This window comes from Nodosilinea sp. LEGE 06152 (genome assembly GCF_015207525.1).
Taxonomy (GTDB): Bacteria; Cyanobacteriota; Cyanobacteriia; order Phormidesmidales; family Phormidesmidaceae; genus Nodosilinea.
The window spans coordinates 1-56760 of sequence record NZ_JADEWR010000018.1 but is presented as its reverse complement, the minus strand read 5'-3'; the positions used below and the strand labels follow the sequence as shown (position 1 = coordinate 56760).

Genomic DNA, 56760 nt, shown 5'->3' with positions numbered 1-56760 from the left:
TGTTTGGCAACGGCGAGCGCACCGGCAATGTCGATATCGTTACCCTGGCGCTGAATCTCTACACCCAGGGCATTCACCCCGGTCTCGATTTTTCGCGCATTAACGAGGTAGCCCGCATTGTCGAAGACTGCACCCAGCTGCCCATTCACCCCCGCCATCCCTACGTGGGCGACCTGGTGTTTACGGCCTTCTCCGGCTCCCATCAGGATGCGATTCGCAAGGGTTTTGCGGCCCGCAACCCCAACGACCTGTGGGATATGCCCTACCTGCCGCTCGACCCGGCGGACCTGGGCCGTTCCTACGAGTCGGTGGTGCGGGTAAATAGCCAGTCGGGCAAGGGCGGCATTGCCTTTTTGCTAGAGCGCGACTATAACCTCAGTCTGCCTCGCCGTTTGCAGATTGAGTTTAGCCAGGTGGTGCAGCGAGCGATGGATGCCACCGGCAAGGAAATGACCGCACCGATGCTGTGGGACTTGTTTGAGCAGGAGTATCTGCGGGCGAACGCGCCGTTTAAGTACGTGACCCACCACTGGCGCGATGACGAGAGCCCCTCGGCCATTTCCACAACCTTGGAATGTGGCGATCGCGTGCTGACCCGTGCGGGCCACGGTAACGGCCCCATCGATGCCTTTGTGGATGCGCTAGATCTCCAGATTCGCGTACACAGCTATGAGGAGCGGGCGATCGGCCACGGTAGCGATGCCGACGCGATCGCGCTGATCGAAATTGCCGCCGACTGGCTGGAGGGCACCATTCATGGGGTGGGCGTTCACAGCAGCATTGTTACGGCTTCGCTGCTGGCGGTGCTTAGCGCCGTCAACCGTGGTCTGGCGACGCTAACGCCCACGCAAAGAGAAGCGGTGCTGCCTGGGCCGCAAACCATTGGCTAAGCCCGCTGTTGCAAGGGTGGATATTGACCTTTAGGCCAGCCGTATCCACCCCTGAGCGGTTTCTGTACCGGCCTTTAGTGGCTAGTTCTGAGCTGCCACGGTCGAAAGGCTGTCGTAATTGGCCTCAACATAGGTCATGGCAACAGGCGTGAGCCAGGCAACGGCTTGTTCAATTAGTTGGCGATCGCTCTGGCTCCAGTCTCGAGGCCTGTCGAAAGTGCAGGCTTGTAAAACCCCCCACAGCGTTTGCTCTGAGCACAGATGAGCGTGAACCAAGGCCCTGTGGCCAAAGGTTTTGCACTCAAACTCCCGATTTAAAGTCCCAGGGTCGGCCCGTTCGACATCGTCTACAAAAATACTGGGCTGAGCGTTGAGGGCAGCTGCAAACATGGGGTCTTCGTCAGCTAGAGAGGAGGGTTCTGGCTTCCACTGGGGGTCGTAGATGGTGGGCACAGACGATTGCGCCTTCCAGCAGAAGGGCACCCGCCCAATCGCAGAACTGGGATCACGGACGTACAAAAATACGCGATCGCACTGCAGCTGCTGTCCTAAAACGGCCAGAATACCCTCCATTATTGGTGCTGTATTTTGCCCCTGGGCCAGTGCCTCAGAACATTGACACACCAACGCTTCAATTCGATCAAAACTAATTTTGTTGGTCTCATGGGCTTGCGGTTGAGCCATAGCTGTCTACCGTGGGTACTTCCTTACCTTAGAGCCAAAACAAGTTGCCTACCCCTGCCAGGCTTAGGGTTTGGCTCTCACCCTTTAGGAACAAACAACCTCTTCCTAAAAGTAGAAAATAACTCGAATATGGGGTCAAGTATCCCCATCGTCGACGAAAATATACCCTTCGAACGATGAGGTTGGCTGAGAGGTTTACGTAATGTGTCCACTAGGTAGAAGCGGTGGCCATGCGTCCACTGGCTTGCTATTTCTAGCATTTGTTAGGTAACTCATTAGGTGATTTATGATGAAAGCGATTTTCGAATCTCTAAAGAAAGTGCTGCACAGCATTCACTGGAAGCAGTTTGCAGTTGCTTGCTCCGCAGTTGTCATTCTATTGACTGCCAGTGGAGTTGATGCCAGACAAAATGCTAGCCAGCAAGCCAAAGCCAACGGTGAAATACCCCCAGCCGGAGAGATTGGTCGGCCTCGCACCATGAACCAGTGGCGAGCTGAAAACGAAGTCTTAGAAGGGCAGCCTGGCGAAAAGCTGAAGCGTATTGCTGAAGAATCTGCCGATGCGGTGAAGAATATGGCAGAGATCTACCCGCAAAATGCGAAGACCCTAACACCCGGTATGGATAACGGCAAGCTACCAACCGACGACTAGTAAATAGCTTTCAGCAAGAGCTGATGTGGCTCCGCTAAAGTTTTTTGGCGGAGCTTTTTGCTCACCTGTGCCGGAACTTAGTACATCCTGAAATTATCGAGAAAGGCCTGCGATCGCGGCGACGTGCCCAGGGCCAGCAGAAATTAAGCAAGTTGAAATTAGGCAATTACAATGACGCAGAACTTTAAGAAAGGCGACAAAGTCTCCTGGAACACACCCCAGGGAAAGACCGTGGGCAAAGTTGTGAAAAAGCTCACCTCTCACACTGACATTAAGGGGCATACCGTAGCTGCATCTGACGATGACCCTCAATACCTGGTAGAAAGCGATAAAACCGGCAGTCAAGCTGCCCATAAACCCAGCGCTCTGACCAAAGAAGATTAACCTAAACTAAATAGTTTGATGGCTTAACCACTGGCGAAATTGTTTGATTAAACTGTTTTCGCCAGTAGTAGGTTGCAGCTTTAGAAACTGCTCAACATTACTAGCCTCTAGTGGCGGTAGAGCTAGGCTAGTAAGACTGACGATGTAGCTTGCATCTTGCAGAGTATAAATCGTCAGGTTTTCGCCATCGAATCGCCAGAGTTCTGGAATGCGCAGCGCCGAGTAAGTGGCCAGTCGATTGAGTGAGCTGCTGGTGATATCAATGTCTACAGCCAGGTCTGGAGGTGGGTACTGGGCTAAATCAATTTGCCCCACGCCGCGCACCTGAGCTTCGTGCTGGATGTAGTAGCACTGGTCGGGTTCTAGCCCTTTAGCAAGGTCTTCTCTATCGCACGTTCGCGACCCCAGGCTGCGAATTTCTAAACCCAGGTCTTCGGTTGCGGCCTCAATTAGGCGACCCAGCCGCTTTTTGTAGGTTTCGTGCGGGTCGAGCGGCATTCGAACTTCCAAAGTGCCTAGCTCGTAGGTCAGGCGAAGGGCAAGCTCTTGTTCAAAATCGCTTACGAGTGAGCGGTAGGTGTGCCAGCTAATGTTTTGCAAGATGACGCGATCGGGGCTTTGAATGAGGGTGGCAGCCATCGCATCCTCTAGTACTCAATGTTCTATTTTTATCATCATAAACGCTTAGTCTAGGGGCTTAATATCTACAACAAAACCCCAGAGTGCTTAGGTGGTAAGCCAGTTATCTGGGCTTTTCCATCAGCAGCACCCTGGGGTCTAAGGTATTAGGCGGTGTCTTAGCGACCGGTGGAGCCGGGCAAAATGGGTTGCTCGACGGCTTGGCGGTAGATTTCGGTTTCGTCGTTGAAGTCGATGGGCAGTACAGCTACCACGTTTTCGTGCGGACGGGGGATGATGACCCAGGTTTCGAGAATACCGCCGGGGGTTTTTTCGGCAGCTTCTACGCCGGCTGCCATGGCGGCCTTAACTTCGGAGACATCACCGCGAATGTTGATGGCAAAGCGAGCGCTACCAGCCCGAATGTAGCCAATGAGCGTAACGCGTCCTGCTTTAACCATCGCATCTGCGGCGGCTAGCACCGGGGGAAACCCTCTGGTTTCGAGCGACCCGACGGCCTGTGGCATGGTTGTACTCCTGGGAAAGTTCTGTGGATAAAAAATCAACCTTCATTGTACGGGCCAGCGGTATCAACCTAGCCGTGTCGATTTATTAAAGACTGTGGGGGGTGTGTAACAGTAAAACTTATACCCGAAACGCTTCGGAGGCTGAGGTAAACCCAATCGGCAGGATGGCGTCGATGTTATCGGTGGGGTTGGGGATGATTACATGGGTGGTAACTTCGGCCAGATTGGGGCAGGCATTGGCCGCCACCAGCCCCGCTTCCATGGCGCGTTTGACCTCGGCTACCAAACCGCGAATCACCACAAACTGCCGCCCGCTCTCGGAGCGATCCTGCACGGAGACGGTGACGTTGCCCGCTTTTACCATGGCATCGGCGGCGGCCAGCACCGCCGGAAAGGTTTGGGTTTCAATGACGCCGACGGCAATGGCCATGGGGGTGCTCCTAGGGAAAAGCTGCGTTGTTCAACTCTCAATCATACCTTGATGCCGCTGGGTTCTCCGGCGGTGGCGATAATGCGATCGCAGCCCGACTCCGGCTTGGCCCACTCGCAGTGGCAGTCTTTGGGGTCGCCCCAGCACAGGCTGAGATACAGCTCATCCCGCGTGGCGGATAGCTCGGCCCATTCGCTGACGGCAATGCGTTCTTCTATGGCGGCTAGGGTGGTGGGCTGGGGGTCGTTGCCCGCCAGCCACAGGCGCAGACCAGCGATGGCAGTTCGCCAAAACTCTAATATGGCGGGACGAGCCGCCGCTAGAGCCGCCTTGTCGGCGGGAATGGCAATGAGCTGGGGATGCAGCTCGGGCACGCGAATGCTGCGGCCCTGAAACTGGCAGGTGTGCCACACCAGCCCCGACACCCCGTGCTGGTGCTGGTAGTCGTGAATTTGGGCGCGAAAATCTTGGATGGCGAATACTTTGCTGAGCTTGTCGGTGCCGATCGCTTTTGAGAGCACCGGGTTATCGATGCGATCGGCGGAGGAGAGCACCACCCGCTCGCCCTTCCAGGTGGCGCGCAGCTCGCGATCGAGAAACTCCAGGAGTTGTTCGGTGGTGTAGGCCATAGGGCTATCTTATCAAGGGCAGCGGGGGAGTTTTGTGCCTGACTATAGTTTCCCCAGCCGTTCTGTCAGAAGAGTGTAGAAACCCTCGGCATCGACGGTTTCAATGACCGTGGCGTTGGCCGGAGCAGCGGCGGTGGGGTAGGCGTTGGCGACCGTTCGCCCCAGGCAGAGCGACCCCTCAGTTTCGATCGCCAGGTGCATAGGGCGGCCGGTGAACAGATCGGGTCGCAGCAGGTAGGCGACTACGCAGGGGTCGTGGAGGGGTGGAGCCGCAAGGCCGTAACGTTCGACATCGAGCTGGCCGTAGTAGCGCAGCATGCCCGCAGCGGCTTTGCCCACGGGGGTACCCAAGTTTTCCAGGGCTGTCAGCCGCTCGGGGGTGGTCACTACCTGGTGGGTGACATCCAGGCCGATCATGGTCAGGGGCAGACCGGCCTCCACCACGACTTTGGCCGCGTGGGGGTCGACATAGATATTGAACTCGGCAGCGGGGGTAACGTTGCCGCCCCCCAGGGAGCCACCCATTATGACCACCCGGTCGATGCCCTGGGCAATTTTGGGGCATTGAATCAGGGCCACAGCTAGGTTGGTGAGCGGGCCGAGGGTAGCCAGGGTAATGGGGGCCGAGGCCGTGGTGAACTGTTCGATTAAAAACGCGACGGCGTGCTGAGCTGGCAGCGGCAGGGCGGGCTCGGGCAGCGCGGCCCCCTGCAAGCCGGTCGCGCCGTGGATGTCTTCGGCGGTGGTGAGCGATCGCAGCAGTGGGCGGGGGCACCCCGCATATACCGGCACATCGGCTCGCTGGGCCAGGTGACAGATGCGGCGAGCGTTGGCCGTCGTCAGAGACAGGGGCACGTTGCCCGCCACGGTGGTAACGCCCAGCAGGTCGAACTCGGCGGGGCTAGCGAGGGCAAGCAGAAGGGCGATCGCATCGTCAACCCCAGGGTCGCAGTCAATAATCAAGGGGCGTGGGATCATCGGCATGCCTGGCAGTATCTACAGTCATATCTACAGTCAACAGGGGCGGCGGGCAAAGGTTGCGATCGCAGGTGGCACAGCCCCGCCAGCAGCAGCAAACGGCACTGCCCTAGAATAGTGTCGTCGCCATCTGTGCTCCCTAGTTAGGAGGTTACTCCCTTGTCTGCTGCGTTTCGTCTCAAAGCTCTTATAGTATCTGGGCTGAGCCTGGTGCTGGTTACCGGCTGTGCGGGCAGCTCACTGCAACAGTCCCTGGAGGCTGATCCGCAGCTGCAAGAGCGGCCTGTGTTTGACGAAGAAACCCCCGAAACTCCCGAAACCACCGAAGCCGAAACGGCGGCGGCGACTTCTCCGGAGGCCAGCGACGCCGACAGCACAGCCGCGCCCCCTCGCGATCGCCCCACCACGGCCCAGCTTGATCAGGTACCCGACGACCTGCGGCCCTACGTGCAAGACTGGCTAGCCTTAGAGATAGCTACAAGCGATCGCCAAAGCGCCGATACCTCTACTGGAGCCGAATTTGAGCCCAACCAGCCCATCACTCGCGGCGAATTTGCTCACTGGCTGCTTACCGCTAACAACGAGTTTTATGCAGATGTACCGGCTAAGCGCATTCGCCCCGCCACCGCTGGCACTACCCCAACCTTTCAGGATGTGCCTGCTTCGCACCCCTACTTCGCCGCTATTCAGGGGTTAGCAGAAGCGGGTATTATTCCCAGTGCCAAAACCGGCAATTCTACCGCCGTCACCTTTCGTTCCGATGTACCGCTCACCCGCGAAACCCTGGTGCTGTGGAAAGTACCCCTAGACTCCCGTACGCAGCTGCCTACCGCTACCCCAGAGGCTGTAACCACCGCCTGGGGCTTTCAGGATGCCGCTCAGATTGAGCCACTGGCTCTGCGAGCGGTGCTGGCCGACCACCAAACCGGCGACTTTGCCAATATTCGTCGGGCCTTTGGCTATACAACGCTGTTTCAACCTCAAAAAGGCGTTACCCAGGCAGAAGCCGCCGCCGCTCTCTGGCGCTTTGGCAATCAGACCGAAGGAATTTCTGCTGAAGACCTGCGTAGACAGCCTTCATCGCCGCCAAGTTCCTCAGAATCCGGAACTTCTACAAACCCTCGTTAAATCCTGGCATTGTTTCCCAGAACCACTCCCCTACGATTAATTAATTCTCATCATTGAAACCACCGCTCTACCTGCTCACTGGCCCCCTACCAGCGATACCCCCATCCCAATAAATGCCAGCACTCCCGCCACAATCATGATGACGGCGGGCATGGCTTTGCGAGTTTGCATCCAGCGGCGGATGAAAACCACGACTAGGGCCGCAGTAACTCCCATGGCCAGACCGGCTCCAGAGGGAACACCGGCCTGCCACAGCCAAGCACCCACCAGCAGCAGGGCAGCGCTGAACAATCCGCTAATCAATGACACCTGGCTGCGGGCCTGGGCATAGCCAATTAGGCCGCCAACCGCAGATAGGGCAGCGTAGGCGATCGCATACAAAGCTCCAGTGGACATAGGCTTGCAGAGTGAAAACACCATCAGGCTAGCGAGGTTTTTGCGGCTGCACAACCCGGTAACCCGCCAGCAGCGCAATCTTTCAGCAGTTGCGATTGCGATGGGCTACCTCTTTTGCAAAGCCGAATTTGTAATCTGTAACACAATATTGGGGCAGTACCTAACAGCTTGCTGGCCGATCGGGAACCAACCTCGATCAATTACAGTCGTCTTTTATGGCATCTATCGAAAGGTACAGATTTGAAAATTTTCTCCAGAAAAGTATTTATAAAGGAAATATAAAGATAAGAATGCTCTCATGATCTCGTCAGAATACCCGTGTTAGGTTCGCTTTAAGTGAATAGAGCGCTTGTAACTCTCTGCAAGCCCTGGAAAAACAATGCTTCCTGACGTCACCTGTAATTTCTCAAATCATGGTCGAAGGGATTTCGTTTTTCTAAACGTTGCCTTTGGTAAGCAAGTTTGGTGCGCTAGCAAACTCCTTGATTGATTTTCTTCAAGGTATATGCATATGTATATATTCTCAGGAATCGCAGGTTCATGAACTCCAGTTCAGGCAATGCATCAGAGCTTTCCAATATCTCCGTTATTATTCCTGTCTACAATGGCGGCGAGAGTTTTCGCCGTTGTCTCGACAGCCTCAGGCAGTCTAGTCGGCAGCCCGACGAAGTCATTGTGGTGGCCGATGGCGACACCGATGGCTCGTGGGAGGTGGCCAAAGACTTTGGGGCCACGGTCTTTCGCTACGACACGCCGGGCGGACCCGCCCGCGCCCGCAACCAAGGGGCTAGGCTGGCTCGCGGCAGTATCCTGTTTTTTATCGATGCCGATGTCACGGTGGGCTTCGATACCATTCTCAACGTCGAAAAAGCGTTTCAGCAGGATGTCAGTCTGGCGGCGCTCATCGGCTCCTACGACGACCAGCCAGGGGCCGAAAATTTTCTGTCGCAGTACAAAAATCTGTTTCACCACTACACCCACCAGGTCTCTTCCGAGAAGGCTTCAACCTTCTGGGGAGCCTGTGGGGCCATTCGTGCCGAAGCCTTTGAAGCCGTGGGCGGGTTTGATGAGCGCTACCGTAAGCCCTGCGTTGAAGATATTGAACTCGGCTACCGGCTTAAGCGGGCGGGGTACACCATTCGCCTGTGTAAGCACATTCAGGTCAAGCACCTGAAGTGTTGGCAGCCCATGTCGCTGCTGCGAGCCGAAATTTTTTATCGCGCTCTACCCTGGACGGAGCTGATTCTAACCCAGGGCCAACCGATGAATGACCTCAACCTCGATCGAACCAACCAACTCAGCGTTGTGCTGAGCTTTGTAGCGCTGGGCTGCCTGGTGCTCGGATTGGTTAACCCCTTCCTGTGGATTGTGGCGATCGCCACCATGGTCGGGCTGTTAGTCATTAACCAGCGGGTCTATCGCTTTTTCTTGCATAAGCGAGGAGTGCTATTTGCGCTTCGAGTCATTCCCTGGCACTGGTTTTATTTTCTCTACGGCGGCGCAGCTTTTGCCTACGGCACGGCAACCTACAGGCTCCGACAATTTTCTACCTTTTCAAACTAACTGCCCGTCGCCAATTATCTAGCGTTTATCCATATGGCTATCCTAAATTCTGGAGTTGAATTGATGCAGTCTTTACCCGTAGTTATTATTGGTGGCGGACCCGCTGGTCTGACCGCAGGCTATGAGCTGATGAAGCACGGCAAGAAGTCGGTTGTGTTAGAAAAGGCCGACAAAGTGGGCGGTATTTCTCGCACTGAAACCTATAAGGGCTACCGCTTTGACATTGGCGGCCACCGCTTTTTCACCAAGGTCGGTGAAGTACAGACGGTCTGGAAAGAGATTCTAGGCGATGACTTTATTCAGACGCCTCGACTGTCACGCATCTACTACGACAACAAGTTTTACGACTATCCACTGTCGTTGATGAAAACGCTAAAAAATCTCGGCCCTGTGACCAGCGCGCTGATTTTGTTTAGCTACCTCAAGGCCAAGGGGCATAAGTACCTAAACCCCGGCTTTGAAGCCGAAACCTTTGAGGAATGGGTGATTGACTGCTTTGGCGAGCGGCTCTATCGCATTTTCTTCAAGACCTATACTGAGAAGGTTTGGGGCATTCCCTGTAGCCAGATTCGAGCTGACTGGGCGGCCCAGCGGATTCAAAATATGTCGCTCAAGCAGGCGGTCATCAACGCTATTTTTGGTAGCCAAAACGCCAAGAGCCTGATCAAAAAATTTGACTACCCTCGCCTCGGCCCCGGCATGATGTGGGAGCGCTGCCAGGAACTGCTCGATCGGCATGGCTCGCCAGTACACCTCAACACCGAGGTGGTGCGAGTTGAGCGCGAAGGCAACCGAATTACTAAGGTGGTGGCGAAAAAAGGCGATCTAACCTTTGACATTGTGGGCGAACACTTTATTAACTCAATGCCCATTGCCCTGCTGGTGAATCGGCTCGATCCGCTGCCTCCAGAAGAAGTACTGGCGGCGGCTCGCGGATTGAAGTATCGCGATTTCCTAATTGTGTCGCTGATTGTCAATAATCCTGACCTCTTTCCTGACAACTGGCTGTACATTCACAGCCCAGAATTCAAGGTGGGGCGCATTCAAAACTTTAAGAACTGGAGCCCCGAAATGGTGCCCGACTCCAGCAAAACCTGCCTGGGTATGGAGTATTTTTGCAGCGAAGGGGATGACCTCTGGGAAATGCCCAACGAGAAGCTAATTGAGCTAGCCTCTGAGGAGATTACCCGGCTGGGTTTGGGGGTTAAGCCAGAGGACGTAGAAGATGGCTGCGTCATTCGCCAGTACAAAGCCTACCCGGTGTACGACGGTGAATACCGCAAGCACTTGAAGGTGCTGGAAGACTACATACGCAGCTTCGAAAATCTGCAAACGGTGGGTCGCAACGGCATGCACCGCTATAACAACCAAGACCACTCCATGCTGTCGGCGCTGCTAGCGGCCAAAAATATTGTGGGCGAAAACCACGACATCTGGAATATCAATGTCGAGCGCTCGTACCACGAGAACTTTACCAATCAGGAGTGGTCGAAGCTGAAGCAGGGAGATGAACCTGTGCCTGCCGGGCGATCGCTTTCCCAAGCCGCTTAGGGAAGCTCTAAGGCAGCGCTATGTCTGAGTCTGAAGCTCCATTTGTGTCAGTTGTTATTCCCGTCTTTAACGACGGGGAGCGGCTGGGGCTGTGTCTAGCGGCTTTAGCTCGGCAAACCTACGCGCGATCGCGTTTTGAAATCATCGTGGTCGACAATGGCTCTGACAACCTGGCTCGGGTTCAGGCGCTAGTGGCTGCCTGCGACAACGCTACGCTAGCCGTAGAGCCCGTGCCAGGGTCCTACGCGGCGCGCAACCGGGGGCTAGCGCTGGCCAAGGGGGAGGTGATTGCCTTTACCGACGCCGACTGTATTCCCGCCGCAGACTGGCTGGAGCGAGGGGTGGCGCGACTGCGCCAGGAGCCCAACTGTGGTCAGGTGGTGGGCCGGATTAACCTGTTTTTTGCCGATCCCCAGCGGCCCACGGCGGTCGAGCTTTACGAGAGCCTGACAGCTTTTCCCCAGGAGCGGCTCCTGCGGGAGCAGCACGGCGGGGCCACCGCCAACGTGCTGACCTGGCGACGGGTGATTGACCAAGTTGGGCCGTTTGACCTGCAGCTAAAGTCAAACGGCGACCTGGAGTGGGGCCGACGGGTGTTTGCAGCCGGGTTTCAGCAGGTCTACGCCGATGAGGTGCAGGTGGAACACCCGGCGCGGCGATCGCTGGGGGAGCTGTACCAGCGCACAGTGCGGCTAGCGGGTGGCTACTACGATGTGCAGCTCAAGCAGGCTAAGTCTATAGGGCAGCGCCACCGGGTGTTTGTGCAGGCTCTGATGCAAAACCTAGTGCCGCCAGTGTTTTTTGTGGTCAACGCCTTTGGCGACGGACGACTTAGGAACCTAGATCAAAAACTTAGGGTGTCGTCAGTGATGGTGATGGTGCGCTACATCAGCGCCTGGGAAACCCTACGACTTAAATTTGGCGGAGCATCCAGTCGACGTTGAGGAGAGTGATATGCGCATTGCATTTTTGGTCGCCGACTTCCCGTGTCTGTCAGAGACTTTTGTGCTCAACCAGGTGACGGGGCTGATCGATCGCGGCCATCAGGTCGATATCTACACCAACCGCGTGGGCAATTGGGCGGTGTCGCACCCCGATGTGAGCCGCTATCGCCTGTGGGAGCGCACCTACCCCATGCCGGAGGTGCCCCAAAACTATCTCTGGCGGCTGGTGCAGGGGATTGGGCTGGGGCTGCGTGCTGGCTGGCGCGCCCCGGGCTTGATAGCGCGATCGCTCAACCCCTTTGTCCACGGTGAGCAGGCGCTCAACCTGTGGCTCTTCTACACGGCGGTAGCACTGGTGGGTCGGCCCCAGTCCTACGACATTATTCACTGCCAGTTTGGTACCCAGGGGTATCGGGGGCTGGCCTTCAAACGGTTGCTGCGACCCGCCCCTCGGCTCCTGCTGATGTTTCGCGGGTTTGACATCAGCCGCTACGTGCAGGAAGGGGGCGATCGCGTTTACCGCCAGCTCGTGCGGCACGTTGATTACTGCCTGGCCAACTGCGACTTCTTTCGACAGCGGGTCTTGGCTCTGGGCTGGCCCAGCGATCGCGTTGCGGTGCATTTCTCAGGCCTAGACATCAATAAATTCACCTTTCGGCCGCGAGAGCTAGAGCCAGGTCAGCCCGTTCGGATTGCAACGACCGGTCGCTTGGTGGAAAAAAAAGGGCTTGAGTTTGCCATTCGCGCCGTCGCCCAGCAGGCTCAGCGCTACCCCAACCTGACCTACACCATTATTGGCGACGGCCCCCTGCGCTCCGCCCTGCAGCAGCTGATCGTCGAGCTGCGAGCCGAGTCCTACATTGAGCTGGTGGGCTGGAAGAATGAGGCCGAAATTGTCGAGATTCTCGACACCTGCCACCTGTTTGTGGCCCCCAGCATTACCGCCGCCGATGGCAACCAGGATGCCCCTATCAATGTCCTGAAGGAGGCGATGGCCATGGGCTTGCCGGTGCTGAGCACCGACCACGGCGGCATTCCCGAGCTAGTAGAAGATGGCGTGTCGGGGTTTTTAGTTCCCGAACGCGACGCCAATGCCCTGGCCGAACGGCTGGGCTACCTGATCGACCATCCCGAGATCTGGCCAGATCTCGGGATGGCCGGACGGCGGTTTGTGGAGCGTCACTTTGACATGCAAATGCTGAACGATCGCCTGGTGCAGGTGTACGATCGCCTGCTGGCTCCGGCAAATCGATCGGGGCCTCACAACGAGTCTGCCTCCCTAGCTCATGCCTCACTAACCCCATCTATGCGCCCTGCCTCAGCAGAGAAATAGGAGTACTCCATGACTGAACCCCTAGTTACCCTGGTTGTTGTGCCCCGCGAGCGGTTTAGCTATGCCCAAACCTCTCTGGAGAGCATTTACGCCCACACCCAGCTGCCCTTCAAGCTGGTGTGTGTCGACGGCAACTCGCCTAAAAAACTGCGCCGCTACCTCGAAGAACAGGCCTTAGAAAAGGGCTTTAAGCTGATCCGCACCGAGCACTACCTCTACCCCAACCAGGCACGCAATCTGGGGTTGCAGGCCGTCGATACCCCCTACCTGGTGTTTGTAGATAACGACGTTGTGGTGTCGCCGGGCTGGCTAGAGGCGCTGGTCACCTGCGCTGAGGAGACCAACGCGGCGGTGGTCGGCCCGCTGATGTGCCAGCACGAGCCCATCCACGCCGAAGTGCACTTTGCCGGGGGCGAGTCCCACGTGTGGGTCGATAAGCTGGGCCGCCGCCGCCTGCGCGAAAAAATGTTTCACCAGGGCAAAACGGTAGCGGAAATTCGCTCCAGCCTCGATCGCACCCCCACCGAACTGGCTGAATTTCACTGCGTGCTGGTGCGGCGATCGCTGTTTGACCAGATCGGCCCCCTCGATGAGGCCATGCTCAACACTAAGGAGCACCTCGACTTTTGCATGACAGTGCGCGAGGCGGGTGAAACGGTTTACTTTGAACCCGCTTCCTTGGTCACCTATGTACCCGGCCCGCCCCAAGAGTGGGCTGACGTGCACTACTACATGCTGCGCTGGAGCAATCGCTGGACATTGGAGAGCCTGCACCGCCTGCGCGACAAGTGGAACCTGGCTGAAGACGGCTACTTCAAAACCAAATACAAAAAGCTGGGCTGGCGGCGCTACGGCACCTTAATTTATCCATTCACCCAAAAGTTGACCTTTGGCGCAGGCAGTCACCTGCTGGCGCGGGCGCTCGCCAAAACCGAGCACTGGCTTAACCGCTACCTCACCCATCGGCACCGCGCCTCTGGGGCGAACACCAACTACTCCCAGGGCTAGGGAGTTTTCAGACCCAGTCAAACGCCTAGATCGTTGATGGAGTTGTTCCGCTGATGCCGCCCGAACTGATTTATACCCCCGATAGCCTGCTGCGCCGCCCCCGGTTTTTGCTGTGGACGATGTGGCGAGATCTGCTGGCCTCCCGTGAGCTGGCCTGGCGGCTGATGGTGCGCGACATTAGCGCCCAGTACCGACAGGCCGCCCTGGGTATAGCCTGGGCCTTTATTCCGCCGGTTGCGATGGCCGTGGGCTTTACCCTGGCCAAAGATGCCAACGTCTTTACCGTCGGGGAAACCGATATTCCTTACCCGGCCTTTGTCATGTTTAACACCGCCCTCTGGCAGACCTTCGTGGATGCCGCCACCGGGCCGGTGCAGGCGGTGATTATAGCCAAGCCCATGCTGGCGCGGGTCAACTTCCCGCGTGAGGCGATCATTCTGGCCAAGCTGGGGGAGGTGGGCTTCAACTTTGGTATCAAGCTGGTCTTGATTGTGGGGCTGTTTTTGTTCTTTCGCGTGCCGGTGAGCTGGACGGTGATTTTGGCCCCGGTGGCGCTCATTCACCTGGTGCTGTTGGGCACGCTGGTCGGCATTTTGCTGGCCCCCATTGGCGTGCTCTACCAGGATGTCTCGAAGAGCCTCAACATGATCATGGGTTTCTGGCTGTTTTTAACGCCGGTCATCTACCCCGTACCTACCGAGGGAGCCTTTGGCATGCTGGTGGCCCTCAACCCGGTGGCACCGCTGCTGGTGACTACCCGCGAGCTGGCCACCACCGGAGTGCTGACTGAGGTGGTGAGCTTTTGGGTGGTGAGCGGGCTAACGCTGCTGGGTCTGCTGCTGACCTGGGTTGGGTTTCGCATTGCCATGCCCTACGTGGTTGAGAGGGTAACGTCATGACAATACGGCTCAGTACTGAATCACTAACGGAATCGTTTATGGCAACTCCTGAATCCGATAGTCAGCCCGTGATTTCGGTGGAGGGGGTATCGAAGAAATTCTGCCGCGACCTGAGGCGATCGCTCTTCTACGGTGTGAAGGATATTGCCGCTGACCTCACCGGGGGCAGACCCCACAGCGATCGCCTCAGACCCCAGGAGTTTTGGGCGCTAAAAGACATCAGCTTTCAGCTGCATCGCGGGCAGGCGGTGGGGTTGGTAGGCAGCAACGGGGCGGGTAAAAGCACCCTGCTGCGCATCATTAGCGGCCTGATCAAGCCTGACACGGGGCGGGTGCGGGTGCGCGGACGGCTGGCCCCGCTGATTGCGCTGGGGGCAGGGTTTAACCCAATTCTGACCGGGCGGGAAAATATCTACGCCAACATGTCGATTCTGGGCCTCACCACCCAGCAGATTAAGCAGCGCTTTGCTGAGGTGGTCGAGTTTGCCGAAATTGAGGAGGCCATTGACGCTCCGGTGCAGACCTACAGCTCGGGGATGGCGGCGCGGCTAGGGTTTGCCTGCGCCATCTACACCGAGCCCAATATTCTGCTGGTCGATGAGGTGCTAGCGGTCGGCGACGCCCGCTTTAAGGCCAAGTGCTATCGCCGCCTCTACGAGCTGCGCCAGCGGGGGGTGGCTTTTATTCTGGTCAACCACAACTCCCAGGCCATTCTCAACATTTGCGACCAGGCCATCTATCTGACTAGGGGAGCGCTAGTGGCCCAGGGCGAGGTCAATGCCGTGGTCGATCAGTACGAGCGCGACCTGTTTCTCAACAGCATCGAGCGCTCCGAAAACCGCATGGTCTTTCCGCCAAAAGCCGCCGAGGAGAGCAACGGCATTGACTTTCGCGACCTGTTCTTTCGCGATGGTGACGGACAGCCCACCCAAACCCTGTTGACGGGTGAACCCCTCAGCCTGTGCGCCGTTTGTGAGGCCCACGACAGCTATAGCGGGGTAGCGCTCGACATTCGCATCGCCAAAGTGGGCGGCATTGAGAGCGCGGGCTACGTACTGTCGCTGCGGGGGCAAAACGACGACGCCTTTTTTCAGCTGTCGCCGGGGCTGTCAGAAATTCGGCTGCAGATGCCCTATCTGGGGCTGGCACCGGGGGTGTATAGCGCCCAAATTCGCCTGCGCAAAGATGCGGTTTACACCTTTGATCTGGTCGAGTCGTTTCGCTTCACGGTGACATCGCAGCAAAACGTCAACAAGTGTCAGTTCTATCAGCCGCGCAGCTGGTCGATGGTGCCGGTGGTGCCGGTGTCGGCTGGACAGCTGCTGCCCTAAGAATTTGGCGGCTAGTTTGAGGCATTTTTAGGCAGGATTAGACACAAGGGTTAGACCATGCAACCTCAGCTCAGCGTTATCATTCCGACCCACAATCGACCCCATCTGCTGCCTCTGGCGGTGCGCAGCGCCCTGCAGCAAACCTACTCCGACCTGGAGGTGGTAGTSGTGGATGATGCCTCTGACCCGCCCGTGCAGCTGCCCGACGATCCCCGCGTGCGGATCATTCGCCTCGACCCAGGCCGGGGCGGGGCGGGGGCGCGCAATGCGGGAACCGAGGCGGCGCGAGGCCGTTGGGTGACCTACCTCGACGACGACGATGTGCTGCTGCCCCACATGGCGGCGGTGTCGATGGCGGCTCTGGAGGCCGCCCCAAAGACAGCATCACCCGTGGGGGTTTTGTCGGGCATTAACAAAGTGAACGAGCACGGCGAGGTGCTGTTGACCCGTCTGCCCCCCGCCCATCGCCCCAAGGGTAGGCACTTTTTCTTAGAAGACCCCGAACCGGGGCGATCGCCCCACACCAAGCAAACCCTGGTGGTGGAGCGTGAGGTAGTACTGGCCATCGGCGGCTGGGATGAAACCTTTCGATCGCGGGTGCATTCGGAGTTCTTTTTGCGGCTCAACCCGGCCTGCACGCTGATTGGTCTGCCCACGGTCACCTATCACCTGCTGACCCATACGGGCACGCGGGTGTCGGGCAACCCCAAACTGCGCCAGGAGAGTTTTAACCGGCTGATTGAAAAGCATCGGGCCGCCTTTGAGGCCCACCCCAAAATGTTTGCGGAGTTTGTCTACAAGCACGCCCAAACTTCTTACCAAATGGGCCAAACGGTTGCGGCCCTGACCCACTGGCTCTGGGCGCTGCGGCTGCACCCTCGACATATTGGTGCGATCGCTGTCTACGGTGCGATCGACCAGATTAAGCAGGGTCTGCGGCGGGTGGCGACGCCGACCAGGGCACTACCACCCGCCTAGGCACGTTCGACTGTGGTGACGCTGGCCACTCCGTTCTGAGGAATGGTGGGGGACCACACAAAAGATTGATTAAAGGACGTTCTATGATTACCGATATTCTTGATCTGGGCGAGCAAACGACATTGCGAGGACAGGTGGTGGTGGTGGGTTCTGGCATTGCCGGGGCCGAGGTGGCCACCCACCTGGCCCGCCACGGACGCGATGTGGTGCTGTTGGAGAGCGGCCGCGATCGCTTTGACCCCGCCATTCAGGCCCTCAATGACGTGGTGTTTTTGGCCAAGCGCCACCGCGAACTCGACCCCGACTCTTACTACCACCGCTACCTGCCCCCCGAGCTGCGGGGTGTGAGTCGGGTGCGGCAGTTTGGTGGCACCAGCAACGTGTGGACCGGCAAGTGGAAGTACCTGCAACCCTCCGACTTTGAGCCCCGCCCCTGGGTACCCAACAGCGGCTGGCCGATCGCCTTTGACGATTTGCTGGAGCACTACCGCTCGGCGGCGGCAGACTACGGGTTTGGCGACCTGGAGGCCGAGGCCCAGCGAGCCGAAATCGTGGCGCTGCGATCGACCCTTGGGGCCAGCGGCCTAAAAATGAGCAGCTTTTACTGGGAGAAAACCCCCACCCGCACCGCCAAACGCTTTGGTGACGAAATGCGCCGGGCGACCAATCTGCGGGTCATTTTGGGAGCAACCGTGACTGAGCTGGGTCTGGATAAAGCCCACCGTCGGGTGACTACGGTGCGCTGTCGATCGCTGGAAGGACGCGAGCTGACCGTGGAGGCTGACGCAATTGTGCTGGCGACGGGGGCTCTGGAGTCGGCCCGTCTTTTACTGGCTAGCAACCGCCAGCTGCCCGGCGGCCTGGGCAATAGCCACAACCTGGTGGGGCGGTTTTACACTGATCACCCCAAGCACCACACGGGCACGCTGCGCCCCGGCCCCCTGGCCCGTCAGTATGCCAACGAGCTACAGTACGCCCCCAAGCCCCGGTTTTGTATCTGCTTTGCCCTCGACGACGCCACTCAGCAGGCTCATCAGCTGCTGGAGCACGTGCTCTACCTGAAGCCCATCTACGAAACCCGGTGGGATAGCCTGGGACGGCTGGTGCGCGGACGACCCGCCTGCCGGGATGGCAACGGCGCGATCGCTTCCTACAGAGTAAAGTTTGTCACCGAGCAGGTGCCCCACACCGACAGCCGCATTACCCTCGGCACCGAGCTGGATCCCCTGGGCCAGCGCAAAACAGTGCTCGACTGGCGCTTTACCAATCAGGATCACCGCTCGACCGAGAAGATTTTGGAATTGCTCACCCAGCGGTTTGCTGAAGCGGGTCTGGGCCACTTTGACTTTGGCGACCAGCCGCCTACTCTAGACAACATGACCGATGCCGCTCACCAGATGGGCACGACCCGGATGGCCCACCGTCCTGAGGAGGGGGTGGTCGATACCGACTGCCGGGTGTTTGGCACCGAAAACCTCTACGTGGCCAGCTCGGCGGTGTTTCCCACCGGGCCATCCTACTCGCCTACCTTTACCATTTTGGCCCTGGCCCGTCGGTTGGGGCAGCACCTGCTGCAAACCACCCCACCAGCACCGGGAGAGGTGCGTCTGTCGTCAGCCGCCGAAGACGTTGCGGTGCCTCTGGCCGGTACTCCTGGCTAGCTGCTAAGCAGCCAAAGTCCTGCGTTCACTTCCACCCGTCGACCTTTACCCGCCACGACCATGAGCCATCCCGTCCCTGTGTTCTCTATTGTAATACCGACCTACAATCGGCCCGACCGCCTGGCGAGCTTGCTGCAAAGCCTGACGCAGCTGAGCTATCCCCGCGATCGCTTCGAGGTGATTGTGGTTGACGATGGCAGCAGCCCGCCCATTGCTCCGGTGGCAGAGACCTTTGAGTCGACCCTCAACCTCACCCTACTGCGGCAGGACAACAGCGGCCCCGCCCGCGCTCGTAATACCGGGGCGGCCCACGCCCGGGGACAGTACCTGGTGTTTACCGATGACGACTGCCAGCCCTACCCCGACTGGCTCACGGCGCTAGAGACTACGCTGCACCAGCAGCCCACGGCGCTGGTGGGTGGCTACACCGTGAACGCCCTACCTGAAAACCTCTTCTCAACCGCCAGCCAGCTTCTGATTGACTACCTGTACGACTACTACAACAGTCGCCAGGCACCCAGCTTTTTTGCCTCCAACAATTTTGCGATGGCTACCGAGCAGTTCCGCCAGAGCGGTGGGTTCGACACCTCCTTTCCGCTGGCGGCGGGGGAAGACCGGGAATTTTGCGATCGCTGGCTACAGCTGGGGCTACCCCTGGCCTATGCACCAGCAGCCAGGGTGAGGCACACCCACCACCTGTCGCTGCGGCGGTTTTGGCGGCAGCACTTTAACTATGGGCGGGGAGCCTACTGCTTTCACCAGGTCAGGGCTCGCCGGGCCGATGAGCAGGTAAAGGTGGAGCCACTACGGTTTTATTGGCAGTTGCTAACCTATCCCCTCTCGCGACAGCCTCAAATTCAGGCTATGGTTTTGTCGGGGCTGCTATTTTTGTCTCAGGTGGCCAACGTGGCTGGCTTTTTCTGGGAGCGCAGTCAGCAGAAGACCACAGCCGCCTCGACTCCGGCAGCTCCCTGCTAGCCTTGGCCCCAGGCTAGCAGGGCCTCCCACTTGACTGCATGCCTGAGCAGCTGTTTTCTCCTGAGTTTAGAAATCCTTTCCGCCATGAAACTGCAATCCTTCAGCCACTCCCAGCAAAAGATTTTGTTTCTTGGCGGCATTACCGTGATTTATTTGGCCATTGTCGCCTGGCTCGATTTTTTGCAGGGCCCGCCCTATTGGGATGAAGTCAACTTTTGGAAGTCGAGCCTGACCTTTAGCGATAGCCTGCTGCCGTCACTGTCTGACCTGCGGGAGTATCACAGTTTAAACACCCCCCTGCCCTTCATGATCTTTGGATTTTTAGAGTACCTGTTCAACCAGGGCATGGTGGCGGGAAGGCTGCTCAATTTGGTACTGTCCTTAGGAATTGTGGCTGTTATTGGCTGGCCCAGCAGACAGAAGGGCGGTCGGGCCATTTTATGTTTGATTGGGCTATTTTTATGCCCGTATTTTTTATTTCTCAGCGGTCGGCTCTACACCGAAATGGTCGCCTGCACCTGGGTGCTGCTGGGGTTTGTGGCCTACGTGCGCGATCGCCACTGGCTGAGCTGCCTGGCCTTTGTGCTGGCGATTTCTTCGCGGCAGTATATGCTGGCGTTTCCAATGGCGATCGCCACCTACGAGTTTTTAGCGATCGCCAACCAGTACCGCCAGGGGCAAGCGGTGAGCCTACGTCAGCACCAGCGCTGGCTGGCCCCGGCCCTGGCCAGCCTGTCGTTCTTGGGCTGGATTGCGCTGTTTGATGGGCTGGCTCCCACCAGTGCGATCGTCGCTCATGCGCCCGAAGTTCAGCAAAGTACCCTGGCCCTGACTCCCGGCGGTATAGTCAACTTTCTAGCCTTTGTTGGAGCCTATATCGTCATTCCAGAATGGCTGCTGTTTCGCCCCGCCAATCCCCTGCAATCCCTGCGTAACAACCAGAAAAAATGGCTGCTCATTGCAGGCGGTCTGCTCGTTTTTTGCCTGATCTTTCCGCCCCTAGATACTCCCTACGGCAACATGGGCAAAGTGGCCGAGCTGCTGCCTTTCTACGCCTTAAACCTGGCCATGTTCTACGGTCTGGCCCTGCTCACCTGCCTGCGCTTTGCCAAGCCAGATCTGCTGTTTTGGATAGTGGCCTTCAACGCCCTGATTATGATGAAAGCGATTCCCTGGGATCGCTACGTGCTGCCGCTGGTCGTCGCCTTTTGGTACCTCAAATCGATCCACTACCCCAAAACTCAGCTCAACGCTGACCCAATCCAGGCCGACCCCGAAACCCGCCTCGCTTAGCTCCCCGCTGGCACTAATAAGCTGAGCGGTACGTGCCTAGTTCTGATAGGTGACCCAGTTCAGCATTTGAGCAATCTGGTGGCCCAAAATAACGGGGTCAAAGGGTTTAGCAATCACCCCCGCTACGCCCATCTGCTCAAAGCGAGCATAGTCTCGCGCCATGACCTGAGACGTCAACAGCACAATGGGAATGTGGCGGGTTCTAGGGTGAAACTGAAAGGCCGGCACCAGGGCTATCCCCGTTAGCCGCGTCACCGAAATTTCTAGCAAAATGGCGTCCCACGGGGGGCTGGTGTCGAAATCGACGGTGCTGGGGTCACAGCAGACGGTCACCTGCCAGCCCTCAAACTCCCTCAGGGCATCCTGTACCAAAACGCAAATGTCGGGTTCATTGTCAATCAGCAGCAGTTGCCGAGCGGCACCCTGGTTCCCTGCGGCTCGGTGACAGGTGAAATTAGAACCTGCCGAGGCGGGCGACGGGGCGATGATGTGGGAGTTGGCCATACGGTTTTTTAACGTTTAGCCCTGTGGCAGTAGCGACGCAAAAAATTAGATAGGCAATTTGTTCTGAGATTTTGGAATTTGAGTTTGGTGTTGAACAGTTTATTTTGATGGCCGAAAGCCAGTCGCAGACAGCTCTCAATGCGCTATTTGCCCATAAACGGCTAAATAATTGCCTGAGACAGCCTTAACATAAGTTAAGAAGTAATTTGGTGTCTACTCAAGATCGCAAGATATTTCAGCAAGATAAAACCGACAGCACTGAGGTTTACAATTTGGCTTGAATGGGGTCATGGGGAAGCCGCAGTTGGGCTTGTAATCGAGTCTTGCTTTGAGTAATTTTGATGGCGAACGGATGACGAATAGCGCCGCCGCTGCCTTTGGTGCCGATGCCCTTCGGCCTTCGTTATTCTTCAAGCTAGGCGCAAATTATGTCTGTGTAATCAATGACCCAAGCCATGACCTCAAGCGATCGCCGCAAACGGGGCGTCGTGCTGAGCTCCCAAGGGTGGCAGCGACTGCGAGCCGCTGAGCAGCAGCTGGCCGCCCAGCATAATAACGGCAACCCCTATACCCTCGATCAGCTGTGTGCCGTTACCGGGCTAAGCGCCAACACTCTGGTTAAGGCCAGACGGCGGCAAAAGCCCGTCGACCTTACCACCCTAGATACCTACTTTGCGGCGTTTAATCTTGTGCTAACCGCCGACGACTACCTGCTTCCCGAAGACACCCAGCGGCTTGAATCTTCCCTTACCCCTCAGCGCGGCCCCCTCAACGGCCCGCTGTCCCTCGACTCACCGTTCTACATCCATCGACCTGGGGTCGAGTCGAGCGGCACCCAGGAAATTTTGACGGCTGGGGCCATGGTGCGCCTCAGGGCTCCACGCCAGTTTGGCAAAACCTCACTGATCAATCTCCTGTTGGGCCATGCCCAAGACTATGGTCTGCGGTTGGTGGTCGTCAGCCTGCGATCGATCGATCGCCGCTGCCTGGGGGATCTCGATCAAACCCTGCGCTGGTTTTGTGCGGTAGTGGCCCGCGCCCTGGGTCTACCAAACCAGCTCGACCAGCGCTGGGACGGGCTGTTTGGCGGCATCTACAGCTGCACTGACTACTTTGAAACCTACCTGCTGCCCGCCTCAGACCAGCCCCTGCTGCTCGTGATCGATGACCTGGATGAGCTGTTTACCTACGGCGATGTGGCCACTGACGTTTTGGGCATGCTGCGGGCCTGGTACGAGCAGGGCCGCTACGGGACCGAGCAAAACCTTTGGCTACAGCTGCGGCTGGTGATTGCCCACTCGACCGAAGCCTGGATGCCCTTGAACATTCACCAATCACCCTTCAACGTGGGGTTTTCCGTTGAGCTGCCCCCCTTCAACCTCGACCAGGTGCAGGAACTGGCTCTGCGCTATGGTTTGGCCTCAGACGAGGGCGATCTGCTGCAGCTGCTCGACCTGGTGGGAGGGCACCCCTACCTAACCCAGCTCAGCCTGTTTCACCTGGCTCAGCAGCCTCTAGCTGCTGTCGTTGAGCAGGCGATCGCCTACGACGGCATCTACAGCAGCCACCTGCGCCACCAGCTGGAGATGCTCGAAGCAGAAGCTGAACTCAGTGAAGCTATGGTTCAGGTAGCTACCAGCTCCGCAGGGGTGAAGCTGCCGCCCCAGGTAGCTTTTCGCTTGCAGGGGCTGGGGCTGGTACGCTTTAGACAGCAGCTCTCGGTGGCCAGCTGTGAGCTATATCGCCAGTATTTTGCCACCCTGCTGGAGAATTAGTGCTCACCCAGTCGCTCAAGTCGCCCTATCAAGTGGGGGGTAGCCTACCGCCTACCGCGCCTACCTACGTGCAGCGGCGCGCCGACGCCACCCTTCAGCAACAGCTGCTGGAGGGCCATCTTTGCTACGTGTTCAACGCTCGACAGATGGGCAAGTCGAGTCTGCGGGTGCATACCATGACGGTGCTAAGTCAGCTGGGGGTGCACAGCGTAGCCATTGATCTCACCGCGATTGGCAGCCAGCAAATCACAATTGACCAGTGGTATGCCGCGATCGCTGCCTCTTTGGTGCGGGGGCTAGCCCTACCGATCGCCCTGGGTCAGTGGTGGCGCAGCCAGGCTCACCTGCCGCCCGTCGCCCGCCTGGCCGAACTTATCGATCAGGTGGTGCTGCCCAGCCTGGCGGCACCCCTGGTCGTTTTCATTGACGAAATCGACAGCATTTTGGGGCTGGCCTTTCAGACCAATGACTTTTTTGCCCTGATTCGCACCTGCTTCAACCGCCGCGCCGACAACCCAGCCTATCAGCGGTTGACCTTTGCCCTATTTGGGGTCGCTACCCCCAGTGCTCTGGTTGCCGACAAGACCTGCACTCCCTTCAATATCGGCCAGGCGATTGCGCTAGAGGGCTTTACGCTGGCGGAAGCGCAGCCCCTAGTTACTGCTCTCAAGCCCTGGGTGAGCGATCCCCAGCCGGTTCTAGAGCGAGTGCTGTACTGGACTGGGGGACAACCCTTCCTAACCCAGAAACTTTGCCATCTGCTCGTCACCGCTGCCGGCCAGTCTAGCCAGACTGCCGCTGCCTGGGTTGACGATTTGGTGCAGCGCCACATCATCGAAAATTGGGAACTGCACGACGAGCCCGAGCACCTCAAAACCATCCGCGATCGCCTCTGGCATCAGCCCCATCGCCTGGGGCAGCGGCTGGGATTTTACCAGCAGGTGCTGGAGCAGGGGGCGGTTGCTAGTGAGGGTTCGCTCGATTTGGCGGAGCTGCTGCTGCTGGGTCTCGTCGAGCGCCGAGGCGGCTACCTTCAGGTCAAAAACCCCATCTACCGGGCGGTGTTTAGCCCCGCCTGGGTTCGGCAGCAGCTCAACGACCTGCGGCCCTACGCCGCTCCCCTCAATGCCTGGGTAGCCTCAGACTACACCGATGAGTCGCGACTGCTACGGGGTCAGGCTCTGCAAGAAACCCTGACCTGGGCTGAGCACCAGCGCCTCAGCCCCCTCGACTATCGATTTTTGGCCGCCAGTCAAGCCCTCGATCAGCGCGAAGCCCTGGCTCGGCTAGAAGCCGATCGCCTGGTCGAGGTTGAGGCCCGACTGGCGGTGGAGCACCAGCGCCGCCTAGAGCAGCAGCGGCACCTGGACCAGCAGCGACTGCTGCTGGGGACGGTGACGATCGCCCTGGTGGCGGCCACCGGCCTGGGGTTTGTGGCCCGTCGCCAGTACCGCCAGGCCACCCAAAACGAAGCTAATGCCATCGTGCGCAGTGCCGAGGCGCTGCACTCCTCCCAGCAGTCTTTTGAGGCGCTGCTAGAGGCAATTCGAGGCCAGCAGCGGCTGCGGCAGTTGCCCGGAAGTGACCCCGCCCTGCAGGCCCAGGCCGACGCCATTTTGGAACGCATTGTGCTGAGCATTCACCAGAAAAATCGCCTCACCGGCCACCGGGCGGCGGTGCTGGCCACCAGCTTCAACCCCAGCCCAGACTACGCCGGGCAAATAGCTACCGCCGGGGTCGATGCCACCATTCATCTCTGGCAGTCCGATGGCACTCTATTCAAAACTCTAATCGGCCACCAGGCGGCAATTCGCGCCCTTGCCTACACCCCCAACGGTCGCCACCTGGCCTCGGCGGGCGACGATGGTACCGTTCGGCTCTGGACGGCGACAGGAGAGCTAAAAAGCACGATTGAGACCCCCATCCGCGGCATCTGGAGCATGGCAATCAGCCCTGACGGCACCGCGCTGCTGGTGGGCGGAAGCGGCAACCAGGTGGAGGCCTTTAGTCTGGCGGAAGATGCGTCAGGAGCTTTGTCGGGAGAACGCATCGGTCAGTTTCAGCACCCCGGTGAGGTGACTGGCATTCGCGCCATTGCCTACAGCTCCCGGAAAGACGCGATCGCCATTGGGGGCAACGACAACACAATTTCGATGTGGCGGCCCGATGGCCAGTACTTAGGCCGTCTAGAGGGCCACAGCGCCCCCGTGCACACCCTGGCCTTTAACCCGGCAGGCGATCGTCTGCTCAGCGGCAGCCTCGACAAAACCATCAAGCTGTGGACCCTAGACGGCACCCTGCTCAAAACCCTGGTGCACCACAGGGCCCCGGTCAAAGCGATCGCCTGGAGTGCTAATGGGCAAGAATTTGTTTCCGCCAGCTGGGATAAAACCCTGGCGCTGTGGAGCGCCAGTGGCACCCTGCTGACTACCCTAGAGGGCCACAGCGCCGCCGTTTGGGGGGTAGCCTACAGCCCCGATGGGGCAACTATCGCCTCCGCTGGGGCCGACAACCAGGTGCTGCTGTGGCAGCCGCACAGTCCCTTTTATCACAAGCTGCAGGGGTTGAGCAGCCTTGCTCTAGGAGCGGTATTTAGCCCCAGTGGGCAAACCCTCGCCACTGCGGGCAGCAACCAGTTGCTCACCTTAATTAACCCGGCCAGCGCCACCGTGAAAAGCTTTCAGGCTCACCGGGCCGGCATTACCCGCCTGGCGCTGCACCCCACTCAGCCCTGGCTGACCTCTGCCAGTGAAGATACCACCCTCAAACTGTGGGACTTTGACGGAAACCTGAAGCAGACCATCGGCGGTCACGACGCAGCTCTGTTGGGGGTCGCCTGGCACCCCAGCGGTCAAGAGCTGGTTGCCAGCACCGTGACGGGTCAGCTCTACCGGCGGGCGGCTGACGGCAGCGCGATCGCCCAATGGGTAGGTGCAGCGGCCCCGATTTGGGATGTGGCCTATAGCCCCGATGGCGCGCAGTTTGCCACCGCCAGCAATGACGGCAAACTGCGGCTGTGGAGCCGCGAGGGCGATCTGCTGCACACCCTAGAGCACGGGTCGGCGGTGTGGCGGGTGGCCTACAGCCCCGACAGCCGCTGGATTGCCACCGGTAGCGGCGACAATACCGCTCGCCTGTGGCGACCCGACGGTACCCTGGTAGCAACGCTTAGGGGCCATCAGGCGGCGGTGTGGGGGGTCGCCTTTAGCCCCGACGGTAGCCTGCTGGCCACCGCCAGCATTGACGAAACGGTTAAGCTCTGGAGCCTCAACTGTCTCTCCGGTCAGCTCTGCCCACGGGGAGGGCTCACCCAGCCGACCCCAGCTCTGATCAACACGCTTAAACAGCACAATTCTGGGGTACGCAGCGTAGCCTTCAATCGCGAGGGCACCGTGCTGGCCTCAGTAGGAGACGACGAAACCGTGGTGTTCTGGAAAACAGAACCGATCCTGAGCCTTGATCCTCTGGCCTACGGCTGCGCCTGGGCGACCGACTATCTACAAACCAACAGCGGCATTGCAGAGCGCGATCGCCGCCTCTGCCAGGGGCTTAAACCCGAGCCTAAATCTCGGCCCTAAATGCCGTGAGGATGCCGGTAGACTCAGCCACCGGCATCCTCACGTTGAACCTCTTGACGTTGGCGAACAACCCTAGAGCACGCCCAGATTGGCCAGGCCCAAAATTGCCCCGGCCCCTAGCAGATGGCCAAAGCTGGTGGTTCCCAGCAGGGCAGGTAGCCCCATGCCGCCAAAAAACTCAGGGGAAGGCAGCGACGGCTTAGCATCGGGAATTTGAATAGTGAACCGGCCAATGGCGATGGCCAAAAGGTTGCAGACAATCATCACAGCGGCCACCTTAGGGCTCCAAGCAGCCGTGTGGGGAACCGTCGTGGCTAAAAGGGGTAGAAATGCCAATGTACCAGCCTCCATAAAATGCAGTGGGTCGGCAAGTCACTTGCCTAGGCCTACTTTTTCACGGCACCAGGAAATTCTGTCGGCTGCCGTTGCAAGACTTTACAATTAGTAAAGCAGCCCATTGCCGCTGCGGCGCTAGGCCGAAAATTTGGACGGAAAGTAACCACACACTAACCGTTGCCCCTACCTCCTGAGGAGAGATATTTGTTTTCGGCTACCTGTATGCCCGGTTTCTGGGTCAACCTTATGTCACACGAGGTAGAGATAGTTATCTATGGAACGAGGACTTCTGTGGCTGCCCCTGCTGGCGGTCTTTATTGGGTTGGCCTGGGCGGGCTGGCACGAGTACCAAAAAGTGCAGGCCTACGAAGCTTGGGCGGCCGCGTTTGATCGCAGCAAGTATGACATCAAAGCCATGCTCGGTCAGCGGGGCGATCGCCTCACCTGGGGCCGCCCCACCCGTCAGGGGCCCATCGACCTCACTGACCTGTCCCTCCAAGACATCACCGACCTGCGGCTAGAGATTGACGGCCAGCCTGTGGTCGACGAGGCCCAGCCGGCCAAGGGAGACGTTGCGCTGGCCCTGGCCACCGCCAGCGGTGAAACCTACCATATTCCCTTCACCGACAGCGATTTAGCGCTGCGCTGGGAAAAAGCGTTGCATCAATCGCTACAGGCGCTAAAATCGGCATCAGCCTAAAGGCGGCTGGGGTTGGCAGGGGCCAAAATACGCGAGTAGAAAGCCCTCCTTACCCCTTGACCCCGCGTTTTGTGGCAGCTCCGATCGCCGGGCTACGCCAAGCCCCTTCCTATGCCATGACCCGCGTTTCACCCCTCTCCCGCGACGAACTCAAGAGCCGCCGCCAGAGCCTCAGGCGGCGGCGGCGCATCTCCATTAGCCAAGCGCTGTGGCGGTTTTGGGCCCTCTCGGGGCTCACCGCCGCAATTTTTTGGGGCGCTACTCGCCCGGTGTGGCTGATCCATAGCCCGACCCAGATCAACGTCAGCGGCAACCATCTGCTCAGCGATGAGGCCGTGCAAAACCTGGTGCCGCTCCAGTACCCCCAGGCGCTGATGAAGGTTGAGCCAGAGCTGTTGGCCCGCCAGCTGCGCGATCGCGGCCCCATCGTTTCTGCCGAAGTCACCCGCCAGCTTTTGCCGCCGCGCCTCAACGTTCGGGTCGAAGAACGCGTACCTGTGGCCGTGGTGCTACCCGTCGGCAAGAGCGATCGCACCGCCGACAATCAGTACCTCCAGGCCGGATTTCTCGATGCCCACGGTGCCTGGATGCCCCTGTCCAGCTTTGGCATTGGCAGCGCCTCGCCGCAGTTGCCAACTCTACAGCTGCGTGGTATTCAGCCTCAGTACCAGCGCTACTGGCCCCAGATCTACGAAACGATCGTGAATAGCCCGGTCGCCATCACCGAAATTGACTGGCACGACCCCAACAACCTGGTGCTAGAAACCGCCCTCGGTACGGTCTACCTCGGTCCCTACAGCCCAGAGCTAGAGCAGCAGCTGGCTACCCTCGATCGCATGCGCAACCTGCCCAACCAGCTTACCGACAACGAAGTCGCCCGCATCGATCTCAGCAACCCCAGCGCGCCCTCAATAGCCGTAGTAGAAGCCGATGCCCCATCGACAGCTACCCCCCGACCCTGAGCGGCGGCAGGGGGTGGCCCAACAGGTCAGCCCTAGACCCCTGCCCACGTCGGCAAAGATTTTTTGGCTCAAAATTGACCCAATATATCCAGACAGGAGCGTTTATTTTTTGGGTTTCAGTGGTTAAATCAGGTAGTTTAAGACTTGCCAAGGCGATTTGGTTTTTTCCAGCGAAGTACTCTATAGTTGTCTAGAATCAGCCGGGGCTTAGATTTTCAAGACTTAGGTGCTATCTTCGGTTATCTAGTACGGGTAATTAATATATTGTCTACGGCCTTAAATTCTATGCTCCCCGACGACCCCCACGGCAATGGTGCTGGCCACAGCGGCGCTGACTACGAGGCTTATTTGTCTCATCAGACAGAATCTGTCTCCTCCGACCCGCGCTCGTCGGCTGATGCTGTGACCGCTTTCGCTAGCCCGTCTAACCCGTTTAGCCACGGCGAGCTTAACTCCAGTCAACCCCACAATGCCAGAGCTATGCCCGGAGAAACGTACACCAACAACACGGCTTTGCCCAGTAGCGTCGCCCGCATTAAGGTGATTGGGGTCGGCGGTGGCGGCTGCAATGCCGTCAACCGCATGATTAGCAGCGGCCTCGCCGGAATCGAGTTTTGGTCGGTCAATACCGATGCCCAGGCCCTCGATACCACCACCATGACCAACAGCCTGCATATTGGTCAGAAGTTAACCCGTGGGCTAGGGGCGGGGGGCAACCCGGCCATCGGTCAAAAAGCCGCCGAAGAATCGCGCGAAGAAATTGCCGCCGCCCTAGAAGAGTCGGATCTGGTATTTATTACCGCCGGTATGGGTGGGGGTACCGGTACGGGGGCGGCCCCTATTGTGGCCGAAGTTGCCAAAGAAGCGGGAGCACTGACTGTTGGGGTCGTCACTCGCCCGTTTACCTTTGAGGGGCGTCGCCGCATGAATCAGGCCGACGAAGGCATTGCTGCGCTTCAGGGCCGAGTCGACACACTAATTATTATTCCCAACGACAAGCTGCTGTCGGTGATCTCTGAGCAGACTCCGGTGCAGGAGGCCTTTCGTACTGCCGACGACATTCTGCGCCAGGGGGTGCAGGGTATCTCTGACATCATTACGATCCCCGGTTTGGTCAACGTTGACTTTGCTGACGTGCGGGCCATCATGGCTGATGCGGGCACGGCACTGATGGGTATTGGCACGGGGTCGGGTAAGTCTCGGGCGCGGGAAGCGGCGATCGCGGCGATCTCCTCGCCGTTGTTAGAGTCTTCCATCGATGGAGCGTCTGGGGCGGTGTTTAACGTCACGGGTGGCTCCGACCTCACCCTCCATGAAGTTAACGCGGCTGCCGAAATTATTTACGAAGGGGTCGACCCCAACGCCAACATTATCTTTGGGGCCGTAATCGACGAGCGCATGCAGGGCGAAGTGTGCATCACCGTGATTGCCACTGGTTTTAACCACCGCGCTGGAGCCCAGCCCGAGCTAGAGGTGGCCCGCGTTACCCCCTTTAAGCGCACGCTGTCGGCTCCACCAATTACACCTCCGGCCAGCAGCGGCTCCAGCGGTCTAGGGGCAGGGCTGGATATCCCTGAGTTTTTGCAGCGGCGACGGCCCAACAACAACCGCTAGCCATGACCACGCCGCCCCCCTGGCCTGCGGCCCTCACCATCGCTGGCTCTGACAGCGGCGGTGGGGCTGGTATTCAGGCCGACTTGCGCACCTTTGCGTTTCACCTGGTCCACGGCACCAGCGCTCTCACCTGCGTCACCGCCCAAAATACCCTGGGGGTAACGCGAGTCGATGCGCTACCGCCCGAGGCCGTGGTGGCTCAAATTGAGGCCGTTACTGGCGACATTGCGGTGCAGGGGGTCAAAACCGGTATGTTGCTCAACCAGGGCATTATTCAAGCGGTGGCCCAAGCTCTGGGTTCGCTGCCTCAAAACATTCCCGTGGTGGTAGATCCGGTCATGGTGTCGCGTACCGGGGCGCAGCTAATTGACGATGACGCGATCGCTACCCTGACCCGCACCCTCATTCCCCAGGCGCGCATTCTCACGCCCAACCGCCATGAGGCCCAGTTGCTTAGCGGCCTAGAAATTTCTACCCTGGCGGATATGGAAGCCGCCGCCCGTCACATTTATCAGCTTGGTCCCCAGGCGGTGCTAGTCAAAGGGGGCGGCATGGCCGATCGCCTCCGCAGCACCGACGTTTGGTTTGATGGGCATGAGGTGGTGGTTCTAGCCACAGACGTTGTCGAGACCACCCACACCCACGGCACGGGCTGTACGCTATCGGCCGCGATCGCGGCCAACCTGGCGTTAGGCAAAGCTCCCCTGAGCGCTGTCAAGGATGCCAAAGACTACGTCACCAGTGCGCTCAGGCACGCTCTTGCAATTGGCCAAGGTCAAGGCCCTGTTGGCCACTTCTTCCCGCTGCTGACTGACCAGCCGTAGAGTGCATAACGCTGAGGCGAGGCCACGCCAACGCGTTAGCAATGCACCTAAGAGAATCAGGTCATACAGCCGCTCACACCATTACGGAGTCGGTGGCTGCGGCCAAACAGAATCCCAATCGGGACATTGGCGTTCTTCCTCGGGGCCAAAGGGGTGCATGGCGCACACCAAAGTATTGCCGCCGTAGGTCTGACCGCAAAAATTTCGGCAGCCGACACAGGCAGGATAATTTTGCAGCAGCGGCTCAACGGTGTTGTTGATGGGGCTCGAGACTTCCTCAAACCACTGGTCAATACCCGATAGGCCCGTCACCAGCGGCCCCAATATTTCGTCAAGCTGATCGACCACGTCATCGACCTGCGTATTAAGGGTAAATCGCCAGGGTTCTACAACATGGTTGAGCTCATCCACAATGCGATCGATCTCCGGGTCGATCGCCTCTTGTACCTGTTCAGCCCATTGATCAGTTCTCTGTAAAAGAGCATCTGAGGCGTGAACCAGCTGCTCCGTAAGTTCATCTAGCCAACGCTCAGTGTCTTCACTCAGCTGCTGGGTAAAATCTTGTACGGCGGTGCCAAAGGCATTAAAAAACTGCTTCGACCAGTCATCCATAGGGCTAGCTACTCGACTTACGCTTGAGGTTTTCTAGTTCTTGGCGCAGGGCTGCTACCTGCGTGCGTAGCGCCTCTGTTTGGGCATCGGCAACGCTAGGCGTGTCGTCATCTAAAATTTCAATCGGTCGCGGCTGCGGCAGGTTGTCTGTAGTGCTGGTACTGTTGGCTGCCGTATTCTGAGCCCGATTGACCATGTCATTTACGAGGCGTTGGGCTTCTTCAGCGGTAATCTCGCCGCGTGCTACCAACTCATTCACCAGGGTTTGAGATTGCTCTCGCAGGTCTTTGAAGGTATCGCCCGCCTTCTCTCCGGCGTAAGACGCTACCCCAACCCCTAAATAAAACGCTTTTTTAACCACGTCTCCGAAACCAGCCATAGCCAGCGGTCTCCTTTTCGCGCTGCAACTGATTTAGCGTATCGGCAGCAGAGACTGGGTGCCCAGGGGCAATGCCGCCCCTATCATGGGTGAAACCCGTCGCCATCCCCCTACTAACCTGGGGAGAAGGCACCAAGCGGCCAAAACGCAAAAGACCCGGAGTCCACGCCTGTCACAAGCATCCCGTAATGCTGCTACCTTCCGGTCCTGACATGATTTGGGCGTTGTGACCGCATGGGTCCGAGTCATCTCTACTATAACACTCCCCTCCATGACCAACCAACGGCTTCAGCAACAAATCGCCTTTGTCGTCGAAATCGATCGCCTCAAGCAAGTCTTGCGCCAGACCCAGCTGATGGATGCCTCGCGCCGTGAAAATAGCGCCGAGCACTCCTGGCACCTGGCCATGATGGTGCTGGTGCTGGCTGAATACGCCCCTGCTGGGGTAGACGTGCAGCACGCCATGCACCAGGTCCTGATCCACGACCTGGTCGAAATCGACGCGGGCGATACGTTCTGTTACGACACCGCAGGCCACCACGATAAAGCCGATCGCGAGCAGCGGGCCGCCGATCGCATTTTTGGGCTGCTGCCCACCGCTGGGGGCAATTCGCAAAGCGATCGCCTGCGCCAGCTCTGGGATGAGTTTGAGGCTCAGGCTACCCCTACCGCCCGCTTTGCCGCCGCCCTAGACCGCATTCAACCTCTGCTGCATAACTGGCAAACTGGCGGCGGCACCTGGAAGCAGCACGGCATTTGCCGCGCCCAGGTGATGCAGCGCATGGCCCCAGTTGAAACAGGTGCTCCAGCACTGTGGCCCTTTGTGCTGGGGGTAATAGAAGACTGCGTAACCGCCGGGTATTTACAGTCTTAGCCTGCCACCGCTACAGCGCAGGCCCAGGAGTTACCCCTCGCCCTGAGTGCGTAACTCCTGGGCGCGCAGGTAAAGCTGTACCCACTGGGCCTGAATTTGCCTATTCTTGAGCCCCAGGCGGCGGGCGAGGGCCTCAGTGGGTTGCCCTTCTTTATAGGTCGTCAAAATGGCCTGCTCTTCAGGAGAAAGGCCTTGCCAGTAGTGATCCCACTGGGTGGGAGTGAGGCCAAAGTTGTGTTCTTGCAGCGAGGTCTTGAGCCAGCCCAGCACCATGGCGGGCTGCTCGCGCAGGGCAAAAATGCGTACCGCATGGTAGCTGACTTTTTCGCGCAGGCGGTAGACCTGCTGCACCGGCATACCCAGGCTTTGAGCAATCTGGTCTTGGCTCAGCCCCTTCAGGTGTAGCTCCAGCCAGCGGGCGGCCGTGTCATCAAGGTTGCGGCTGAGGTAGTTAACAAACGAGGTCTTAACCTGGTGCCGCATGCTCTGCTGCTCTAGCTCGGTTTGTTCTTCCTGGTACTGGTTCCAGGCTTCTACATCAAGCAGGCTGAGCGAATCCTCGCTGTCGCCGGGGGCAATTTCATCAGAGACTAGGCGAATCAGTTCGCCGGTCGGCACCTGGGTCATGCCGCCCTTCTGGCTGCGCCGCAGGTAGTTGACAAAGCGATAGATAATTAGGGGCTGGTTGCGAATGGGGCGCAGGCAGTACTCTTCGATGCTGGCCAGCATCAGCAGGTTGCGCAGGCGTGAGTTTTGGGTGCAGGTGGCGATCCACTTGAGCTGCTGGGCCAGGTGGCGATCGCTGCGCATCATCTCCTGAATCACCTCCTGAATCACGTCGACCACCGATCGGCGGCGATCGCGGCTCAGCGAGATCCAGGTCTTAATCTTGTTGCGAATGAGAAATAGACTGCTGAGCCGCTTGATCAACCGCTGATAGCCCTGATCGGGGCTGACCCCCCAGTAGCGCTGCTGCAAAATGCGATAGCGGTACTCAATCGCCTGCCGCGCGATCGCCAGGTCGGCCTCCGCCAGGTCGGCCAATCGCTCCGGAGACTCGCCCAGCAGCCAACTGACAATGCTCTGACAGACAGACTGAGGTTGCTCAGGGAAATCTTCTCGTAAGCGGGATAACCAATCCTCCGCTATGGTGTCTGCCCCGGCCATGCAATCAATCCTTTTCGCGTGTTCTGGGTCGGCTGTAGGCTTATCTTAGTATCTGTTCCCCGCAGACTCACGAAATAGGGCAGTTTTTAGCTCAGGTATTCTGCCAAAGTTATCAACCGTTAAAAGCTTTACACAAACTTTACGATCGCTGCTCTTCTAGAAAGCTTCTGCGAAGGGTCTCCCACCGCAGCCCGATTTACTCTAGTTGGGCTGATAGTGATCACATACCTCCGTGTGTACTTATACCTGGGGCTACTGTGGCAATCAGCACAGCTAAGTACCTCGCAACTCCAGTAGGATGCGGGAAAGACTAGCTCCATTCAGTACTCATGTTAAAAAAAGCACAAAGTTGCTTAATTTTTTGAGGTATTCACGGATAAGCCGGTATAAAATTTACAGAAACACTTGCAGCACACGAGTTCCGTCAACAGGGTCTACCATGTTATCCCTCCGTCCAGACAGTTCCGGAAATGTTACTCCAGACTTTTCCGTAGCCGTTATTCATCCTTCTGCTAAATGCCTTATTAAGCGATCTATCGATATTTTGGGTGCCCTGGTGGGCCTGGTTATTTTAAGTTTGATCGTGATACCGGTGGCGTTAGCCATCAAGTTAGACAGCCCTGGCCCTATTTTTTATGCTCAAAAACGCTACGGTCTCCAGGGTCGTCCCTTCACCATCTGGAAGTTTCGCTCGATGGTGCAAAACGCCGACCTGCTCAAGCAGACTGTTTTAAACCAGGCCCAGGGCCTGATCTTCAAAAATGAGCATGATCCTCGCATTACTCGGGTTGGCCGCCTGCTGCGCAAAACCAGCCTCGACGAGTTTCCACAGTTTTGGAATGTTCTTAAGGGCGACATGAGCCTGGTGGGCACTCGTCCCCCTACCGAAGACGAGGTGTCGCGCTATAGCCCCCATCACTGGCGGCGACTTGAGGTCAAACCGGGTATCACGGGGCAGTGGCAAATCAGCGGGCGATCGGCCATTAAGGACTTCGAGGAAATTGTTCACCTCGACCTGCACTACCAGGATATTTGGTCGCCCCTGTATGACCTACAGGTGATTGTAAAAACCATTACGGTTTTGTTCGATCGCAGGGGCGCTTACTAAAGCTCCCACCGCTTGCAGGTTTCCAAGCCTGACGGGTTGCCCGGCCCTACGGCTTGTCAAGACTATCTGTATCGGTTGCAATCACCAAATTGTCGCGATGAACCACGGTGTCGGCCCCGTTGTAGCCCAAGATCTCAGCGATGTGCTCCGATCGGTGTCCTAAAATGCGCTGCAGCTCTGAGGCGTTGTAGTTGACAATGCCTCGGGCAATGTCGGCACCGCTGGCGTTGCAGATCACTACCGCATCCTGGGACTCAAAGTTGCCCTCGATATGGGTAATGCCTGCGGCCAGCAGCGATTTACCCCCGGTTAGAATTGCCTTGGCCGCTCCCTGATCGAGGTAGAGCCGTCCGGCGGGGGCAAGGCCGGCAGCAATCCAGCGTTTACGGGCCGGGCTGGGCTGAGGCCGAGGCGCAAACTGGGTACCGACGGCCTCCCCAGCCAGGGCTTTCACGACGTTTTGGGGCTGGCGACCATCGGTGATGACCGTGCGTACGCCAGCGGTGGTGGCAATTTGGGCCGCCTCTAGCTTTGTCAACATGCCGCCAGTGCCCCAGGCCGACCCCTGACCTCCGGCTACCGCCTTGAGGGCCTGAATGTCTGCCAGGCGATCGATCGCAATAATCGGCTCGGCTCCAGGATTAGAGCGGGGGTCGGCGGAATAGAGGCGATCGACATCGGTGAGCAAAAAGAGCCACTGAGCGCCAATCAGACTGGCGACCAGAGCCGAAAGGGTATCGTTGTCGCCAAACTTGAGTTCTTCAACTGCTACGGTATCGTTTTCGTTGACGATGGGAATTACCCCTAGCTGCAACAGCTGGCGAAAGGTGCGATAGCTGTTGACGTAGCGCGATCGCTGAGCCAGATCGCTACGGGTCAGCAGCACCTGGGCGATGGGTTGGTTAAGGGCCGAAAACAGGTCGTCATAAATACGCATAAGGCGGCCCTGGCCCACGGCGGCTACAGCCTGCTTCATAGCCAGGGTTTTGGGCCGCTCGCTCAGGTGCAGTCGCCTGCAGCCAATGCCCACAGCTCCCGATGACACCAGCACCACTTGGTGCCCCTGCTGGCGGAGGGTGCAGAGGGTTTCAACCAGCGCCGCCAGCGTAGAGAGGGCAAACTGCCCCGCCCCACCGCCGGTCAGGCTAGAGGTGCCAATCTTTACAACTAGGGTTTGAACTGAGCTCACAGACAATCACTAACTACTCAAAACAATAGCCCTGGCAGTATAGCAACCCCCCTAGGGCTGATGGTATGGCCGATCGCATTAACCCCAGCGCCAGCCTAAAGCGGCGGCGGCAGGCAGGCGATCGCAACGTAAGCGACCCTAGCTTCGACGCCGTGCAGCCGATGCCGTGCCGATAGGTTTCCTAGCCCCCTGGGCGGCTTCGCTACGCCTCCGCTCGGGAGCCGGTTACAAAAAACATTGGGTGCCAACCCCAAGGCTGACACCCAAAAATGGCTTATTAAATTAAGAGCCTTTATAAACTGGCCCCTCTTTATCTGTACCTACTATCGCAGCCTTTTTTTGGTATCAAATTAACTCTAATGTTTTCTTTATATTTTGCTGAGCAAAGTTTCTCGCTCGTTTACTACGGTTTGTAAAGGGGTCTCACAAAGGCAGAGGTGCCCGTCAAACCCCTAAAGCGTAACCCCAAGGTACTGAGAAATAATCACCTCAAGGGAGCGCAGGGGGGAGGTGCGAACAATCTGATTGAGGTCGGGCATAGGGCTGACCAAAATGGTGAATAAACCTACCCGGTTACCCGCTAGAACATCGGTAAACAGGCGATCGCCCACCATCGCCACCTGACTGGCCGGCAGGTTCATGGCCGCTAGGGCTAGCTTAAGCTTGCGGCCTGAGGGTTTACCAGCGCTAGTTAGGTAGGGCACCTCTAGCAAGTCTGCAATGCGGCTAATGCGAGGGGCGTTAATGTTGTTGCTCACCAGCCACACCGAGGCTTCGGCCTTGATATGGTTCATCCAGCGGGCCAAATCGGGGTTGGTTTCGGCCTGGCGCAGGGGCACAAGGGTATCGTCCACGTCCAAAATTAGTCCCTTGAGACCGTGGTGGGCCAACAGATCTGGAGAAATGCTGAGCACGTTTCCCTCTAGAACTAAGTCGGGTTGTAGCAGGCGAGAAAAGGACATAACAAAACCATAAGCCCCAAAGGCCAGCATAATCTAGATTGGTGGCCTGTAGGCGCAGGTCAAAGGAGCGATCGCAGCTTTTCTACCCACCGGCAGTCCGTGCTTAAGCGGCCCTCACACCTGACTAGCCATTTTGCAGGGGTTAGTTGTCGATGGCGGCCCGGATGGCATCACGAGCGGCTTCGTGCTCGGCCAGGGTGCGGCTAAATACATGGGTGCCGTCGTAGCGGGCCACAAAATATAAATAGTCAGTGCTGGCCGGGTTCAGAGTCGCCTCCAGGCTGGCTTGGCCAGCACTGGCAATAGGGGTAGGTGGCAAACCAGGGTTAATGTAGGTGTTGTAGGGTGAGGGTGTACCCACCTGAGTCCAGGTAAGGGGTTGCTCCTTGGTTTGGGTAATGCCCAAGCCATACTCGACGGTAGGGTCGGCTCCCAGGGGCATGTTTTGCTGCAGGCGGTTTGTAAATACCCCAGCAATCACACCTCGCTCGTCGGGAACCACAGATTCTTTCTCGACAATGCTGGCTAGAGTAGCCCAGTCCAGCAGCGATAGATCGGTAGTAGTTTGCTGATAGAGCGGCAGCGCTACCGCCTCAAAGCGCTGCAGCATAGCATTTACTGCCGCTTCGGGGGTGACTCCCTCAGCCGGTAGCTGGTAGGTATCCGGAAACAAAAATCCCTCCAGGTGCGGAATTGTGTCGGGCAACCAGGGGTACCGATCGCGAGGAATTTGCTCCGTAGCCGCCAGAAAGGCATCGGCTGAGAAGAACCCAGCCTCCTGAAAATAGGCGGCCATTTGTCTGCGGTTCCAGCCCTCTGGAATGGTAAACGAGGTTTGTACCACCTGACCGCTGCGGATAGTTTCAGCAATAGTGGTCATAGAGTCGATGGGGCTAAGGGCGTAGGTGCCCGCCTGAAACCCAATTTCAGGATTTTGCCAAGTCTGCCAGCGCGACCACAGCTTCCAGGCTACAGCCGAACGAATCAGGCCCGCCGCCTCCAGGTCTTGGCCAATTTGCTGACCCGGAGTGCCCGGCGGAATTTGAATCTGCACGATTTGAGCCGTGGTTTCAGCCGTGTTTTCGCTCACAGGCCGGTTGGCCCAACTCCACCAGGCCCAGCCTTGCCAGGCTGCTGCCCCTGTGGCCAGGGGTAGCAACAGGCCTAGAAAACTCCACCGAACCCAGCGTGAACCCTTAGTCATAGCTGCAATTTTGATAACCGTCACCGGGGACGTTCACATCGCCGTCCATATCCTAGACGCCCCTACTCTAATAGATCAAACAGCTTTTCCTCTAGTCTGCCGCGAATCAGCTGAAACTCTTCAGGGGTGACCACCTCTAGCGTTCCGCTGCTGTTGCGGTTGGCGAAAATGAGCAGCGGATCTAGCGGGGTACACAGTGTGTATTCTTCGTCTTCGTAAAAGCAGGTGGCTAAAATTTGAAACTCTTCAGTAACGGGATTACCGGCTTCATCGAGGTCATCAAGCTCTAGGGTAAGACAATTGTCCTCCTCGGCTTCGGGTAGCTCTCCGGCGGCGGTCAGCGTAATGGCCGTGCGCTGTAGCATCAGGTTTTGCTCAGCCAGCACGGCCTTAGCCGTCAAGAAAATTTGGTCGATATCCTCGTCCTCGACATCCATCAAGACATCGTCGTCGTCGTCACCTTGTTGCCAAACAAAAATTTCAATCGGGGCATCGATGGGCAGCAACAGCAGGTACTCGCGGCCATTGAGCTGAAAGCTTTGCTCCACCTGGCAGGGCAAAAACCGCCCGGCATCGTCGGTGAGAACGACGGCTGACTCATCGATGGGTTGGGTGTTATCCGCCATGAAGCCACTCTTTTTCTGAATAACCAGGTGCGGACAATAGGGCCGCAGCCCAGCATGAACACTGAACGGTTTTATCAGAATATCCCATCCTGTTACGTCTGTTTGCGACGAGGTTAGGACGAGCGGCGTTCGTCTAGCCAGCGCTGCAGAATAATGGCGGCAGCTTTGCGATCGATCAGGGCTTTTTCGTGGGCCACAGAGTGACCTGCGGCTCGCATCAGCTGCTCAGCTTCCACTGAACTCAGCCGCTCGTCAATATAAACTATGGGCAAGCCCAATGCTTGCCCTAGCCCACTAGCTACCTTGCGCACCTGACGGGCCTGAAAGCCTTCTTCGCCATCCATAGTTAGCGGCAGGCCCACGACCAGGACCTGAGCCTGTCGGGCCGAGGCAATCTGCTGAAGATCGGCGACGAGCTCGGCAAACGATCGCCGTTGCAGGGTAGTGAGCCCGGTAGCGATCAGGCCCGTACCGTCGCAGCCCGCCACGCCAATTCGCCTGCGACCGATATCTAACCCCAGAGCGGAAACGGGTGTCATAGCGCTGTGGCCATAGAGCCGGCAATGCTTAGCGATCGCCCTCAGAGCCAGAGGTATCGGTGCTGCCCTCGGGCTTGTTCGACCCCAGCACTGGCCAGCGCTCTGCCGACCAGGTCATGCGGCCGGGAATGGGCTTGCCAGCAGGCTGTAGCCCTGTAAACACGTCGGATAGCTGCAACCCTTCCAGAGAGAGATGGCGAGCCTCGCGCACCTTGTGCCATACCGATCGCGACATTAGCAACGCATGGGACTCAGGAATAGCCTGAATTTGGGTAAAGCATTCTTCGCGCTCGGGCTGGTAGTCCAGAGAGGTCAGCCGCAGAGACTGAGCCGGAAAAGGGTGCAAGACCTTGGCCATCTGCGTCATCAGCTCGGGGTAGAGCCAGGTGTAAGCTGGGTGTACCGTCAGCCCAGCGGTATGGGGCTGCTTACCGTCGCGGGAGATGGCGAGCTTAAACTGGCCAATGGCGGCCTTGCGCTGCTGCTCAAAAACGTAGGCGCTAACCGTCTCAACCTGGTTGACGAGGCGATCGGTAGTAGCGGTGGCGGTACTCAGTAGGCCCGTTTTGAAGTCTTGAATTTGGTGGTCAAACACCTGTCGCACCAGGGGCGGCATAGAGGCCGTATCGAGCTGGTAGAGCAGTTGGGCGTCAGCGTTGCTGATCGGCAACAGGTTGGGCAGATCGGGTTCGCGCTGGGCCAGCGCGGCAATTTGCTCGGGCGGCAGAGCCCAGTAGGTGATTTGGGCGAGGGGCTGAAACCCGTTAAAGCGATAGAGAGCCAGGGCCGACTTGTAGCTGACATCGACCTCTATCATCCAGGTTCTAGCTTCCCACACCACTTCAAAGCAGTGACGCAGCAGCCGCGAACCGACATCCATATAGCCTGAGGTGCCTGGGGCAGCGGTGTCGGCCAGGGCGCGGCGGTTAACCACCACCTGGTCCACCCGCCAGGTGCTGCGAGTTTGGTTAAAGGGGGATACCTGAATCAGCCCAACCAGGCTTTTTTGGCGCTCGGCCACGAAGGTGGTTTGGCTCTGCTGCTGAACCGGGCGAGGCAGCCAGCTCATTACCTTAAGCGGACCGTACCACCGTCGCTGAAAGTCTAGCCATGACACCATGGCCTCAGCGGCATCGCGATCGCCGCCAGCCTCTAAATCCTCTGGCTGCCACTGCTTGAGGTCGTCTAAATCGCGGTACTGCAGTGGCCTAACCGTCAGGGTTGGGCCAGGGGTCATCATCGGTGCCATAGGATCTCAAAGATCTGACCTGTATGCCGTCATCCTAGCCGATTTTCCCAATTTCCACACCGAATCTCCAACGAGCGGACCTGCCCTTCCTGATGTGTAAGGCAGGCAACTTCTTTCTCGTTTACGAAGCCCGGGGCAGGGCAGTCACCGCCAAATTTACCGTTTACAAAACTTATGATTTAAGCGACGATTGCAACTATAGTTATCAACAGCACATTGGCAGTGGGCTAACTGGGCTGAGCTACAGTAGCCCGACCATCAGTATCTAGGACTTACCATGAGAAATCTTTTAGCCATTGAGCGGTTTTGCCTGTACGGTCACATCGTTGCCATGGTCTTTGGTCTGGCAGGGTTACTGTGGGTGGTACCCCACCCTGGCATCCTAGATTACTTGCCTGCCGGGCAAACTCTTTTTCAGTGGAGCATGGCCGGTGGCGGCGTCGGCTACATTTTGCTAGGCACCCTGGCGGTCGCGCTATATGCCTATCGTACCCTGGGTCTGGGTACTCTGCTGACCTTTGCGATCGCAGCCGTCGGTATCTCCATCACCAGCGAGCTGTTGGGTACTAGCACCGGCTTCCCCTTCGGCAACTACAGCTACCTCAACGGGCTGGGCTACAAAGTGGCTGGGCTAGTGCCGTTTACGATTCCGCTGTCGTGGTTTTATCTGGGGTTAGCGTCCTTTTTGCTGGCTCGCAGTGGTTTGGCGGCGGGTGGTGGCCCTGGCCGCTACGGCTGGGCGCGATCGCTGGCAGCGGTGCTGCTGGGGTCCGTGCTGCTCACCTCCTGGGACTTTGTGCTCGACCCGGCCATGAGCCAGACCGCGCTGCCCTTCTGGTACTGGCACCAGCCCGGCGCTTTCTTCGGCATGCCCTATCAGAACTTTGCTGGCTGGCTGGGAACGGGCATTGTCTTTATGGGCGTAGCCCTGGGGCTGTGGAAGACCTTCAAGTTCTCCCCCGAGCTTGATCAAGCCCAGTTAACCTTGCCCTTAGTGGTGTACCTGTCCAACTTTGGCTTTGCGTTGGTGATGAGCCTGGCGGCTGGTTTTTACGTTCCCATTGCCCTGGGTATTTTGACCGGGGCGCTGCCTGCCGTACTGTGCTGGCGCGCTACCGCCCAGGAGGCCCTGGCTGATGTCGCTCAGCCTGCCCAGGTGGTTGAACCAGTGAACTCAGCCAAGGTGGTTCTCAAGTAGCCCTGATCCTCGGTTTTTCGGCCGGGTCGATGGCTTCCCCTGTGAACGTATGATGACCTATCCTTCAGTGGATAGAGGGCTAATCTCCAAACAGCCAATCCACAACTTGTTAGTCTGCCTGGTTTGAGGTACTCCCTTGCCCACTGATGTGGCTGCCCCGTTTCCCTGGTTAAGTGCTATAGCCGTTGGGCTCTTGGTCGTGCAGGTGCCGATGGTAGCGGTTCTGTTATCGCGACTACTACAGGGGCCTTTTCGCCGCCCGCCCCTGGCTCCAGAACCTTCTACCCTTGATCAGCTCGGTACTGTATCAGTAGTGGTGCCCACCCTCAACGAAGCCCACCGTTTGCGGCCCTGCCTAGAGGGCCTCACTCGCCAGAGCTACGAGATGCGTGAGGTGCTAGTCGTCGATAGCCGCTCTACAGATAGCACACAGGCAGTGGTCGAAGCCTATCAAGCGGATGACCCGCGCCTGCGCCTGCTGGAAGACGACCCGCTGCCCCAGGGATGGGTCGGTCGCCCATGGGCCTTGGACTACGGCTTTCGCCACACCGCCGCCGCTAGCACCTGGGTTTTGGGCATTGACGCCGATACTCAGCCTCAGCCTGGTTTGGTGGCGGCCCTGGCAAAGGCCATGGAGACCGAAGGCTACGATCTGGTGTCGCTAGCGCCTCGATTTATTCTCAAGTATCCCGGCGAATTTTGGCTGCAGCCGGCTCTGTTGATGACGCTCGTCTATCGTTTTGGCCCCGCCGGCAGCCCCAGCGGTGCGCCCCAGCGGGTGATGGCCAACGGTCAGTGCTTTATGGTGCGGCGATCGCTGCTAGAGCAGCTCGATGGGTATCAATCTGCCTCGGCGTCGTTTTGTGACGACGTTACCCTGGCCCGCTGTGCCGCCGCCCAAGGCGCAAAGGTCGGCTTTTGGGATGGGAGTCGCTTGCTGAAGGTGCGCATGTACGACGGTATGGCCGAAACCTGGCGCGAGTGGGGCCGCTCCCTCGACCTCAAGGATGCTGCCTCTGCCAGCCAGGTGTGGTGGGACTTCGCTTTTTTAGCCCTGGTGCAGGGGCTGCCCTGGGTGCTGGTGCCGGGGCTGTGGCTGGTGCACCAGGGTTCCCTAGAGGGCTTCTCGCTGCCGCTGCTGCTGCTGTGGGCTGTAAACCTTGGCCTGCTGGCCGTGCGAGTTGGCATGCAGGCCGCTGTCGCCTCAGCCTACGATCTGCAAGGGGCACCGGGAGCCTGGGCTTTTTGGCTGTCGCCCCTGGCTGACCCGGTGGCCGTTGTGCGCATTGGCCTTTCTTCCTTGCGGCGGCCTACCCAGTGGCGAGGGCGACAGTACTCTACTTAGAAAGTATTAAACCTGGAGAATCTCCAATTTAGAAATTCAACCTGGCGAACCCCAGGTGCCGTAGGGATGGCGCGCCAGGTTAGAGTTTTGGTAGCGGGGGTCGTAGGTAACCTCTGCTCCAACCCACTCGGGTAGATCCACAACCTGATCGGGGCTGGTCAGCTCTACCTCGGCGACGATTAAACCCTGGTTATCACCCCAAAATTCGTCTATTTCCCAAACTACCTCGCCTAGGGGCAGGCGGTAGCGGGTTTTTTCGATTAAGGGAGGGCTGCAAAGGGTCTCTAGAATGACTTGAGCGTCTTCTGCTGGGATGGGGTACTCAAATTCAGGGCGTACTAGACCAACGGCGGGGCCTTTTAGGGTGATATAGGCGCGATCGCCCGTCTGCCGTACTCTTACCGTACGGGCATCTTGGGTGGGAATGTAGCCCTGGCGCATTACCTCGCCTAGGGCCACTCCACGCCAGCTGTCGCCTATCACCAAAAACTTCCGCTCAATTTCCTGGCCCATAGTTACAGGTTTTCTAAGAAATGCGCCGCAGCACGTAGCTGGTCAAATCTTGCAGCGCCTGACGGGCGGCGGAGGGCGGCAGGTGCTCTAGACAAGTAGCGGCCTGACGGGCGTGATGGGCCGCCAGATCGCGCGATCGCCCAATGCCGCTACTGCAGTGCACTAATTCTATCGCCTGATCAAAGTCATTGGCCTCAGAAAACTCGCGCTCGATCAGGGTCGTCAGAAAGGGATGCTCTACCATGGCGTAGAGCACCGGGGCTGTGAGGTTGCCGCTCTTGAGGTCAGAGCAGGCGGGCTTGCCCAGTACCTCGTCAGAGCTGGTGAAGTCGAGAATGTCATCGACTACCTGAAAGGCTAGGCCCAAGTGACGGCCGTAGTCGTAGAGCTGTTCAATGGTCGTTTCGGGCATCTCGCTGAGCACCCCAGCCGCCTTGGCGCTATTGGCCATCAGTGAGGCGGTTTTAAAATAGCTTTTGTCTAAGTACGCATCGATGGAGAGGCTGGTGTCAAAGCGGTTCAGCCCCTGCTGAATTTCGCCCTCCGCCAGATCCATAATCACCTGGGAGAGCAGCTTGACCACCCGCAGGTTGTCGAGGTTGGCCAGGTACCACGAAGACTGAGCGAATAAAAAGTCTCCGGCCAGCACGGCAATGCGATTGCCAAAACTGCTGTGTACGGTAGGCACTCCTCGCCGCAAACTGGCCTCGTCAACAACGTCGTCGTGCACCAGGCTGGCGGTATGAATCATTTCGGTAATTTCGGCTAGGCGGCGGTGCTTAGCCGTAATGTCTTGCCCCGGCAGGGTGGCCTTAGACAACAGCAGCACAATGGCCGGGCGCAACCGCTTGCCTCCAGCCCCAAATAGATGTTCTGCCGCTGCTGACAGAATGGGATGCCTGGTACCAACTAACCCCTTTAGGTTTTGGGTCATTTGGTCAAGGTCGGACTCAACTGGCGCGAAAAGAGAAGTTACTGAAGTCATGGACCCCGGCAAGAGCGGTAAAGTTACGAATTTTTACATATTCTATCGTCATTCTAAGGCAACCCCGGAGGGAGTATTGGTAAAAGCCGGAGCTTTTCTCGGGCCATGGACCTCAAACCCAGCTGTGGCGGCGGTTTTGCTCTAAGGCCAAAACCTTTGTAACAACAGCACTGTGGCGGTTGGCCCTGCGATCGCAGCAAGGCGTGAAATGGACATAGTTAATTTTGGCCACTGCCAAAATTTATACCGCTTCAGGCTCAGAATCAGCCTCTCGGCTAGAGAATCCCGTGATAGACTTAAATTAAGAATTTCTCAAGATAACAAGCAAGTTCTGAACGGCTGCTAAGGCCCGGTTATTGCTTGTTTACTCCTTTGAGTTGGTCTCGGCGCTGGGCGGTTTTTCCACCTGTTTTCTAAGCGTCAGGTCGTTTTTATACGGTTTAAGGGTGTGTGATCTCACCCCCAATAGTCGTCGGGCAAAATTCCTTCCCCAAAGAAGGGGTGAGTTTGTGCATCCTTTTGGCTGCTACTAAACCTAGCTTGTCCACCCGAGTTGTCGGGCTTTATTGCTTATTTACTACCTCTGCTGACCATGACTTACGCTTCCTCCCTATGGGTTATTCCTCTGCTGGCGATCGCTTATCTACTGGTGGTCTATGGAGCGCTGCTGCTGGCTAAGCGAGCCAGCAGCTCGCGCCGCACCGAAGGCTAAAGGGCCAGGGTCGTTTAGCCCTGGGGCTGAACGGCTAGCTCGGGTAGGCGAATTTGACTGACTTTGGGCTGATGACCAAGCCACTGTACGGCCAGTCGCTTGAAGTCGGCGGCTGACCCGCTGACGTAAAATTCTGTAGACCAGGCAGGAACACTGCTGCGCAGACCGAGGGCATCGAGTTCTTGAACGGCGGCCGCCACCATTGAAACAGCTGGGTCAACGTATTGCATAGTGTTGGGCAAAATTGACGTCAGCACCGGAGCCAGGTGGGGATAGTGGGTGCAGCCGTACACCAGAGTGTCAATGTTAGCCGCCATTAGCGATCGCAGGTAGGTTGCTGCAACCTGCTGGGCGTGGGGCGTGTTGATTTGGTTTTGCTCAACAATGGGCACAAACTTGGGGCAGCCCACCTCCCACACCTGGCAGGTCGGTGAGATTTCTAGAATGGCGTGGGTGTAGGCCTGGCTGTTAACGGTGGCCTGGGTCGCAATCACCCCAATGCGTTTGCCTCTAAGGGCGGCGGCCTGAGCTCCCGGACGTACAAGCCCCAGCACCGGAAACGGAAACTCATTCTGCACCTGGTCGAGGGCCAGAGCCGAACTGGTGCTGCAGGCCATCATCACCATCTTGACGCCCTGCTCGGCCATCCAGGTCAAGATCTGGCGGGTAAAGTAGAGAATTTCTTCGGGCGATCGCGACCCGTAGGGCAGCCGCGCCGTATCGCCAAAGTACAGCACCGACTCGTTGGGGAGCTGACGATAGATTTCGCGCAGCACCGTCAGGCCACCTACTCCACTGTCAAAAATGCCGATAGGAGCGGGTCTCGTGGTCAGCAGACGGTGGTTTAGCCCGTAGTTCATGGGTGCTTATGCCTATGAATGAAAAAATAATCTCACTGAGTCTACCGGGTTTGAGCAAATTTCGGGTGAATTTGGGGCAGGTTGTAGAACAAGTTTTGAGCTGGGGTTTGGCGCGATACCCAGGGGCTGCCATCGATTAACTGCTGATGGCCCAAAAATTAGTAGCTGCAGCCCTCGCCTGCTTTTTAGGTCGGGCGTGACAACGCTGGTGGGACAAGCATTGTAGCGAGAACTGCTGACATGCCTAAGCCCTTCGTAAAATTTGCTGTCGCCCACAGGCCAGGCCCACAGGGGTTTGTAGTATGTTGTTGCCCTGCCATAGGGTTGCCATACCGTCGACACACCGCTGTTACATAGTCTAGGTAATCTCAATGGTGAGGGATTTTAGCTAAGCTGCCCAGGCTGAGCTGCCCAGGGGGTGTGATTGCCATTTCAGTCAGCGTGGTTCGGTTTTCCCAGGGGGGAAGCCCCATAGAGCGAAGGAGTTAGATCCGTCACTATCTATATAGAGATAAATGTTTTGCCCGGTATGCCAGCTAGCGTCTGCTGATCCTAGAACTGACACATCTGATGCAGACCACTGCGTAGGAGCTAGTTACTCTAAACCATGGAAACAAAGCCGTGCCCCTAGCCGTCAAACAGGCAACTACAACTTGTAACACTTTACGCAACTAGAAAGTTGTTATATTCTGAAGGAGTAAACTCATAATGCCTTCGAGTTTGAGCCTAGGGGTTGACCTCAGCGCTCCACTCAGAATGTTCTGTCCGTGGTTCAGGCTGGCGACCCCAACGCTGGTACTTTCAAAGCCATGGTCCCGCCTGTCACCTCGTTTCGCCTCATTTCAATAGAAATGCGTTGCAAGTGATTAATTTAATCCTGATCTTTCAGGGTCAGCTCAGGAAATTATAGGACGCTAGTTTTAGACGAGTTGGGCGCGAATGAAGACGCAGCGTACCAGGCTCGGTGTCATCGGCAGTTAACAGATTAGCGCAGTTCTGCAGAGTCAGGCATTTTTAGGTTTTTTTAGGGATCGAAAACGAGTTCTGCTGGGTCATCAGTGCTTCAATTTTTTGAATTTCAGGTTTCTGGGTTTTGGGTTTCGGCGTATTCGCATTGTCAGTGGAGGAAAGGTTAATTCATGGCTAAAACAAAGACTCGCACATTAAAAAGCAAGCCCCTCTACAGTGCCGACGCTGTAAGAACCTACCTCCATGAGATTGGTCGGGTGCCCCTGCTGACCCACGAAGAAGAAATTATCTTTGGTAAGCAGGTGCAGTCGTACATGGCGCTGCTAGAGCAGAAGGAAAGCTTGACTGAATCTCTAGGCCACGAACCCAGCCAGGCTGAGTGGGCTGAGGCGGGTGGGCTGAGCGAAGAGCAGCTCAAGCAAACCGTGCGCCAGGGCGAGCGGGCCAAGCGCAAAATGATCGAGGCCAACCTGCGCCTGGTCGTTGCGATCGCCAAAAAGTACCAGAAGCGCAACCTGGAGTTTCTGGATCTGATTCAGGAAGGCACCCTGGGGCTTGAGCGCGGCGTTGAGAAGTTTGACCCCACCAAGGGCTACAAGTTCTCGACCTACGCCTACTGGTGGATTCGCCAGGCGATTACCCGCGCGATCGCCCAGCAGGCGCGCACCATTCGCCTGCCCATTCATATCACCGAAAAGCTCAACAAGATCAAGCGAGTGCAGCGCGAGCTGTCTCAGCAGCTGGGCCGCAGCCCTAATGCCAATGAAATTGGTGAAGCGCTGGAGCTAGAGCCGAAGCAAATTCGCGAGTTTTTGGTGCTGGCGCGGCAGCCTATTTCCCTGGATGTGCGCATTGGCGACAACCAGGATACCGAGCTGCAAGAGCTGCTTGAAGACGACGGCATTTCGCCCGAAACCTTCACAGCTCAGGAATCACTTAAGCAGGATATTCGCAACCTGCTCTCTGAGCTTACCCCTCAGCAAAAAGAAGTGATTACCCTTCGCTACGGTCTAGAAGACGGCAACGAGCTGTCGCTGGCCAAGGTGGGCAACCGCATGAATATCAGTCGAGAACGGGTGCGTCAGCTTGAACAGCAGGCCCTCAAGCACCTGCGTCGTCGCAAGGCCACCATGCACGGCTACATCGCCAGCTAGCGGGCTATGGCTAACGCTATGCCCCTCAGCAGCGGACACAGAATGGTCCGCTGCTGAGGGGCGTTTTTATGCCGTTGACTAGCTGAATACTAAGACGCCATAGCGCCGGCCAGTTCGATGAGGACAGTTCTACCGCCTGTCGCCCAAACCGGGACGGCGAACTGGCGTATAGCTATCGCCTGTAGGTGCCGATGAAAACGCCGAAAACGCCCTCCCTCTATGGCGACGGCTGTACCAGGCAAGCAAACGACCCAGTTTGGGCAACGCTTGCTACGGCTGGCCAATGCTACGTTTTGGTGCTTCGGCTAACGCTGTAGAACCAGGCTTCGGCTTGGGTTTGGTTGCGGCCTGAGTGCTTGGCGCGGTAGAGAGCCAGGTCTGCTTTGCTAATCAGATCATTGATGTGGGGCAGCGGCGCATTGGCGTCTGGGTTGGCGGGCCAGCACGACAGCCCTATGCTGGCGGTAACCGAGAGTGGGTCGCTGCCGCTGTCAAAGGGCGTGGTAGCAATCATCTGTCGCAGCCGTTCGGCCCCGCTCAAGGCCTGGGTTTGATCGGTTTCAGGCATCATCAAAATAAATTCTTCGCCGCCGTAGCGGGCCAAAATATCGCTCTGGCGCAGGTTAGTCTTGATCCGCAGGGCAATGTCGCGCAGCACGGTATCGCCGACCAGGTGACCATAGGTGTCGTTGATAGTTTTGAAATGGTCGATATCGATCATGAGCAGGGTGACCGGGCGATTGAAGCGGGCCGATCGGGCCAGTTCTTGGCTGGCTAACTCAATGAAGTGGCGGCGGTTGTAGATGTGGGTGAGTGAATCGCGCATCGCTAACTCCTGTAGGGCGATTTGGGCGGCTTTGATTTCGGTGATGTCTTCGACCGCTCCTTCGTAGTACTGAATGGTGCCGGAGGCATCGGCGATCGCCCTGGCCACCACCCGTACCCACAGGTTGCGCCCATCCGATCGCGATAAATTCAGCTCGCAATCCTTTAGGGTGCCCGCCTGCCTCAGGTAGTCGCGCCAGAGCATGGGCTGGGCCTGATCAATCACCGGGCTGCTGGGTTGAATGGGGCTAGCCTGCAAAAGATCGGCGATCGCATCGAAGCCAAAGATACTCAGCAGCGCTGGGTTGCCGTCGAGGGGTTGTCCCTCAACGCTGAAGCGACACAGGCCGATTGGTACGTGGTCAATTAGGCTGCGGTAGCGAGATTCTGAGGCCTTGAGCTGGTCGGCCATCCGCTGGGCGGCAGTGATGTCGTGCAGGAAGGTGACCAGGGCTCGGCGATCGCTGATATCTACGGCGGTAGCATAGATTTCGACAGCCATGCTGTGGCCAGTTTTGCTCAACAGCTGCCCCTCCCCAGGGCCAGCGGCGACGGCCCCCAGGGTTGTTAAGTCGAGTTCTGGCCCTGGGGCCACCAAATCGGCAAGCGTCAGCGTTTCAAGGTCTTGGCTACTGTAGCCGACCCACTGCATCAGGCGCGGGTTGCCGTAGACCAACCGCTCGTCTTGAAAAATGGCTACCCCTACGTTGGCCTGCTCCACAATTGACTGAAACAGCAGCGTCACGGCATCACGGCCCTGCTCACCTAGACGTGGGTAGCGCTGAAAAACCTCTGCCGCTAAAACGCCTGCATCGATAGCGGTTGAACCAGCGGGTGTGCTGGGCCAGTCTAGGCTGCCCCGGAGGACCTCAGCAGCTTCCAGATGTTGGAGAGCCAGCTCAAAAAAGCCCATCGATTTGTAGGTTTGAGCTAGCTGGCGGTGGCACTCGTAGAGATCGTTGAGGTTCTGCTGCTCTAGGGCAATGGCGATCGCCTGCTGAATTGACGCTACTGACAGCGAAGGTTGCCCCTGCTCCAGATGCGCGTATCCCAGCCGCTGCAGGGCCAACACCTGGGCCTTAGGATGGCAGCTGTGCTGGGCCAGGCCCAGAGCGTGCTCGAAGGCTGCTAAGGCCTGGACGTAGTTGCCCTGGGCTAAAAATTCTTCGCCGCTGCTCAGCCAGTTAGCGACGTGGTGGGGAAGTGGGGGCATAGACAACCGAGCGTGAGGGCAAGAGCAGAGGCTGAACTGCAAGGCTGAACCGAAGCTGAACCAGCGGGCTTAAAACTGACCCGTAACGCGCTTCTCAAACTCCTGCCGCACCGACTCTGCAATTGCGATCGCCTCAGGATAGATATCGGCATGGGACTCTTTCAGCCAGGCAACCAGGCGGCTAAACTGGGCATTGCGCAGCTCGAGGTCGGCTTGAAAGATGGAGGCGGTAGCCATGTGCTGGGCGTAGGCAGGCGGATGCCCTTGTCTGACAAACTGGGCCGTCAGCGCCACGAGGGCTTCTTTGCGAACGTCGGGCTGGCTCGGGGCCATCGAAAATTCCATGGTGCAGTTTCTCCCAGGGTACGAAAACTCCTCAGCGGCAACTAGTTCTACCGACCAAGTATTTTGCTTAGCATGCCCACCCCCCAGTGCCCACCCCAGCTCGCAAGAAAAAGTAACTCTATACCCGGTGGTGCTCACGGCTTGCCGATGCTCCCTAGGCAGCAAATTTAGCCAATGGTTTCTGGAGCTAGACCGCCTGCGAGCTGCCACCTCTGAACTGAAATGTCTAAACTAGACAGGGGTTAGAAAAAATCAACCACCAGATAGCAGCTTGACGGTCAATATCCTTTAATTTTGGCAGGATCCAGCCTACGGCCGCAAAAACGATTGATTTGTTATCAAAGTCCTGATTTCTTGATAACTTGCCAGGTTACAAAAACCAGGTTACAAAACTTTGTGAAAAAGCTGTGGATGGCTAACAGAGTTGAAGCAAATCAAAAGTTTCTCAAGCCCGGCCAGGTCTGCCCTTTAGCATGCAGAGAGACATGGCTGATGATTTTTTGGCCCTGACAGTTAATTCGCAAGTTCTAGGTGCATGTCCTCAACATTGAATAGGTTCTGCATCTTTCGCAACATCTCCGCAGGAGAGTAGCCATGAAACAAATTCCCGCCCCCTTTTGGACGCTGGTTCTCGGTATCGCAGTCACCCTGATAAGTCTATGGGTGGGGCAAAATCACAATCTGCTGCCGGTGCAGGCCTCAGAACAGGCACCCCTGGTAGACGACCTATTTGGCGTGATGGTCACTATCGGTACTGCCCTGTTTATTGTGGTACAGGGGGCGATCGTTTACTCAATGATTCGCTTTCGCCGCCGCAAGGGGGACGACACCGACGGCCCACCGATCGAGGGCAACCTACCCCTAGAAGCCTTCTGGACCGCTATTCCCAGCATTATTGTCGTGGGCTTGGGGCTGTACAGCGTGGTGGTGTTTCAAGAAATGGGCGGCTTTTCGCCTGGTGGGCACCACGGCCACGGCGCGATGGTAGCTATGGCCCCGCAGCAGTCGGTGATCGATGTGGCTCCGCTGTTGGCTCAAATGGGTCCAGGTGAGAATGCCGACGCCGATGTCTACTCCAAAAGTCAGGTATACGGCTTTGGAGCCAGCCCGCTGCTGCAGCCCAACCAGCCCGATGTGACGGTAAATGTCACCGGCATGCAGTTCGCCTGGATTTTTCGATACCCCGATACTGGCATCACCGATGGAGAACTGCACATTCCCGTGGGCAAAGACGTGCAGCTCAAGATCGAGGCCCAGGACGTAATCCACTCCTTTTGGGTGCCGCAGTTTCGCCTCAAGCAGGACGCCCTACCCGGTGAACCCGGTGAACTACGCTTTGTAGCAACTCGCGAGGGCACCTATCCGGTAGTCTGTGCCGAACTGTGTGGGTCTTACCACGGTGCCATGCGGACCCAGGTGATTGTGCACTCCCCCGAAGACTATGCCGATTGGGTGGCCAGTCGGGTGGCCGAGGCGACGTCGACGACAACGGTGGCTCAGCCTCTGGAGAACCCTTCTGATGCCGAGTATCTGGCCGCAATGGTCAAAGACCGGCCTACGGCCATCGCTCCAGATTTGGCTCAATCCCCGGTACAAATTGCCCAGATGGACCACACTCAGATGGACCACGGGGCTGCTCAAAACCCCTAACTCCGCTTTGGCTAGCCGTTCTGGCTATTGTCCCTTCGACCAATTCCCTCTGGGTTCGCCACAGTTTTATAGCCCTTTAGCAAAACCCAATTTATGGCTCAAGCAGAAGTTTCCATCAAACCCACTGAGGCTCAAGGCGGCCACGGCCACCCTGACAAGTGGAAATGGTACGACTACTTCACCTTCAACGTTGACCACAAGGTCATCGGTATTCAGTACCTGGTAACGTCGTTTTTGTTCTATTTGGTGGGGGGCTTTATGGCGGTGCTGATGCGCACCGAGCTAGCTACCCCCGACTCTGACTTTCTCAGTCCCGAGCTGTACAACGCCTTTTTGACCAACCACGGCACAATCATGATCTTTCTATGGATTGTGCCAGCGGCGATTGGGGGGTTTGGCAACTTTCTGATTCCGCTGATGATTGGGGCGCGGGACATGGCTTTCCCTAAGCTCAATGCCCTGGCTTTTTGGCTTAACCCACCTGCGGGTGCGGTACTGGCCGCCAGCTTTTTCCTGGGCGGTGGTGCCCAGTCGGGCTGGACTTCGTACCCGCCCCTGAGCGAAATTACCGCCAACCTGCCCCAGACTCTGTGGTGCGTAGCCCTGATTATGGTGGGTACTTCCTCCATTCTGGGATCGGTGAACTTTTTGGTCACCATCTGGAAGATGCGGGTGCCCAGCATGGCCTGGGATCAGATGCCGCTGTTTTGCTGGGCCATGGTGGCAACGTCGATTCTGGCCCTGTTTGCGACGCCGGTGCTGGCGGCGGCGCTGATTCTGCTGACCTTTGACATAAACTTTGGCACCTCGTTCTTTAAGCCCGACGCGGGCGGTAACGTGGTGGTTTACCAGCACCTGTTCTGGTTTTACTCGCACCCGGCTGTGTATCTGATGATTTTGCCGATTTTCGGCATTATGTCGGAGGTGATACCCGTACACGCCCGCAAGCCAATTTTTGGCTACAAGGCGATCGCCTACTCGTCGCTAACCATCTGTCTGGTGGGCCTGTTCGTGTGGGTGCACCATATGTTTACCAGCGGCACCGCTCCCTGGATGCGAATTTTCTTCACCATTTCAACGCTGATTGTGGCCGTGCCCACGGGGGTCAAGATCTTTAGCTGGGTGGCGACGCTGTGGGGCGGCAAAATTCGCTATACCACCGCCATGCTGTTTGCGGTGGGGCTGCTGTCGATGTTTGTATTTGGCGGTCTCAGCGGCGTTACCCTGGGGGCTGCGCCCTTCGACATCCACGTGCACGATACCTACTACGTAGTAGGCCACTTCCACTACGTGCTGTTTGGCGGGTCGGTGTTTGGCATTTACTCAGGGGTGTACCACTGGTTCCCTAAAATTACCGGGCGCATGCTCAACGAGGGCCTGGGCAAGGTGCATTTTGTGCTGACCTTTATTGGCACCATTCTCACCTTCACCCCCATGCACAATCTTGGTATGCAGGGGATGCCCCGCCGGGTGGCCATGTATGACCCGCAGTTTGCCCACCTAAACCAGCTCGTTACAGTCGGTGCCTACATTTTGGCGGTGTCGGTAATTCCGTTCTACATCAACGTGATTTGGAGCTGGATGGCGGGCGCTAAGGCTGGCCCCAACCCCTGGAATGCCTTGACCATGGAGTGGACGACCGATTCGCCACCCATCATCGAAAACTGGGAGGTGCTGCCGGTGTTGACCCACGGCCCCTACGAGTACGGCATGGATAAAGCCGATCAGGTCGGCCCGGCGGGAGAACCCACTGAGGCAACGCGGGTGTGATACGGCGGATTCACCGGGAGCAATATACTCTCGGTGATCCCCTCGCTCTGATCTTCTCACCTTCTCCACTCACCCCTCTCTACCCTTTACCCCCCAAGACCCTATGCAAGGCTCAATTGACTCGAATGCTGCCGTGGCTAACGGCCATGAGGTGGCGGCCCACGAAGAGCACCAGGATTTGCGGGTGCTTGGCCTGATTACCTTTTTGGCCTCAGAATTTTTGATGTTCGCGGGCTTTTTTGCCGTATTTTTGGTCTTTCGCGGCAGCCATGTGCAGTGGCCGCCCGAAGAGACCGAGGTGGAACTGCTGCTACCGGCGGTGAACACCCTGATTCTGGTGTCGAGCAGCTGGGTAATTAACCTGGGCACCAAGGCGATTAAGAAAAACGACCTGGCGGGCATGCGCAAGTGGTTTGGCATCACCGCCGCTATGGGCGCAGTGTTTTTGGCTGGTCAGGTGTATGAGTATATGAACCTGGGCTACGGTTTGAAAACAAACCTGTTTAGCAACTGCTTTTATCTGACGACGGGCTTCCACGGGGCGCACGTGTTTATTGGGCTGTTGCTGATTTTGGGGGTGCTGTGGCGATCGCGCCGCGCCAACCACTACAGCGACATCACCCACACCGGCCCGGAAATGGCCGAGATCTACTGGCACTTTGTGGACGTAGTGTGGATTGTGCTATTTACCCTGATTTACCTGCTGACGCTGCTTAATTAGACGCGTTAAAAACTGAAGAACCCCAGATGCTTAGAGAATCTGGGGTTCTTTTCTAATCCAGGGGTTGCTTGCTTTATACGCAATCCGATTTGGTAAACCCCAGTTCGTGATCAGGAATCCTGTAGGGGCGTAGCATGCTACGTCCCTACTTCTCCAGAGCCGTGAAGCGATCTTTGGGAATTACCCCGTGGATGCCTTTGACAATATCCACCACCTGAGACACTTCGAAGTCAATATCGGCACTGCCGTAGAGCAGCGCGTCGGCCTTAGTCAGGCCGTACTTGTCGTTCATAATTCGCAGGTATTCGCGCACCGACTTCTTCATCGCTTCGTTGAGGTCAACATCGAGACCAACGGCAATCCAGGCATCGGCGGTTTCACCCATGGGTGCGGGTAGCTCCATGTCTTTGTGCAACACCAGTTCGAAGGTGGGCAGCAGTGAGCATTCGATCGCGGTCAACGCCACTTCGCCATTGCCTTGGGCGCAGTGCGGGTCGCCGGAGTAAAACAGCGCTCCGGGCACCTGCACCGGTAGGTACAGACTGCTGCCCCGGCCCAGGTGCTTAATGTCTACGTTGCCGCCGTACAGCCCCGGCGGTACCGAGTTGGCCGCGTCTTCTACCGCCGCAGGCACCACGCCCATCAGACCCATAAACGGTTTGAGGGGAATTTCGAGATCGGGTAGCCCATTGGAGGGCTTAAAGATACCAATTTCTCGCTCAGCGTCGATGGGAATGATTTTGGTGTAGATCGGCGCTTCGTTTTCGGGGTATTCGCCTGGTAGGGCACCGCGACCGTGGCGGTTTGAGATCACGCCGTAGGGTGCCCGGTACTCGATGTCGATGGTTTTGATCTCCAGTACGTCGCCCGGTTCTGCCCCTTCGACGTAGATAGGCCCGGTAATTACGTGGGGGCCAGGGCCAGATTTGGGTACGGTGCCCTTGATGGTGAGCTGGTCGGGCAGAATCTCGTCTGCCTTGATGCCGCCGCCGGTCAAAAACTCTACGGTGTCGCCCTGGTCGGCCAAAATGCCTTCGTGGGAGACGGTCTCCATGCGGATGCGATCGCCCGACTTAACCGTCAAAATTGGCGCGCTGTCGGGCTTAAACAGCTCACCCCAGATCACATTGCCGGGTACTGACTTGACTTCGTAGGTTGTAACCTGGGCCGTAGCCGGGGCAAACCACGACGACCAGGCCGTCGCCACCAGCAGGCAAACTCCAACTCCACTGACGAGCTGTAGCAGCCGCTTTGACGATCTCAGGAACGGCTGCCGCTTGATTCGCTTAAACAATTTCATAGACTTAACTGACCATACTCAGATCTTGCACCTGGTAATCTGAACGTCAATCCCCTGCTGTAGTAACAAGGGGCGTTTTCGCTCGATGTCGGCCAATAACAGGGAAACTACCACATCTGCCAGGGCAACTTCCAGCACAACAG

General features: G+C 57.7%; 53 protein-coding genes and 1 other RNA gene (1 of these 54 only partly in view). 29 read left to right on the top strand and 25 right to left on the bottom strand.

The window, feature by feature from the left end; genetic code table 11:
• Positions 1–890: the 3' portion of a 2-isopropylmalate synthase gene (gene leuA, locus IQ265_RS21385; RefSeq protein ID WP_194057341.1), read on the top strand. The gene continues 811 nt to the left of window position 1, outside the view; only the last 890 of its 1701 coding nucleotides appear in the window; its start codon lies off the left edge, out of view; the stop codon is at positions 888–890.
• An 81-nt stretch (positions 891–971) separates the two neighbouring features.
• Here the strand turns inward: leuA and IQ265_RS21380 are convergent, their stop codons facing one another.
• Complete coding sequence (locus IQ265_RS21380; protein WP_194057339.1) at positions 972–1574, bottom strand: GAF domain-containing protein; 603 nt, start codon at positions 1572–1574, stop codon at positions 972–974.
• Between the two features lie 289 nt (positions 1575–1863).
• Between IQ265_RS21380 and IQ265_RS21375 the strand changes: the two genes are divergently transcribed.
• Both IQ265_RS21375 and IQ265_RS21370 read left to right on the top strand, forming a co-directional pair.
• Positions 1864–2226, top strand: coding sequence for a hypothetical protein (locus tag IQ265_RS21375; RefSeq protein ID WP_194057337.1), 363 nt, complete (start codon positions 1864–1866; stop codon positions 2224–2226).
• A gap of 171 nt (positions 2227–2397) precedes the next feature.
• Entirely contained in the window at positions 2398–2610 is a 213-nt protein-coding gene (locus IQ265_RS21370; protein ID WP_194057335.1) for a DUF2945 domain-containing protein, read from the top strand.
• Positions 2611–2616: 6 nt separating this feature from the next.
• On the opposite strand, the gene IQ265_RS21365 is transcribed toward IQ265_RS21370, so the two are convergent.
• The 5 genes from IQ265_RS21365 to IQ265_RS21345 all read right to left on the bottom strand — a co-directional run bounded on the left by IQ265_RS21365 (position 2617) and on the right by IQ265_RS21345 (position 5792).
• Positions 2617–3249, bottom strand: a complete 633-nt coding sequence (locus IQ265_RS21365; protein WP_194057333.1) for a Uma2 family endonuclease — start codon at positions 3247–3249, stop codon at positions 2617–2619.
• Positions 3250–3407: 158 nt separating this feature from the next.
• Positions 3408–3755 carry a carbon dioxide-concentrating mechanism protein CcmK gene (locus IQ265_RS21360; RefSeq protein WP_194057331.1) on the bottom strand — a complete coding sequence of 116 codons (348 nt, stop codon included), beginning with the start codon at positions 3753–3755 and terminating at the stop codon, positions 3408–3410.
• Positions 3756–3873: 118 nt separating this feature from the next.
• Positions 3874–4185, bottom strand: a complete 312-nt coding sequence (locus IQ265_RS21355) for a BMC domain-containing protein (RefSeq protein ID WP_194057329.1) — start codon at positions 4183–4185, stop codon at positions 3874–3876.
• A gap of 41 nt (positions 4186–4226) precedes the next feature.
• Positions 4227–4814 carry a hypothetical protein gene (locus tag IQ265_RS21350; RefSeq protein ID WP_194057327.1) on the bottom strand — a complete coding sequence of 196 codons (588 nt, stop codon included), beginning with the start codon at positions 4812–4814 and terminating at the stop codon, positions 4227–4229.
• A 42-nt stretch (positions 4815–4856) separates the two neighbouring features.
• Entirely contained in the window at positions 4857–5792 is a 936-nt protein-coding gene (locus IQ265_RS21345) for a nucleoside hydrolase (protein WP_194057326.1), read from the bottom strand.
• A gap of 159 nt (positions 5793–5951) precedes the next feature.
• On the opposite strand from IQ265_RS21345, the gene IQ265_RS21340 reads away from it, so the two are divergent.
• Positions 5952–6920, top strand: a complete 969-nt coding sequence (locus IQ265_RS21340; protein WP_228038260.1) for an S-layer homology domain-containing protein — start codon at positions 5952–5954, stop codon at positions 6918–6920.
• 75 nt (positions 6921–6995) lie between these two features.
• On the opposite strand, the gene IQ265_RS21335 is transcribed toward IQ265_RS21340, so the two are convergent.
• Positions 6996–7316 (bottom strand): TMEM14 family protein, encoded by a 321-nt coding sequence (locus tag IQ265_RS21335; protein ID WP_194057325.1) that lies wholly within the window; start codon positions 7314–7316, stop codon positions 6996–6998.
• 540 nt (positions 7317–7856) lie between these two features.
• Between IQ265_RS21335 and IQ265_RS21330 the strand changes: the two genes are divergently transcribed.
• From IQ265_RS21330 to IQ265_RS21280, 11 genes are all read left to right on the top strand, one after another.
• Positions 7857–8879, top strand: a complete 1023-nt coding sequence (locus IQ265_RS21330) for a glycosyltransferase (RefSeq protein ID WP_194057324.1) — start codon at positions 7857–7859, stop codon at positions 8877–8879.
• Positions 8880–8942: 63 nt separating this feature from the next.
• Positions 8943–10430 (top strand): NAD(P)/FAD-dependent oxidoreductase, encoded by a 1488-nt coding sequence (locus IQ265_RS21325; protein ID WP_194057323.1) that lies wholly within the window; start codon positions 8943–8945, stop codon positions 10428–10430.
• 20 nt (positions 10431–10450) lie between these two features.
• Positions 10451–11374: a glycosyltransferase family 2 protein gene (locus IQ265_RS21320; protein ID WP_194057322.1), complete on the top strand. Its 924-nt coding sequence runs from the start codon at positions 10451–10453 to the stop codon at positions 11372–11374.
• Between the two features lie 10 nt (positions 11375–11384).
• Positions 11385–12707 (top strand): glycosyltransferase, encoded by a 1323-nt coding sequence (locus IQ265_RS21315; protein WP_194057321.1) that lies wholly within the window; start codon positions 11385–11387, stop codon positions 12705–12707.
• Positions 12708–12716: 9 nt separating this feature from the next.
• The gene (locus IQ265_RS21310) at positions 12717–13715 is read left to right on the top strand and encodes a glycosyltransferase (protein ID WP_194057320.1); all 999 of its coding nucleotides are present in this window, start codon (positions 12717–12719) and stop codon (positions 13713–13715) included.
• Between the two features lie 53 nt (positions 13716–13768).
• Positions 13769–14614, top strand: coding sequence for an ABC transporter permease (locus tag IQ265_RS21305; protein WP_194057319.1), 846 nt, complete (start codon positions 13769–13771; stop codon positions 14612–14614).
• Between the two features lie 38 nt (positions 14615–14652).
• A complete protein-coding gene (locus tag IQ265_RS21300; protein WP_228038258.1) occupies positions 14653–15945 on the top strand; it encodes a polysaccharide ABC transporter ATP-binding protein in 1293 nt (430 codons plus the stop codon).
• A gap of 57 nt (positions 15946–16002) precedes the next feature.
• Positions 16003–16923, top strand: coding sequence for a glycosyltransferase family 2 protein (locus IQ265_RS21295; protein WP_194057317.1), 921 nt, complete (start codon positions 16003–16005; stop codon positions 16921–16923).
• 83 nt (positions 16924–17006) lie between these two features.
• The gene (locus tag IQ265_RS21290) at positions 17007–18584 is read left to right on the top strand and encodes a GMC family oxidoreductase (RefSeq protein ID WP_194057315.1); all 1578 of its coding nucleotides are present in this window, start codon (positions 17007–17009) and stop codon (positions 18582–18584) included.
• Between the two features lie 60 nt (positions 18585–18644).
• Positions 18645–19562, top strand: a complete 918-nt coding sequence (locus tag IQ265_RS21285; protein WP_194057313.1) for a glycosyltransferase — start codon at positions 18645–18647, stop codon at positions 19560–19562.
• Positions 19563–19646: 84 nt separating this feature from the next.
• Positions 19647–20855 (top strand): hypothetical protein, encoded by a 1209-nt coding sequence (locus tag IQ265_RS21280; RefSeq protein ID WP_194057311.1) that lies wholly within the window; start codon positions 19647–19649, stop codon positions 20853–20855.
• A gap of 36 nt (positions 20856–20891) precedes the next feature.
• On the opposite strand, the gene IQ265_RS21275 is transcribed toward IQ265_RS21280, so the two are convergent.
• On the bottom strand, positions 20892–21359 hold the full coding sequence (locus tag IQ265_RS21275) for a response regulator (protein WP_194057309.1): 468 nt from the start codon (positions 21357–21359) through the stop codon (positions 20892–20894).
• A gap of 443 nt (positions 21360–21802) precedes the next feature.
• On the opposite strand from IQ265_RS21275, the gene IQ265_RS21270 reads away from it, so the two are divergent.
• Both IQ265_RS21270 and IQ265_RS30705 read left to right on the top strand, forming a co-directional pair.
• Positions 21803–23134, top strand: a complete 1332-nt coding sequence (locus IQ265_RS21270) for an AAA-like domain-containing protein (RefSeq protein ID WP_194057307.1) — start codon at positions 21803–21805, stop codon at positions 23132–23134.
• Positions 23134–26712, top strand: a complete 3579-nt coding sequence (locus IQ265_RS30705; protein ID WP_347404997.1) for an AAA-like domain-containing protein — start codon at positions 23134–23136, stop codon at positions 26710–26712. Before IQ265_RS21270 ends, IQ265_RS30705 begins: the two co-directional genes overlap by 1 nt.
• A gap of 72 nt (positions 26713–26784) precedes the next feature.
• Here the strand turns inward: IQ265_RS30705 and psaK are convergent, their stop codons facing one another.
• Positions 26785–27063: a photosystem I reaction center subunit PsaK gene (gene psaK / locus IQ265_RS21260; protein ID WP_194057305.1), complete on the bottom strand. Its 279-nt coding sequence runs from the start codon at positions 27061–27063 to the stop codon at positions 26785–26787.
• A gap of 259 nt (positions 27064–27322) precedes the next feature.
• Between psaK and IQ265_RS21255 the strand changes: the two genes are divergently transcribed.
• From IQ265_RS21255 to thiD, 4 genes are all read left to right on the top strand, one after another.
• Positions 27323–27748 (top strand): hypothetical protein, encoded by a 426-nt coding sequence (locus IQ265_RS21255; protein ID WP_194057304.1) that lies wholly within the window; start codon positions 27323–27325, stop codon positions 27746–27748.
• A 56-nt stretch (positions 27749–27804) separates the two neighbouring features.
• Complete coding sequence (locus tag IQ265_RS21250) at positions 27805–28710, top strand: FtsQ-type POTRA domain-containing protein (RefSeq protein WP_194057303.1); 906 nt, start codon at positions 27805–27807, stop codon at positions 28708–28710.
• 480 nt (positions 28711–29190) lie between these two features.
• The gene (gene ftsZ / locus IQ265_RS21245) at positions 29191–30324 is read left to right on the top strand and encodes a cell division protein FtsZ (RefSeq protein ID WP_194057550.1); all 1134 of its coding nucleotides are present in this window, start codon (positions 29191–29193) and stop codon (positions 30322–30324) included.
• A 2-nt stretch (positions 30325–30326) separates the two neighbouring features.
• Positions 30327–31148 (top strand): bifunctional hydroxymethylpyrimidine kinase/phosphomethylpyrimidine kinase, encoded by an 822-nt coding sequence (gene thiD / locus IQ265_RS21240; protein WP_194057302.1) that lies wholly within the window; start codon positions 30327–30329, stop codon positions 31146–31148.
• Positions 31149–31229: 81 nt separating this feature from the next.
• On the opposite strand, the gene IQ265_RS21235 is transcribed toward thiD, so the two are convergent.
• From IQ265_RS21235 to ffs, 3 genes are all read right to left on the bottom strand, one after another.
• The gene (locus IQ265_RS21235; RefSeq protein ID WP_194057301.1) at positions 31230–31760 is read right to left on the bottom strand and encodes a hypothetical protein; all 531 of its coding nucleotides are present in this window, start codon (positions 31758–31760) and stop codon (positions 31230–31232) included.
• A gap of 4 nt (positions 31761–31764) precedes the next feature.
• Complete coding sequence (locus tag IQ265_RS21230; protein WP_194057300.1) at positions 31765–32139, bottom strand: hypothetical protein; 375 nt, start codon at positions 32137–32139, stop codon at positions 31765–31767.
• Positions 32140–32289: 150 nt separating this feature from the next.
• Positions 32290–32386, bottom strand: an RNA gene (ffs, locus tag IQ265_RS21225) — signal recognition particle sRNA small type.
• 24 nt (positions 32387–32410) lie between these two features.
• Here ffs and IQ265_RS21220 point away from each other — a divergent pair.
• Entirely contained in the window at positions 32411–33013 is a 603-nt protein-coding gene (locus IQ265_RS21220) for an HD domain-containing protein (protein WP_194057299.1), read from the top strand.
• 30 nt (positions 33014–33043) lie between these two features.
• Here IQ265_RS21220 and IQ265_RS21215 read toward each other — a convergent pair whose 3' ends face one another.
• Positions 33044–34180, bottom strand: a complete 1137-nt coding sequence (locus IQ265_RS21215) for a HetZ-related protein 2 (protein ID WP_194057298.1) — start codon at positions 34178–34180, stop codon at positions 33044–33046.
• Positions 34181–34619: 439 nt separating this feature from the next.
• On the opposite strand from IQ265_RS21215, the gene IQ265_RS21210 reads away from it, so the two are divergent.
• Positions 34620–35288, top strand: a complete 669-nt coding sequence (locus tag IQ265_RS21210; protein ID WP_194057296.1) for a sugar transferase — start codon at positions 34620–34622, stop codon at positions 35286–35288.
• A gap of 46 nt (positions 35289–35334) precedes the next feature.
• Here IQ265_RS21210 and proB read toward each other — a convergent pair whose 3' ends face one another.
• From proB to IQ265_RS21180, 6 genes are all read right to left on the bottom strand, one after another.
• Positions 35335–36477 (bottom strand): glutamate 5-kinase, encoded by a 1143-nt coding sequence (gene proB / locus IQ265_RS21205; protein WP_347404996.1) that lies wholly within the window; start codon positions 36475–36477, stop codon positions 35335–35337.
• Between the two features lie 452 nt (positions 36478–36929).
• Positions 36930–37439: a YqeG family HAD IIIA-type phosphatase gene (locus IQ265_RS21200; RefSeq protein WP_194057292.1), complete on the bottom strand. Its 510-nt coding sequence runs from the start codon at positions 37437–37439 to the stop codon at positions 36930–36932.
• A gap of 142 nt (positions 37440–37581) precedes the next feature.
• Entirely contained in the window at positions 37582–38643 is a 1062-nt protein-coding gene (gene mltG / locus IQ265_RS21195; protein WP_194057290.1) for an endolytic transglycosylase MltG, read from the bottom strand.
• A 62-nt stretch (positions 38644–38705) separates the two neighbouring features.
• On the bottom strand, positions 38706–39269 hold the full coding sequence (locus tag IQ265_RS21190; protein WP_194057288.1) for a DUF3727 domain-containing protein: 564 nt from the start codon (positions 39267–39269) through the stop codon (positions 38706–38708).
• 113 nt (positions 39270–39382) lie between these two features.
• Positions 39383–39808 (bottom strand): Holliday junction resolvase RuvX, encoded by a 426-nt coding sequence (gene ruvX, locus IQ265_RS21185; RefSeq protein WP_194057287.1) that lies wholly within the window; start codon positions 39806–39808, stop codon positions 39383–39385.
• Between the two features lie 28 nt (positions 39809–39836).
• Positions 39837–41057, bottom strand: coding sequence for a GNAT family N-acetyltransferase (locus IQ265_RS21180; protein WP_194057285.1), 1221 nt, complete (start codon positions 41055–41057; stop codon positions 39837–39839).
• A 277-nt stretch (positions 41058–41334) separates the two neighbouring features.
• Between IQ265_RS21180 and cruF the strand changes: the two genes are divergently transcribed.
• Together cruF and cruG are read left to right on the top strand one after the other, a co-directional pair.
• Positions 41335–42255, top strand: coding sequence for a gamma-carotene 1'-hydroxylase CruF (gene cruF, locus IQ265_RS21175; protein WP_194057283.1), 921 nt, complete (start codon positions 41335–41337; stop codon positions 42253–42255).
• Positions 42256–42391: 136 nt separating this feature from the next.
• Complete coding sequence (cruG, locus tag IQ265_RS21170) at positions 42392–43600, top strand: 2'-O-glycosyltransferase CruG (RefSeq protein ID WP_347404995.1); 1209 nt, start codon at positions 42392–42394, stop codon at positions 43598–43600.
• Between the two features lie 36 nt (positions 43601–43636).
• Here cruG and IQ265_RS21165 read toward each other — a convergent pair whose 3' ends face one another.
• From IQ265_RS21165 to murI, 3 genes are all read right to left on the bottom strand, one after another.
• Positions 43637–44113, bottom strand: a complete 477-nt coding sequence (locus IQ265_RS21165) for a CYTH domain-containing protein (protein WP_194057280.1) — start codon at positions 44111–44113, stop codon at positions 43637–43639.
• Between the two features lie 13 nt (positions 44114–44126).
• On the bottom strand, positions 44127–45098 hold the full coding sequence (gene sds / locus IQ265_RS21160) for a solanesyl diphosphate synthase (protein WP_194057278.1): 972 nt from the start codon (positions 45096–45098) through the stop codon (positions 44127–44129).
• Between the two features lie 726 nt (positions 45099–45824).
• Positions 45825–46670, bottom strand: coding sequence for a glutamate racemase (gene murI / locus IQ265_RS21155; RefSeq protein ID WP_194057276.1), 846 nt, complete (start codon positions 46668–46670; stop codon positions 45825–45827).
• Between the two features lie 1139 nt (positions 46671–47809).
• On the opposite strand from murI, the gene IQ265_RS21150 reads away from it, so the two are divergent.
• Positions 47810–48793 carry an RNA polymerase sigma factor, RpoD/SigA family gene (locus IQ265_RS21150; protein WP_194057273.1) on the top strand — a complete coding sequence of 328 codons (984 nt, stop codon included), beginning with the start codon at positions 47810–47812 and terminating at the stop codon, positions 48791–48793.
• A gap of 286 nt (positions 48794–49079) precedes the next feature.
• Here the strand turns inward: IQ265_RS21150 and IQ265_RS21145 are convergent, their stop codons facing one another.
• Together IQ265_RS21145 and IQ265_RS21140 are read right to left on the bottom strand one after the other, a co-directional pair.
• Complete coding sequence (locus IQ265_RS21145; protein WP_194057271.1) at positions 49080–50831, bottom strand: diguanylate cyclase; 1752 nt, start codon at positions 50829–50831, stop codon at positions 49080–49082.
• Positions 50832–50900: 69 nt separating this feature from the next.
• Positions 50901–51176 carry a hypothetical protein gene (locus IQ265_RS21140; protein WP_194057269.1) on the bottom strand — a complete coding sequence of 92 codons (276 nt, stop codon included), beginning with the start codon at positions 51174–51176 and terminating at the stop codon, positions 50901–50903.
• A gap of 594 nt (positions 51177–51770) precedes the next feature.
• Here IQ265_RS21140 and IQ265_RS21135 point away from each other — a divergent pair.
• The 3 genes from IQ265_RS21135 to IQ265_RS21125 all read left to right on the top strand — a co-directional run bounded on the left by IQ265_RS21135 (position 51771) and on the right by IQ265_RS21125 (position 55317).
• Positions 51771–52826 carry a cytochrome c oxidase subunit II gene (locus IQ265_RS21135; RefSeq protein ID WP_194057267.1) on the top strand — a complete coding sequence of 352 codons (1056 nt, stop codon included), beginning with the start codon at positions 51771–51773 and terminating at the stop codon, positions 52824–52826.
• A 93-nt stretch (positions 52827–52919) separates the two neighbouring features.
• Positions 52920–54596: a cytochrome c oxidase subunit I gene (gene ctaD / locus IQ265_RS21130; RefSeq protein WP_194057265.1), complete on the top strand. Its 1677-nt coding sequence runs from the start codon at positions 52920–52922 to the stop codon at positions 54594–54596.
• 103 nt (positions 54597–54699) lie between these two features.
• Positions 54700–55317: a heme-copper oxidase subunit III gene (locus IQ265_RS21125; protein WP_194057263.1), complete on the top strand. Its 618-nt coding sequence runs from the start codon at positions 54700–54702 to the stop codon at positions 55315–55317.
• Positions 55318–55462: 145 nt separating this feature from the next.
• Here IQ265_RS21125 and IQ265_RS21120 read toward each other — a convergent pair whose 3' ends face one another.
• Positions 55463–56617 (bottom strand): acetamidase/formamidase family protein, encoded by a 1155-nt coding sequence (locus IQ265_RS21120; protein WP_194057261.1) that lies wholly within the window; start codon positions 56615–56617, stop codon positions 55463–55465.
• Positions 56618–56760 lie beyond the last annotated feature (143 nt).

Excerpts from the sequence above, each read along its gene's own strand:
- IQ265_RS21315 (WP_194057321.1), top strand. The coding sequence starts at position 11,385 with ATGCGCATTGCATTTTTGGTCGCCGACTTCCCGTGTCTGTCAGAGACT.
- IQ265_RS21235 (WP_194057301.1), bottom strand. The coding sequence starts at position 31,760 with ATGGATGACTGGTCGAAGCAGTTTTTTAATGCCTTTGGCACCGCCGTA.
- IQ265_RS21275 (WP_194057309.1), bottom strand. The coding sequence starts at position 21,359 with ATGGCCAACTCCCACATCATCGCCCCGTCGCCCGCCTCGGCAGGTTCT.
- IQ265_RS21200 (WP_194057292.1), bottom strand. The coding sequence starts at position 37,439 with ATGTCCTTTTCTCGCCTGCTACAACCCGACTTAGTTCTAGAGGGAAAC.
- IQ265_RS21125 (WP_194057263.1), top strand. The coding sequence starts at position 54,700 with ATGCAAGGCTCAATTGACTCGAATGCTGCCGTGGCTAACGGCCATGAG.
- IQ265_RS21320 (WP_194057322.1), top strand. The coding sequence starts at position 10,451 with ATGTCTGAGTCTGAAGCTCCATTTGTGTCAGTTGTTATTCCCGTCTTT.
- IQ265_RS21350 (WP_194057327.1), bottom strand. The coding sequence starts at position 4,814 with ATGGCCTACACCACCGAACAACTCCTGGAGTTTCTCGATCGCGAGCTG.
- IQ265_RS21270 (WP_194057307.1), top strand. The coding sequence starts at position 21,803 with ATGACCCAAGCCATGACCTCAAGCGATCGCCGCAAACGGGGCGTCGTG.
- thiD (WP_194057302.1), top strand. The coding sequence starts at position 30,327 with ATGACCACGCCGCCCCCCTGGCCTGCGGCCCTCACCATCGCTGGCTCT.
- mltG (WP_194057290.1), bottom strand. The coding sequence starts at position 38,643 with ATGACTAAGGGTTCACGCTGGGTTCGGTGGAGTTTTCTAGGCCTGTTG.
- IQ265_RS21380 (WP_194057339.1), bottom strand. The coding sequence starts at position 1,574 with ATGGCTCAACCGCAAGCCCATGAGACCAACAAAATTAGTTTTGATCGA.
- IQ265_RS21150 (WP_194057273.1), top strand. The coding sequence starts at position 47,810 with ATGGCTAAAACAAAGACTCGCACATTAAAAAGCAAGCCCCTCTACAGT.
- IQ265_RS21305 (WP_194057319.1), top strand. The coding sequence starts at position 13,769 with ATGCCGCCCGAACTGATTTATACCCCCGATAGCCTGCTGCGCCGCCCC.
- IQ265_RS21145 (WP_194057271.1), bottom strand. The coding sequence starts at position 50,831 with ATGCCCCCACTTCCCCACCACGTCGCTAACTGGCTGAGCAGCGGCGAA.
- IQ265_RS21140 (WP_194057269.1), bottom strand. The coding sequence starts at position 51,176 with ATGGAATTTTCGATGGCCCCGAGCCAGCCCGACGTTCGCAAAGAAGCC.
- IQ265_RS21255 (WP_194057304.1), top strand. The coding sequence starts at position 27,323 with ATGGAACGAGGACTTCTGTGGCTGCCCCTGCTGGCGGTCTTTATTGGG.
- IQ265_RS21180 (WP_194057285.1), bottom strand. The coding sequence starts at position 41,057 with ATGGCACCGATGATGACCCCTGGCCCAACCCTGACGGTTAGGCCACTG.
- IQ265_RS21190 (WP_194057288.1), bottom strand. The coding sequence starts at position 39,269 with ATGGCGGATAACACCCAACCCATCGATGAGTCAGCCGTCGTTCTCACC.
- IQ265_RS21345 (WP_194057326.1), bottom strand. The coding sequence starts at position 5,792 with ATGATCCCACGCCCCTTGATTATTGACTGCGACCCTGGGGTTGACGAT.
- IQ265_RS21210 (WP_194057296.1), top strand. The coding sequence starts at position 34,620 with ATGTTATCCCTCCGTCCAGACAGTTCCGGAAATGTTACTCCAGACTTT.
- IQ265_RS21280 (WP_194057311.1), top strand. The coding sequence starts at position 19,647 with ATGAAACTGCAATCCTTCAGCCACTCCCAGCAAAAGATTTTGTTTCTT.
- IQ265_RS21375 (WP_194057337.1), top strand. The coding sequence starts at position 1,864 with ATGAAAGCGATTTTCGAATCTCTAAAGAAAGTGCTGCACAGCATTCAC.
- IQ265_RS21330 (WP_194057324.1), top strand. The coding sequence starts at position 7,857 with ATGAACTCCAGTTCAGGCAATGCATCAGAGCTTTCCAATATCTCCGTT.
- IQ265_RS21300 (WP_228038258.1), top strand. The coding sequence starts at position 14,653 with ATGGCAACTCCTGAATCCGATAGTCAGCCCGTGATTTCGGTGGAGGGG.
- IQ265_RS21370 (WP_194057335.1), top strand. The coding sequence starts at position 2,398 with ATGACGCAGAACTTTAAGAAAGGCGACAAAGTCTCCTGGAACACACCC.
- IQ265_RS21230 (WP_194057300.1), bottom strand. The coding sequence starts at position 32,139 with ATGGCTGGTTTCGGAGACGTGGTTAAAAAAGCGTTTTATTTAGGGGTT.
- IQ265_RS21285 (WP_194057313.1), top strand. The coding sequence starts at position 18,645 with ATGAGCCATCCCGTCCCTGTGTTCTCTATTGTAATACCGACCTACAAT.
- IQ265_RS21325 (WP_194057323.1), top strand. The coding sequence starts at position 8,943 with ATGCAGTCTTTACCCGTAGTTATTATTGGTGGCGGACCCGCTGGTCTG.
- IQ265_RS21165 (WP_194057280.1), bottom strand. The coding sequence starts at position 44,113 with ATGGGCCAGGAAATTGAGCGGAAGTTTTTGGTGATAGGCGACAGCTGG.
- IQ265_RS21215 (WP_194057298.1), bottom strand. The coding sequence starts at position 34,180 with ATGGCCGGGGCAGACACCATAGCGGAGGATTGGTTATCCCGCTTACGA.
- IQ265_RS21365 (WP_194057333.1), bottom strand. The coding sequence starts at position 3,249 with ATGGCTGCCACCCTCATTCAAAGCCCCGATCGCGTCATCTTGCAAAAC.
- cruF (WP_194057283.1), top strand. The coding sequence starts at position 41,335 with ATGAGAAATCTTTTAGCCATTGAGCGGTTTTGCCTGTACGGTCACATC.
- sds (WP_194057278.1), bottom strand. The coding sequence starts at position 45,098 with ATGACTTCAGTAACTTCTCTTTTCGCGCCAGTTGAGTCCGACCTTGAC.
- ctaD (WP_194057265.1), top strand. The coding sequence starts at position 52,920 with ATGGCTCAAGCAGAAGTTTCCATCAAACCCACTGAGGCTCAAGGCGGC.
- IQ265_RS21135 (WP_194057267.1), top strand. The coding sequence starts at position 51,771 with ATGAAACAAATTCCCGCCCCCTTTTGGACGCTGGTTCTCGGTATCGCA.
- ruvX (WP_194057287.1), bottom strand. The coding sequence starts at position 39,808 with ATGACACCCGTTTCCGCTCTGGGGTTAGATATCGGTCGCAGGCGAATT.
- psaK (WP_194057305.1), bottom strand. The coding sequence starts at position 27,063 with ATGGAGGCTGGTACATTGGCATTTCTACCCCTTTTAGCCACGACGGTT.
- IQ265_RS21360 (WP_194057331.1), bottom strand. The coding sequence starts at position 3,755 with ATGCCACAGGCCGTCGGGTCGCTCGAAACCAGAGGGTTTCCCCCGGTG.
- IQ265_RS21335 (WP_194057325.1), bottom strand. The coding sequence starts at position 7,316 with ATGTCCACTGGAGCTTTGTATGCGATCGCCTACGCTGCCCTATCTGCG.
- IQ265_RS21290 (WP_194057315.1), top strand. The coding sequence starts at position 17,007 with ATGATTACCGATATTCTTGATCTGGGCGAGCAAACGACATTGCGAGGA.
- murI (WP_194057276.1), bottom strand. The coding sequence starts at position 46,670 with ATGAACTACGGGCTAAACCACCGTCTGCTGACCACGAGACCCGCTCCT.
- IQ265_RS21355 (WP_194057329.1), bottom strand. The coding sequence starts at position 4,185 with ATGGCCATTGCCGTCGGCGTCATTGAAACCCAAACCTTTCCGGCGGTG.
- IQ265_RS21310 (WP_194057320.1), top strand. The coding sequence starts at position 12,717 with ATGACTGAACCCCTAGTTACCCTGGTTGTTGTGCCCCGCGAGCGGTTT.
- ftsZ (WP_194057550.1), top strand. The coding sequence starts at position 29,191 with ATGCCCGGAGAAACGTACACCAACAACACGGCTTTGCCCAGTAGCGTC.
- IQ265_RS21220 (WP_194057299.1), top strand. The coding sequence starts at position 32,411 with ATGACCAACCAACGGCTTCAGCAACAAATCGCCTTTGTCGTCGAAATC.
- IQ265_RS21120 (WP_194057261.1), bottom strand. The coding sequence starts at position 56,617 with ATGAAATTGTTTAAGCGAATCAAGCGGCAGCCGTTCCTGAGATCGTCA.